The following is a 56835-nucleotide window of genomic DNA, read 5'->3' on the forward strand; positions in this document are numbered from 1 at the left end:
GCGCGCGTCCTCCTCCGGAGGAACGACGCGGCGGACCTACGGCCCGCTGGCACTGGACTCGTCCCGAGTCCTGACTCCGGTCCACTCCGTGGCCCTAGGTGACTGGGTCGATCCATCCCCTCTCAAGTGGCGGTGAGAGTGTCGGCCCACTCCGTGGTCCAACCCTCTCTCCTCTTCAAGTCGATTGTACTGGTAGCGCGCCCAAACTCGCAGGAAAACAAGCAAGTTCAGCGACTGACGGCTGGTTAGTTGTTGGGGTCTCACACCAGAGTCCACTCCGTGGCCTCCGACGATGGCTGGCTAAAAGGGTGGGGGTGGGTCCCACGTCACGGTCACCCGCCGGCCTCGATCGGGTGACTGGGTCGGACTGGGTGGTGCCACCCTACTCTGACCCGCTAGCCTTGTCACAGAATTGAAGAAACGGGTGATCGGCAAATTCCGCCCCCACCCCTACAGTCTCGAGCCCTCGGGTTCCGATCTTGGCCACCGGGCCCGGATCGGTGGCCAAGGTGGGCCGAGGAGGGAACGACGATGCGCAGCGAGCTGGCTCCGGCGATGAGCGACGACTGGTCGTGGCTGTACGACCATCAGCCGCAGGCGGTCGAGGCTGTCCTGAAGGTGTACACCCCGGGTCCTGGGTCCCGTCGAAGGCGGCATGCCGCACAGATCCATCTGGCCCCTGGGCTGGGCAAGACCAGGATCGGCTTCATGGTCGGGGACCGGGTGGCTCGGCAGGGCGGGATGTTGTTCGCCGTTCCCACGCGCGGGCTGCTGGAGCAGACGTACTGGGCGGCCCGGGCCGCCGGGCGTAGCGGGCCGGTGATCGCCGTCTACGCGGACCGTGACGCGGGGCTGGTGGGGATGGAGCACGCGGGGGTGCGTGTGACCACGAGTCCGCGGGTCCTGGCGCAGCTCGTGCACCACTTCCGGGCGGCCGGTCAGCCGTACACGGTACTGACGACGTACGCGAGCATCGAGACGGTCATCGCGGCGCACAAGCTGCGCGAGGACCGCGACGGGCTCGCCCCGTTGCCTGAGTGGAACCTGCTGGTGGCGGACGAGGCGCACCATACGGAGACGTCGAAGCAGTGGGGGCGGATCAACTCGAACCGGCTGGTGCCCGCTGTGCACCGGCTGGCGATGACCGCGACGCCGAGGCTCATGGGCGCGGTCAAGCGGGATGCTCGCGGTCGGCGGGTGGTCACGCCGGCGGTGCAGATGTCGGAGAAGCTGCACGGGCCGGTCGCCTACCGGATGGGGCTGTCCGAGGGGCAGCGGCGGGGGAAGCTCGCCCGCAGCCAGGTGGTCGTCGCGGAGGTGGACGAGGCGCGGCTTCGGGATCTGGTCGCGGAGCGCGGCCGCGGGCACGAGGAGGTGCAGGCGGAGCTGTTGGCCTCGGCGGTGGGGGCGACGCTGCGGGCGGCCGGGAAGTACGGGTGCCGTCGGCTGTTGACCTATCACCGCACGGTGGCCGGGGCGGTGGCGGCGGCCGAGGTGATGCCCGAGCAGTCGCGGCTGCTGCACGATCAGGGCACGACGGCGCCACGCCGGGTGTTCGCCGTGGCGCTACACGAGGACGTCCCTGCCGGGGAGCGGGCACAGGTGCTCGAAGCGCTCGCGGCGGGCACCGACTTGGACGGCAACGAGGTGGACCTGGTCGTCGTCTGCTCGGTGCGGGTGCTCAACGAGGGCATCGACGTGCCTGCGGTGGACGCTGTCGCCCTGGTCGAGCCGCGCCGGGCGCAGCACGAGCTGTTGCAGATCGCCGGGCGGGCTCTGCGGTTCGACCGGGGCAATCCGGGCAAGACGGCGTCGATCATCGTGCCGGTGCTGCACCTGGAGGGGCCTGCCGACGAGGAGATGACGACGGCCGACTGGGACTCGGTGACCAACGTGCTGCGGGCGGTGGAGTCCTACGAGCCCGACGGCGGAGCGGAGTCTGCGGAGTCGACCAGCCGGTCGCCGCACTCGGTCCTCACGGACGCTGAGGAGCGGCGGCGGAGCGAGGAGCGCGCGCGGGAGCTGAAGCAGATGCTCAAGCTGACGCGGCAGCGCTCGCAGCGGGTCGTGGTGGACTGGCTGAGGATCACCGTGGTCGGTGATCCGGCGAGCTGGGACATCGAACAGGTGATGCAGGCCGCGACCGCCTACCAGGCCAAGAACGGGCATCTGAAGGTGCCGCCGGACTGGGAGGAGGGCGGCGTCCGGCTCGGGGTGGAGCTGGACAAGCTGCGACGCAAGGCGCGTGCGGACAACGATGATCTGACGCGTCTGGCCGGGGAGATGGGGAGTGAGGAGGCCGCGCGCAAGGAGTGGATGGAGCGCGGGCCGCGTGTCCATCCCGACCTGGTGCGCTACCTGGCCGAGCGGGGTTTTGTGTGGGAGCCGCGGGCGGACGGGCGGGCCCTGTTCCTGGCGGCCGCCCAGTCCTACGTCCAGGCGCACGGGCATCTGCTTCCCCGTGGGGGCGAGACCGTCGACGTCGACGGCGAGGAGGTGGCTCTCGGCGCCCTGCTGGCCGAACGGCGCCGACCGGGCGTCGAGGACGCGGAGCTCGACAGGATCGGGGCACTACCGGCTACTGAAGGGATGCCGCGGCCGGCCACCTGGGCGTGGCGGGTCCCCGAGGGCAGGCCGTGGACGGCCGCCTGGCACCGTCAGCTCGTACGCCTTGAGCGGTTCAAGAGCGAGGGTGGGACGCGGGCCGAGCTCCTGCGCGGAACGCGGGTCTACCGCGGTGAGGACCTCGGGACGTGGCTGCGCGAGCAGCACGTGCGGTGGCAGGAGTTGCACGAGGAGCAGCGGGTAGAGCTGGGCAGGCTGCGCATGGGGCCGGCGACGGGGGACGGGCGCATGGCTTCAGAAGTGCCCCAGGCGCGGCGCGGCCGCAAGGAGCGGCTGATGGAGATCGTGATCGCCGCGCAGCGGCACATCGCCGAGGCCGGTCCCCTGGTCGACGAGGCGGGACAGATCCGGGTGGCGGCCGACTACCGGCCGGAGGTGAGCGGGCGCGAGGTACAGCTCAAGAAGCGGCTGTACGCCGCACGCGACAGGTACGCCAGCTACCCGCCGGACTTGCGGGCCCTGTTCTCTGGCCTCGGCCTTCCGTGGGCCGAGGCGTCAGGAGAGGCACCCGGACTGAACTGTAAGGATTTGTAAGGCGCTCCTTCGTTTTGTGCATATTCCCATGTCAGGGCATGCCGCCATTCTGTAAGGCCCTCCAGTACCGCGAGGAGGCGCCGCAGCCAACACTGGAGGTTGGCAGCAGGGCATTCGACGGGCTGTTGTTCCGGGAAACCGTGACTCGCTGGCCGCCTGGGGGCCGCACCTGCATGCTCGTCGGCAACGACACGCCGGGGAGGAAACCCATGCCGCAGATCGACCAGCGCGAAGCGCTCGCACGCTATGAGCAGGAACGTGCCGAGGAGCGGCGCCGCCGGCAGGAGAGAGAACAGGAGCTCTGGGAGCGGATCATCGCCGCGGCTCCGTTCGCCTTAACCGTGCGGACGGACGCCCGCTGCGTGGTGGACGCCCCTCTTCGGCACGCTGCAGCAGCCATCGACCTGCTCACCGGCGGCCGTCGGCAGCACCCGGCTGGCCGGGCGCTCTGCGAAGGCATCATCCACACGCACCTCATGTCCCTGAGTGAACCGGTGGACACCCACGCGACGTGCCACCGCTGCGTCCACGCCGCAGCGGTGGCCCGGCCCGCCGACGGGCCCGAACCACCGACCAAGAGGGAGCGCCGGGAGCTCGAGAGAGTCGAGGCCGGGGCCGTGTTCACCGTCGAGCACACCGAGGTGCCCGAGATCCGGGACACCAGCGAGCAGAGCCGGAGCCCCGGCGGAGACCAAGGCCGGAAGGTGACCGCCGTGATGAACCGGCTGTGCGCCCGGGGGTGGGTCGAACCTGACGCCGAAGCAACCGGTTCCCTGCGGGGCGGCCACGGTCGGCTATGGAACCTGACGAGCCTCGGAGCCGCCGCGCTCGCCATCCCCGCAGTACCCCGGTGGGTGGAAGCTACGCCGAGCGCTCCACCACAGCAAGGAGCGGACTGGCACTGAGCGGCGAGGGGCCGTGTCTGCGGGGCGCGGTCGGCGTTGTGCAGCAGGGGCCGGACCCGTCCCTGCGCCCGAGCAAGAAGGAGTCGCCGATGGGCCGCATCAAGGCGGGCAAGCCGCGCCGACCGCGTCCGGAGGTCCGCACGGAGCCGCCGTTCATCGTGATCGGCCTGGACGGGCCGGCGCTCGCACTGGCGTGAGATGAGAACGCGGACCAGGCCCTCGCCGAGCACGGCGACAAGCTCGTCATCGTCGCGCCCGCCCAAGAGCAGGCCCGCGTGCTCTTCAGCGACCTCGCGGCCGAGACGCCCCGCGTCGGTACCCGCGACCTCATGGTGAGCGACGCCGCCCAGTGGTGCGGCTCCCGCTCCGACTACCCCGGCAGATTTCTGGCCTGTCTCCGGACCACGGACGACAACCCGGACGAGGACATCGTCCTCTACCGGGCCTTCATCCGCTCCATGGGACTGGAACCGGTCATCTGAGCAGGGGCCTGCCAACATCGTCCGGAAGTAAGTAGTCCCAACAGCAGGCAAGTTGACGGTCCGCCGCCTACGATCGCGTCATGACGATCGCGCTGGAGGTCCCGCCCACTTCCGTCACCCTGCGGTTCCTGGCGCTGGAGATCACCGGCCGCTGCCAACTCACCTGCCCCGCGCTCTGCTACGCGGGCTCGGGACCGACCCAGGACCACGGCAGCATGACCGAGGACGACTGGAACCGGACCATCGACGAGGCCGTCGCCCTCGGCGTCAAGGACATCCAGCTCATCGGCGGCGAACCGACCCTCCATCCGGCGTTCGCCCGGATGCTGCAGCGGGCCGTCGACGCAGGCCTCCGAGTCCGGGTCTACAGCAACCTGCTCCAGATCCGCAGCGAGCACTGGCGGCTCTTCGAGCACCCCAACGTAAGGCTGGCCACGACGTATCACAGCACCGTCGCGGCCGAGCACGACGCGGTCACCGCCCGGACCGGGTCGCACAAGGCGACGCTCGCCAACATCGCCGAGGCCGTCAGGCGCGGCATCAGGCTGAAGGTCGCCATCCTCGACAAGGATGACCATGAGCGCGCTGAGCGTGCCCGCGCCGAGATGCAGGCCCTCGGCGTCCACGAGGTCCAGGTCAGCCAGGTGCGGGCCGTCGGCAACGCCGCGGGCACCACGATCCCCTCCACCGCATCGCTGTGCGGGCGGTGCGGGGACCAGAAGGCGGCCGTCCTCCCGAACGGCAGCGTGTCGGTATGCGAGATGGGCCGGTTCCTGACCGCGGGCAGCGTCAAGGACACGAGCCTGGCGTCGGTGCTGGCCAGCGACCGGTGGGCCGAGGTGAGAGCGAGCATCCCGCGCCGCGCCGGGGCAGCCCTGTGCCCTCCCGACTGCGCGCCGAACGACGACAGCTCGTGCGGACCGGACAACTCCGGGCCGTGTGGCCCGGCCGACGATTCCTGAGCTTCGACCGAGCGGACACGGAAGGACGCGCAGGGACTTGGACCTGGACTGGGAGAGCCACGCACGCCGTCTAGCCGACGGGCACCTCCGGCCGGAGTCGCCGTGGTGGAAGCCGGTCGCCTTCACGCCCCGGCACCTGTTCGTACCGAACTGGTGGGAGCGGGACATCAACGGCCGGGTGGCCCGCAACGGGCCCGCCGACCCCGAAGCCTGGTTCAAGGCCGCCTACCGCAACCAGACCCTCGTCACCCGGATCGGCACCGACCACGCCGACCAGGTCGAGCCGGGCACGGTGGTGCCGTACGGCAGGTGGCCGACCTCGTCCTCGACCCTGCCCAGCCTGATGGCCACCATGTACCGGCACGCGATGCTCGCAGACGGCACGCGCACCCTGGTGACCACCGGTACCGGATACGGCACCGCTCTCGCCTGCAGGCGCCTGGGTGACCAGCTCGTGACGAGCGTGGACGTCGACCCCTACCTCGTGGAAGTCGCGACCGACCGGCTGGCCGGCATCGGCCTGCACCCGCGCACCGCCGTCTGCGACATGACGGGGACGCTACCCGGCGACGTCGACCGCATCGTGTCCAGCGTCTCCGTCCGGCCCGTGCCCGTCTCATGGCTGACCGCGCTGCGCCCCGGGGGCCGGCTGGTCACCACCATCACCGGCACCGCGATGATCCTCGTCGCCGACAAGACGCCGGACGGCGGTGCCCGCGGTTTCATCGCCTCCGACCAGGCCACCTTCATGCGCACCCGCCAGGGCGACGACTACGAGGCCGCCTCACCGTCCGCCGAGGTGTGGAAGGCCGCCGACGAGGACGGGGAAAGGTCGCTCAGCCGCTACCCGCTTACCTACGTCCCGGACTCCTGGGCCGTACAGGCCACCCTGGAACTGGAAACGCCCGGCATCGAGCACCGCACCGAGCAGCACGAAGACGGCGGGCGCACCGTGTGGATGGCCCACCCCGATGGCTCCTGGGCCCGCGCCAGCGCCAAGAAGTCCCGAGACCTGCCCACGGTCCACCAAGGCGGGCCCCGCCGCCTGTGGGACCTGCTGACCGACATCCTCGACCGCCTCATCATCGGCGGCGAGCTGCCCGTGAACGGAGCCCGCGTCGGCATCACCCCCGACGGCGAGACCACACTCTCACGCGGCCGGTGGTCGGCCACCCTGTAGGCATCTGGCTGGCCACCGCCCCTCGCTCCGCCGCGCGGTCAGCTCATCACTCGATCGGGTGTATTCGACCCAGGGGCACGGGGGTGCCGGTATTCACTGCCAGGCTGGACAAGAGCCCTGGTGGCGCAGCATGAATGGAGAGGTCGGGCGGTTGAGTCGGTACACGCTCATGGACTACCCGGCGTTCTTCGTGCCCGGGGATCCGCCGCGGACCGGTCGCTTCAGGTTCTGGCGTCCGGCCGCGACGATGGGACCGGCCGACCAGCTCACCGTGCCGGAAGGGGCGCGCCTGGGCGAGGGCACCACCATGATTGTGCGCTGGTCCGGCGGCAAGGCCAAGACCGGCAGCGTCCCGTACTACACCCTCGCCTTGGAGGACGCCTGGCCGCTGCTGGTGCACTGCCGCACCCACGACCGCGGCCACGAGGCCAACCAGTTCTGGGGGGCCGCAGCCCTGCTGGCACTGCAGCTGGTGGCCGACGGCCGGCTGGAGCCGACGCTCACCGCGCACGGCTACGACGCGTGGAAGACCACCGGCCTCGGACCGTGGCAGGAAGAGTTCGACGCGCTGCTCGCGGCTATGCCTCCCGAAGCGCACGCCCGCGGGTTCTCGCATTCCTCCCCGGGGTTGGGGCCGTCCATGAGCGACCCTGGTCATCTGCTGTCCGCGTATCTCGATGCGATGGCCGACTACCTGCCCCGCTCCCCCGGCGCCGCGGTGGCTACCGGCCAGGTGGCGTTCGCCGACCGTGCTCCCCAGCACGTGCCACACCTGCGCCTGGCCAGCCCCCGCATGGCAGGCCAACCCGCGCTGGGCGTACGGCTGTCGCTGCGCCTGGAGCTGGATGCCGAAGGGTCCGAGACCGGGGTCCGCGCGGTCGTCCAGGTCCACGACACCGCCGGCGACCACCGGGTCGCGGATGCCGGGGCTCTGTGGCGTGCCGTGCCCTCGCCCAACACCCCTGATGCCACGCGGCAGATGGAATCCCTGCTCGCCCTGCGCCGCGCCGCCCGGGCCTGGCCACCGCTCGCCCGCCTGCTCGATGACCCGAGCGGCCGTGGGGCGCTGGATCTGGACGAGGACGAGATCGACGAACTGCTCGGCGATGCGGTCGCACGACTGGCCCGGGTCGACTGCGCCGTCCACTGGCCCCGCGCCCTGATCCGCGCCCTGATCGGGCGCACCGTCATCGCCCCGCGCCCGAAGGCAGTCGCCCCCGCCCGCCTGCTCGGCGCGGAGCAGCTGCTGGATTTCCAGTGGCGGGCCACCCTGGACGACGAGGACCTGACGGACGCCGAGATGGACCGGCTCGCCGAAGGCCACCGGCCGTTCGTGCGGCTGCGGGACCGCTGGGTGCGGGTCGATGCGGCCCTGCTGCGCCGGGTGCGCGAGCGGCACCTCGGGCGGGTCAGTGCCGGTCAGGCCCTGGTGTGCGCGCTCAGTGGCAGCGCGCAGATCGCCGGAGAGCGTGTCGAGGTCCATCCCACCGGATGGCTGGCCGACTTCCGTACGGCCTTGACCCGGGCCGCGGACACCGAGGTGATGGTGCCGGCCGGGCTGAAGGCAGAGCTGCGTCAATACCAGCGCCGCGGGCTCGCCTGGCTCCACCACCTGACGACCGGGCCGGTCGGCGGCGGAATCCTGGCCGACGACATGGGCCTGGGCAAGACCCTCACGCTGATCGCCCTGCACCTGCTGAACCAGGAGCACTCGACGACGGCGGGGCCCACGTTGGTGGTCTGCCCGGCCACCATGCTCGGCGCGTGGGAGCGGGAGATCGGACGTTTCGCCCCCACCGTGCCCGTGCACCGCTTCCACGGCCCGGCCCGCACCCTCGATCTCCTGCCCGCCGACGCGGTCGTCCTGACCACCTACGGCACGCTGCGCCGCTCCACCGACCGCCTCGCCAGGCCCCCGTGGTCGCTCCTGGCGGCCGACGAAGCGCAGGCGGTCAAGAACGCTCTGTCAGGCACCGCCGCGGCACTGCGCAAGATCCCCTCCCGGAGCCGGGTCGCGCTGACCGGCACCCCGATGGAGAACTCGCTCGCGGACCTGTGGGCGCTGCTGGACTGGGCGACCAACGGCCTGCTCGGCACATGGCCCGGGTTCCGGGAGGCCTTCGCCCGGCCGATCGAGGCCGGCCGTGACACGGCGGCCGCCGCGCGGCTCGCCGCGCTGATCTCCCCGCTGGTGCTGCGGCGCAAGAAGACCGACCCCGGCATCGCCCCCGAGCTGCCGCCCAAGACGGACACGGACCAGGTCGTGCCGCTCAGCCGCGAGCAGGCGTCCTTGTACGAGGCGGTCACCCGCGAGGCGCTGCAGCAGATCCGGGCGGCGGACGGCATCAGCCGGCGGGGCCTGGTCCTGAAGCTGCTCACCTCGCTGCGGCAGATCTGCAACCACCCCGCGCAGTACCTCAAGGAGGCTGATCCGGCCGTTGCCGGGCGCTCCGGCAAGATCGATCTGCTGGACACGCTCCTGGATCAGATTCTGGCCGAGGAGCAGGCGGGCCTGGTGTTCTCGCAGTTCACGCAGATGCTCGATCTGCTGTCGTCGCACCTGAAGCGGCGCGGCATCCCGTACGAGGTGCTGACCGGGAGCACGTCGGCCGGGCAGCGCGACCGGCTCGTCCAGCGCTTTCAGGATGGCGAGTTCCCTGTCTTCCTGCTGTCGCTGCGCGCGGCCGGCTCCGGTCTGACCCTGACCCGGGCGGAGCACGTCTTCCAGGTCGACCAGTGGTGGAATCCGGCCGTGATGGACCAGGCCGCCGACCGCGCCTACCGCATCGGGCAGACGCGGCCGGTCCAGATCCACCGCTTCCTCGCCGAGGGCACCGTGGAGGAGAAGGTCCACCAGCTCCTGGCAGTCAAACGCGAAACTGCCGACATGGTCCTGGGCGCCGAACAGCTCGGCCTGACCGAACTGGGCGACGACCAGCTCGCCGACCTCGTCGCACTCCGGAGGAACGGACGCTGATGGCCTTCTTCCGCACCTACAACGAGCTCTACGGGACCGTCTACGAGCACCGCGCGGCCACCCCCACCGACGCTGACGACGGGCATGCCGGGCCCGTCCGCGAGGCCTGGTACGGGGAGCTGATGCAGCAGCGCCACGACGAGGACCGTCTGAAGGCCGGGATGCCTTATGTCGGGGACATCAGCGGGCTGGAGGTGTGGCCGGGCCGTCTCAGCGGCCTCGTCCTCCTCGACGAGGATGCGGAGCCCGCTTACCCCGGCCGCGCGCACGGCTACCCGCGCACCCTTGACGTGTTCTGGCCCCGCCTGACCAGCGAGCAGTGGCTCTTGCTCGCCACTGATGCCCGCCCCCACGTCCACCAGCTCGCCACCGAATCCAGCGACGAGGCGATGCTCCGCATCCTCGACCTGGCCGTCTATGCCCTTGGTGTGACCCTGCTCCCCACACTCAGCGAGATCAAGACCTCCGACTGCCCCTGCCGCAGCCGCAAGAGCGTATGCGAGCACATCGCCGCCCTGATCGAGTGCTACGCCCGGACCCTGGAACGCGAGCCCCTCACGCTGCTCCTGCTGGCCGGGCGCGCCCCCACGGACTTCTTCGCCCTCCTCGACGACCCCGAACACCCCAGCGCACAGCCTTACTACCGGCCCACCAGCCTTCCGGACCCCACCATCGACGCCCGCAACCTCTACTACCGGCGCCAATGGCACGCCGCCCCTGGCCTGCCGCCCCTGCCCGCACCGTCGGCCCAGCCGGCCGCCGCGCCGCTGCCCGACCTCGGCAATCCGGCCCACCAGCTCCTGGCCCGCGCGGCCTCCGCCCGCGCGGCAGGCCTGCTGAGCCAGGCCCTCAAGCGCCGCCAGAACCCGCTCGTGGACCCCATCAGGCGGCTGACGCCCGAACGGGACGCCGCCCGGTTGGCGGTCTACCAGAGCTCCGCCGAAGGCGCCTCGCCCAGCGCCTGATCTTCCTGGCCCCCGCAGCGGCGTGGCCTGGTTCAACTCCGAGCGGCTGCACGGCCGGTGAGGCGCAGCAGCGTCTACCCCGCTTCCCGTCCGCGACGGACCACCGCCGCTCTCAGGCGTACGTCGCTGCGGGTACATCGCTCTCGTGTCCGGACAGCCGGTAGACGATCAGGTGCGTCTTCTCGCGACCGCGCGCGTCCTCGATGACGCTGTACCCCTGGTCGGTGAGGTATCGGGTGAGACGGTCCAGACCCGCGCGGTGGTGCGCCCGGTCCGCGGCCGTGTACGTCCCGACGCTGCCTTCCATCTTCGCCCGGCCCACCGCGTAGTGGACCCGGACGCACAACTCGGCGCCGTCGACCCACTCGTCACCATCCCGCCACACCGACTCCTCCCAGCAGAAGTCGGGGCCCGATGCCCAGATGGCGCCGCCGGTTTCGTGGGCGAACCCGGCGGCCCGCAGCACCGGCATGATCATCCATGCACTCCACCCATGGCTCGACGGGTCCGGCACGTACGGACCAGAGCGCTCGGCGGGTGGCTTCGAGCAGGTGGGGCACAGGTGGCCGTCGCCGCTGGGGTCCTCGGTCCAACCGGCCACCTCCACCTCGCTCTTGGCGTGCTCGGCCGAGCGGACGGTGAGCTCGACAGCCGTGGGACACCGGCGGCAGGCCACCTTGGCGATGAGATCCATGCCGCTATTGTGTCTGCGGCCGGAGCGCCCCACCGGAGGATCGAGAAGACCCGTGATGCCCGGGCAGCGTCATCGGAAGGCGTGTGTCCACCGTCCCAGGGCACGGGCGCATGGACACGAGGGCTCGGGCGCGCCCGAGCGGGTTCCGGGGCGACGCCTCCGCACGCGTGGTCTCCTCGGTATGCGGGGCAAGGAGCGCCCGCGGCAGCCCTAGACTCCGGGCATGAGCGCCGAGACCGCCCACACCATCAGTCCGTCGTCGGAGGAGGCGTGGCGGCTGGTCGGCCACTACCTGCACCGGCTGTCGCACGACCTCCCCGAGCAGTGGCGGCTACGCGATCATGAGGCGTCGCAGTGCCGCGAGCGGGTGTGGTCGCTGCCCACCGAGAATGGGAACGACGCGCAGGTGGCGTTGTGGCTGCGGTTGTCCGACACCGAGGTGCTCTGTGATGATCCGGGGTGCGCGGCGCGGGAGATGTATCTGACGAGTGACGGCAGCGGCAGTGTGCCGGCGTCCGGCCCGCTGCCCGCGTTCGCCCGGCGCGACGGCTTCGGCTACTTCGAGTACCGGACGCACCCGCACCACGATGGGTGGGCCTGTGACGTCGACCCGGTGTCGGTGCAGTGGATGTCGACTGTGCTGGCCTTGTACGGCGGCTGGATGCGGATCAACTGGTTCGACATGGGCGGTGCGGACTCGATGGGGGCGGGTCACTCGCTGTGGGAGGTCTCCGCGCACCAGGTCCGTGAGGTCAGCCGGTGGTCGGCCGTCGCCGGGCCCGACGGCGTCCGTGACGAGGGGCCGACCAATCCGGGCGCCGCGCCGGTTCTCCCGCTTCCGCCCGAGGTCGAGGCCAAGCGCAAGGCGGCCGCGGAGGCCCGCCGCTGACGGGTGCCGTGGGGCGTAGGCCGTTACCGCACGCGGTGCGATCGTTGCCCTGTATCGTCGTGGCGGCGTACTTCGCTGGTGCGCGCCGCGGCCGGGCCCACCTCTGGTCGAGGGTGAATCGAGCGGCCGCTCGGATGCGAACGTGACTGGTCGTACCGGTTTGTCCTTGACGCCTCGTACGCTCCCTGGCGGCTGCTGTGGTGGGACGGCATCGCGAGGGATGTGCAGGAGTTCGTCATGGCACCGAAGAAGACCAACCTCAGCCACCAGCAGCAGATCGCCCGGGCGTTGAACCGGGCCTGCGGGTGCGGCTACCAGGAGGCGTTGCGGCGGGTCACCGAGGCGGCGCGCAAGGGCTTGCTTCCGCCGGGCTTGGACAAGGCCGGCCGGGAGCAGGCCGTTGAGATCCTCCTCGCTGCCGACGCCTCCCTGCTGGAGACGCCCGGCGCGCCCGTGCCCTTGTCGGAACTCGCCCCCTGGGCCGAGCGTGCCCGGGCCGTGCTCAGCCGGTTCACCGCCCTGTTCGTCGCCGACCTGGTCGCCCAGGACGAGGACGCCGACGAGCGCGCCGAGTTCGCGGCGTACTGCGAGGCGGCGGAGAGCGAGGACCTCGCGGCGGCATGGCTCTACCTGGGCGCCGGATGCATCGCGTCCTTCAATCAGGGCCGGGGTCTTCAGACCCACGGGGAGTGGCGGACTTCGCTGGACCAGCTTGAGCAGCAGATCCAGGAGAACTGGCGGGGTTTGGTGGGAGCGGTCGACTTCACCGACGGGTTCACCACCGCTGAGGAGGTCTTCCAGCGGGATGTGTGGGACCTGCCCACCATGACGATTCTGGCCGGGTTGCCGGAGTCGTCGTTGCCCGCGACGCTGCGGGCGTGGGCCCGGGCCTGTGGCAGCGTGGCCGTGGGGGACGCGGGACGTGCGCTGGTCGCATTCGACCGGGCCCGTGAGCACCGGTTCGCGTCCGACCTCGCGCAGATCCAGGTCTCCATGATGCTGCGGGCCCTCACGTCGAGCTACACGCTGCCGGAGCTGGTCGAGTTCTCCGCCCAGTTCGCTGACGCCCTGGCCCGCCACCACATCGCCGCCGCCGGCGGTGGCCCGGATGCTGACGCTTCGGGCACGGCTCCCTCCCCCTCCGCTGCCGGACAGGAGGGCTGAGACGTGGCACAGTCCCTTCCTGCCATCTCCGCCAAGGGCCTTGAGGTCCTGGGCGTGGAGTTGCCCGCACTCGCCGCTATCCGAGTCGCCCTGACCGGCGGTGGCGGCGGGAAGTATCACGTCCCCCACTCCGACCTGCGGCGCTACTCCTACGGCGGCTGCCGCTACGCCCGGCCAGCGGCGGACGCGGCCACCTACCCGCTGTTCGAGGTGTTCGGCGAGATCTGCAAGAAGTGCGCTGTCTCCCTTCCGGACGCGCCGGAGACCTTGTGGCGGGCCGCCGCGTTCACCTCCGAGCAGGCGGTGGCTCTCCAGCGCGCCCGCGCGGACCGGACGGTGCGCACCTGGCTCGGCTACGCCCGCTACGCGGCCCAGCCCCAGCCCGGGCAGGAGGAGCAGTTCGAAGCCTGGCTCAAGCGGGCCCGCAGGGACCGCAAGCTGTCCAAGGACGCCCGGGCGCTGGCGCAGGCCCGCAAAGAGTTGGAGGCCGGTTTCGTCGAGTTCCTGGCCGGGTACGCCGCGGACTGTCCGGAGGTCGACGCCTACAACGGTGCCCGTGATGCGGTGCGCCGCACGGCCGGCAGCCCGGAGCGGCGCGTCTTGGCCGAGGTGACCGCTGCGGTCGCCGGGAGGTCCGTCCGGCGTCCGCAGCGATACGAGTCGCAGCCGGAAGTCGATGTGTGGCCGCTGGTGTCCGGGGTGTGGCTGGCGGCCCGCTCGCGCGGGATCGGCGCCGCCCGCACGGCCGGGCTGGTCCATGACGCGGTGTCCAAGGAGTTGGCCGGGGCTCGCGTCGTGGACGTCACCCGCCTCCCTCCGCCGCAGACCCGGGGCGAGGGGTACGCCAGCCCCTCAGCCTGGGCGGATCACGAGCTCGCGGTGTGGTGGCCGCGCGCGATCGCCGAGGCCTGCGCGCAGCTGGAGGCCGAGTTCGAGGCTGAGTCGGCGCACATGGCGGCGCGGCTGCTGCTCGTCCACGACTGGCCGCTCACGAACGGCCGGGACGCCCCCATCGCCTACCTCGCCGCTTCCCCGGTGCTCGGCCTGGTCCCCTTCGGGTTCCGGCGCCGCGACTACTTCAGCGACATCGGAGACGCCACCGGGCCCTCCTACTCGGCGGTCATCGCCGCGCCCGGGCACATCGTCGCCAAGCTGGAGAAGGAGCAGGCCGCCCAGGGCAGCCACTACCCGCCCCGGTTCGTGGCCGGCAAGCCCGTCACCGGCCGCCGCCGCACCGACCAGACCGCCGCCCTGAAGCTGCTGCGCACCGCCTTCCCCCTGTTGCCCGCGGACGCCGACAGCGGACCGGCCGAGGTGCTGGCGGCCGTCGAGGAGCAGCGCCGTGCCCGTGCCGCGGCGGGCCACCGGCTCGAGCGCGGCGACGCCGACGAGCGGGCCTACCGGACCGCGGCCGCACTGAGCGACGGCTACGGCTGCTGGATCCCGGGCGGGAGCGAGGAGACCGCGTTCCTCAAGGAGCTGAAGTCCTGGCTGGGCTGGCATGTGCTGCGCGTCGACACGTGGTGCGGGCCCGAGGGTGGCGAAGGCGTCTGGGCGAGTCTGTACGGAACCCTCGACGACGTCGGCGAGGGTGAGCTGGCGTTGAAGCCCGGCGGCCAGCACCACCCGGTCCGGGTGCCTCTCAACCGGGTGGTGGCGCTGGTCGGCGCACCCCACTGGGACCGGGACCAGCACCGGGAAGCTCCTCTGTGAAAGCCGTACGAGCCGGTGCGCGCTGTTGGCGCCGCTTCCGCGGGCGCGGTGGAGCGCCGTATGCGCGTCCTGCCCGGCGTCGACGAGGAGGGGTGACAGGACGCGCTGGTATCAGGTGAGGCCGTGAGCCTGCCCGACGTCGTCCGGGTGGGCAGTGCCTCATCACCGAGACACCGGCAGACTTTCGGGCCAGGCCGCCCCGGCATGCGCGGAGCGGCCACCTCCTGAGGACGACCGGGCTCGGGCGGACCGGCCGCTACGGAAGGAGAACTCGCTGGACGGGAATACCGGCAGCACTCGCCTGCTTCTCCAGCGGCAGTACTTCGCTGGCGTGGCGGATGATCGCCACGCACAGATCAGGGCGGCGTGCTGTGTCCGTAGCCATCGGAGCGGAGATCAGGCCCGCATCGTCCTGCAGTTCCAGGTGTGCGGCCCATTCACTCACGAAGCGGTCGACTGCCGTTTCGCAGCCGTACTCCAGGATCAGGGTGTGCTCGGTCCCCACATCCTGAACTGTGTCATGCCAGATCTGCAGCAACACGTCCTCGACGGCCTGCCGGTCGGTGACCTCGGGGGAGCCTGTGACGAGCACCACGACCGGCAGCAGCGAGCTCGGCGACCAGCGAATGATGGCGCAGCCCTCGCCGATCAGTTCACGAATCCGGGCCAGGATCTCGGGGGCGCGCCGACCGGCCTCGTCGCGGACCTCCGCCGATACCGCCAGTGTGCACAGTTCCTGCCCCTGGGCGCCGAGCATGGTCGGCTCGACCTGGTCGGCGAGGTCCTCGCCCACGATGTCCGGCCATCGATCCCGGATGATCTGGGGCAGGACACCGGAGGCGGCCTGTACGACGATGCCTGTGATTTTCGTTTTCGGGGCGAGCAGCTCGTTGACGCGGGCGGTCAGCGAGGTGCCGAGTAGTCGGGCCTGGGTGCGCCAGGCCGGGCTCGAACATCGCACGTGCAGGCGGATGTGGTCATCGATGCCGACCGGCTCCACATGCCGGGCCACATCCTCGCCGACCGCAGGAGACCACCAGGCATCGAGATCACTGAACCACTCCGGTTGTGTCACGGGCATGCGTCGCGCTCTCCTCTCACCATTGCCCCATGATGCCGCCGGGCCGGATGTGCGCGACCTCCACCCCCCTATGCCGCGCCGTAGGTTAGCCCTGCCCAGCGGCCCCGACAGGTGAGGAAAGGACGGTGGCGCAGTAAAAGCAGAAGCCAGTAGGGCCGGTGCAGCGACGGTGCCACGCCGCAGATCATGGCCCGGCTGTCGCACTCTGTGCAGATCTCGCCCGGCGGGGGTGGCTAAACGAGCCGCTCGCCGGTGACACACCCCACCGGTGGCGTAGTGGGTGGGTCCAGTCGCCAGCCCACCACGGCCGCCGTGGCGGTGAGCCACTCCTCAGGCGTAAAGCCGCCAGGAACCACGGTCGGGGTGGAAGGCATGGGTCCATGACCTGGACGCTGCCGGAACCCATGCTCGCTGCCCCCGTGCCCGATCCGGCCCTGCTGCAGGGGTGGGCCGCAGAGCCTAAGTGGGACGGGTGGAGGGCTCTGCTGTCGGTGGACGCCGGGCAGATCGTGCTCCGCTCACGCAAGGGCACCGATCTGGGCCCGGCCTTCCCTGAGATCCGGTCCGCCACCACCCAGCTGCCGGACGGGACCGCCTTGGACGGCGAGCTGGTCGTGTGGGAGTCCGGTCGCCTGGCGTTTGAGCGGCTGCAGGGGAGGTTGCATCGGCGGGGAACCGGGGCGGCCCGGCTCGCCGCGCAGTGGCCGGCGCACTTCGTCGCGTTCGATCTGCTGCGGCTCTCGGGTACGGACACGATCCGGTGGCCGTACCGGCGGCGCCGGGCCGCGCTGACCGAACTGTTCGCAGAGCAGCAGTTGGCAGCGCCGTGGACGCTGTGCCCGTCGACCACCGATCCGGACATCGTCCGTGAGTGGCTGACCTGGACTTCTACCGGGCTGGAGGGAGTGGTTTTCAAGAAGCTGGACGGTCTCTACGCGCCGTCGGCGCGCGGGTGGCGCAAGTACAAGGTGCGCGAGACCGAAGAAGCGATCGTCGCGGCGTTCACCGGCTCCTTGGCCGCACCCCGCACGCTGCTGCTCGGGCGCTACGACGCCGATGGGCTTCTTCAGTACACAGGGCGCAGCACGACTCTCCCGCAGGCTGCGGCCCGGAACGTCGGCCCGTTGCTGGTTCCCGCCGGCGGCGAGCACTCCTGGACGGGCTGGACGTTCTCCGCGGGGTGGGGGTCCCGTGAGTCTCTGCACGTCAGTCTTGTCCGACCGGATCTGGTCGTGGAGGTCGGAGTCGACGTCGCGCGGGACAGCTCTGGACGGTGGCGGCATCCTGCGCGGTGGCACCGCGTCCGCTCCGACCTCACCGCCGACGACGTCCCGCCCTTCGAGGCAGTGGGGAACTGAGGAGAGGGCGAGCGGACACGGCGTGGCGGGTGTCCTGCGGTGAGAGCAGCGGATATCGGATGATGTCGACCAGGAGTGTCGGGGCTTCGGTGGAGTGAGGGGCGGTTGCGGTTCATGACGCAGGTCCAGGTGGCGAGCGAGCGGGTGACGGGGCGAGTGTGGACCGTGCGTCTGGATGCTGCGGGGCGCGGTGTGGCGGCGGTGAAGGTGACCTGCAGCCGGCCGGCCTGTGCCCCGCAGCGCCTGGCCTCTGCCGCTCACGGGCGGGCCGTCGCCACCGCCCATCTGAAGGCTCACCTGCGGGCAGCCGGAGAGCCGCGGCGCGAGGCGTCGTGTGCGTGTCGTGCTGAAGGGTGCCAGGCGCACATCGAGAAGCCCGGTCACAGCTCCTCGGCCGCTGGCTGGCGGTGCGGAGGGGCCGTGGCGCTGGCCGTGGTCACCGATCCGACCGGGCGCTGGTGGCGGGCGTGGGAGTGCTGTTCCCGCTGTGCGGCGGCGCACCCGGCGGCGCGCGTGGTGGCCACTGCCCCCGTCGCAGCCGCATCCCCTGCTGCCGGGGTGGCTGAAGCTCACGCCCGTGCTGCCGGGAGCGGGGGGACAGCGCCGGTCTTCTCCGCCGTTGCGCCGTCGGATCCGGGGCGCGAGGGGGGCGGTGGAGAGCGGTTGCCCGCGCCTCGAGTGGCTGCGGCCGCGCCGAGGTCGCGCCGGGCCAAGCGGTGGGGGAAGATCGCGCAGCGCGTGGTGCCGCATGATCTGCAGCCGGTGGTACTGCGGGACGAGCTCATCGAACTCGGAGACGCGTATCGGTCCTACCAGCAGTCCAGCGAGACCGACTTGGAGTTGTTGGCCAGCCTGCACGACCGTAAGGCGCTCGCCTTCGCCTCGTGGGCGGATGTGACGGGCGACGGCAGTCTGCGGGCCGAAGCACGGCGTGCCGGGCAGGCTGCGGCCAACGTTCGTCTTCAGCAGGAGCAGCGCACCGGCCAGGGCGCCGAGGGAGCCGTTGCGCGGGTACTGACCGGGCCGAACCAGTGGGCGCACGCCCGGACGGTGCTCGCCTACGTCCGTGATCACGCGCCGGTTCCGGGGCCGGAGGGGCGCCTGCTGACGCTGCTGCTGACGCTGCGTACCGCGTCCAGGGGCAGTGGCAACGTCACCGGCCTGGATGTGAACGGTCTTCCTCTGGGCGATGCCGAACAGCTCCTCCAGGGCTTCGTCGACGCCGGCTGGCTGCGGCTGCCCGGGACGACAGCCGATCTCCTGGCCTCCACCTCCGAGAACCCCACCCACGTCATCGTGCCCTCGCTCCTCCCCCACAGCGGGGGTCACGGCCCGTTCGACTTCGGCAAGGCGACCCGGGCCAAGCTGTCCGGGTGGACGCAGAAGGCTGTCGGCGAGCGCACGCTCCGGAAGAAGAAGGCACCCGCCGCGGTGCGGCTGCTCGCGCTCGCCTGTGCCGCGCACAGCAGCGCGGACGGGCGTTTGGGCCCGTTCGGGCGGGGGCTTGGGATCGAGGCGCTGGCCGGGTTGTGCGCGGTCGACTCCAGCCAGCTCGGGGACCTGGTGGAGCAGTTGACGGCGCTCGAGTGGCTGATGGACGTGTCGGTGTCCGACACGCACGTCAGCGGCCGGCTGTGCGACCGAGTCCTTGCCCTCAGCTGCCCGATGCCGTCCGCCTGAGAGCGGGGATCGTGGAGGCTCCCGTCCGAGTTGGGCAGCGCAGGAGGCGATGCACCGCTTTCCGGAATGGATTGCGGTCAACTCGCCACGTTCGTAGCCCACATCGAGGGATGATGGCCCGATGAACGCGCAGGTAGCCCGCATTTCAGCCGCTCGTGCCCGACGGGTCGAAGAACTGTCGGACGCCGCAGCGGCGTGGGGTTGCGAGGTACTCGACGACCCGGGCGTCGGTGAACTCGCCGACCAACTGCTTGACGTGGCCGGTCGTCTCCCGGAAGGCCTCCCGGCCCGCGCCGAGGCGGCGGTCTCCTTGGGCAGATCCGTCGAGCACCTACGGGCCGTGGCACGACTGGGCGGCTTGCTGCCTCTCGTCGGCCTCCACCATCTCCGGCTCGCTCTTGACTGCGAACGAAGCGCGCGTCAGTGCTTGGACCTGCCTGCCGTCGCCGCGACGCGCTGACGAGGGTCCTCGTCCGGCGCTGCGGCAAGGTCAGTCGTCGTCGGGAGCGGTGCCCACCCAGGCGATGGGCCGTCCGTCGGCGGTCAGCCCCCAGTGCAGCCCGCCCGTCGTGTCCTCGTGATCGGCGTCGAGCATGCACACCCGGCCCCACTGCCCGTGCTTGGCGGAGCAGGTCCTGCTGAGGGCTTCGTAGTCGGCCGAGGTGACGGCCTGGCGGTACCGGTCTGCGAACGCGCGGAAGCGAGGCTCGAGTTCGACGCCGTCCAGCAGCTCCTGCTCCTGGACGCGAGCGGCGGCCTGCACGACGGCCGGATGGGAGAGCACCTGGTGGGCGCGCTCCCAGGGCAGCTGTTCCAGGAGCCGTCGTGCCTGCCCGCTCACGGTGTTCTCCTCATGGCCGTCCAAGGCGGTCGCTCGGCGGCTCTCGGTCAGCCGGCGTAGGCGATCGCCAGGACGGTGATCGTGGTCGTCTGCTCGCCGATGAGGAGGACGACGGCGGCGCGGCCGCGGGCCACCGTACGGATGATCCCGTCGTCCTCGCCGTACGGCTCGCTGGCTCTGAGAGGGTCGTGGACGGCGTCGACGAGACAGACGGCGATGTCACGGCGTGCCTCGTCGGGCAGGGCCTTGTAGATGTCGTGCTGGTCGGCCGGGAGGTGGAGCCGGTAGGTCACGCGGCGCCTCGCCGCTCCTGGGCGTCGTCGATGACGGTGTCGCTCATGTCCGGGGCACCGTCGTACTCGGGCGGCAGGGCGCCGTGCTCCCTGACGTAGGCGCGCGCTGCCTCGATGCGGGGGCGTGCCGCTTCGAGGGTCTCTGCGGCCTGGGCCCATCCCTCCAGGCGCCGGGGCAGCTCCTCCAGGCCGGTCATGTTGACGTCGGTCACGAGCTGCTGCCGCAGCGCGCTGTGCGGCAGGGCGATGTGGAGGCGGTCGACAGTCCACTTCGCGTGCGACGTCATGTCCTCACTCCCCTTCGGCGGCGGTGTGCCTACCGCCAGCGTAGCGGCCCGGGCCCGGCGAAGGGAGACGACCGGTTACCTGCCTTCGGCTGCGGCACGGTCCGCCCCTCCTGGCCGCGCCGGCGGCGATCGACCTGCTGAGGATGCGCCTCGATCACGATGATGCGCCGGCCGAAGCGCACCGGGCCGGTCTTGGTGGGGTCCGGGGTTCTGGCGTTTGCCCTTGCGGCCGAGGCTGTGCTACCTGCCCGCTTCCCGCCTGGCGGGAAGCGGTGGCCTTCGCTTCCCGCCAGGCGGGATCGGGGGCGGGACGGCGTGGTGGGGAACGCATACTGCGACCGCGGGGCGGCGATGGCACACCTGCCCTGCCCTGCTGGGGCGACGTCGATCTTCGGGAGGAATGCCACGATGAGCACTACGCCGGGATGGCTGCCGCTTGCGTTCTCGCTGTTCTCCTCCTTCACGATTCTGGTCGCCGTGGGCAGCACGATGCGCGCGTTCTTGCATGCCAAGGCCTCCTCGTTCCAGGCGTACGAGTTGCGTCGGCAGGCGGTGGCGCACTGGGTGGCCGCGGTGCTCGTCAACGTGGTTCTCATGGTGGTCCGCACGCGGCTGGACGGGCCCAGGGGTGCAGGCACGCGCCGGGATGCGGTTTCGATGCCGTGGCGGGGCATTGCCCTGGTAGGTGGGGGGCTGATCGTGGCTGCAGGTCTCCTGGCCGCTGCCCTGGTGCTCCTGCGAGTCTGGCGCGGGCGCCGCGAGCGGCTGCGGAAGGCGCAGCGTGCGCATGAGGCGGTCCAGGGGCGCGTTGAGTCCGTCGCGGCCCGGCACGACGCGGTGCTGGAGGAGTACGGCTCGGTACTCGTCGACTTCGCGGCAGCGCTGGAGCGTCCCGCGCTGTTCGATTCGTCCTTCGCGGCCACCGCGCGGTTCGACCGGGCGCGGATCGATGCCGACGATGCCCGTATCGCGCTGCGGATCCGCAGGGATGACGAGCATCTGGAGCGCTACCACCAGGCGGTGACCGAGCTGGAGGTGTCCTGGCTCGGGGCGCAGGACCATGCACGCCGCCTCGGCACCTCGCATCTGGAGCCGGTGGTCGCCCGGCAGTTGGCAACGGCGGTTGGTCTGGTTGCTGTCGTGCAGGGCGCCGCGAGCGAGGCGGAGAAGGCGCTGGCGTACGAGCGGATCCGGAAGATTCGACGCCAGGTCGGTGCTGTGGTTCGCATCCCTCAGCAGGCCGAGTTGTCGATCGAGCGTCTGGCTCGCCCTTCGCTGACCCCTGGGGCTGTCACCGCGCGGCCGTAGCAGTACGTCCTCCGGCGGCGACCATTTGCGCGCGCCGCTCTTCGGTCGGTCTACGGCACAGCCGGGGGCGGCGTGTCGTGTCTGGGTGGTCGTGAGGATGCTGCGGGTCCGGCTATCCTCGCCCTGGCGTATCCGTCATACGTGCCTCGGCAGGGCCCATCCCCCGCTGGAGGTGAACCGAGCCGCCGCTCGGAGGACGGGGAGATCATCGGCGCGGTCTGTGGGTTCCGTACGCCCTGGCGTCGGTTGTGATGGGGCAGCCTCGCTGGGATGTACAGGAGCTGATCATGACCCCGTCGAAGCCCCGAACGCCCAACCTGACCCACCAGCAGCGCATCGCGCGCGAGTTGAGGGATCTCGCCCCGCAGATCGGCCGTCAGGAGGCCCTGCGGCGAGTCACGCAGGCCCATGAGTCGGGCCTGCTCCCGGCCGTTCTGGATCGGGCCGGTATCAAGCAGGCAGCTCAGACTCTGGCCTCCGGCCTTCCCGCTATCGACCCTGCGGGCCGTACGGTGGGGCCGGTTGGACGCGTGGAGCAGCCCCTCACGCCTTTCGGCACTGCGCGGTTGTTCGCGGAGCGCTACCGCACCCGGTTTCGTCATGCGACGGGGCTGGGGTGGCTGTCCTTCAATGGGCACCAGTGGGTAGTCCTCGCCGATGACAAGCTGCCCCGGCTCGCGGCCGCCGAGTTCCTCGATGAGTTGTCCGGGCACGTTGCCGCTGAATCGTCTGACGGCCAGTGGTGGGACAGGTCAGGGGCCGCATGGCGAGAGCTGCTGGCCCTGGCCGCTGCGACGGAAGAGATCACGATCGACCCTCTGGCGCTCGACTCGGACCCCTTCGTGCTGTGTACCCCGGACGGCCTGGTCGATCTGGCATCCGGCAGCCGACGCCCGGCTGATCCGCGCCGGGATTTCGCCGCCCGATGCACCAGCGTCGTCCCCGACAGCCGGCCGACTCCGCTCTGGGACCGCTTCCTCCTCGACGCCTTCGGTGACGGCCTGGACGGTAAGCGGAGCCGTGACTACCTGCAGATTCTGCTGGGCTACTCCCTCACCGGCGACGTCAGCAGCCGAGTGGTTCCTCTTCTGACCGGGCCCGGCCTTGGTAAGTCGACCTTGCTGGCCATCGTGGACGAGGTCATGGGGTCCTATGCCAAACGTGTTCACGGCGGGATGCTCGACGGCTCCAGAGCAGCAGATCTGGTCGCCCTGCGGGGTGCTCGCCTGATCAGCGTCGAGGAGCCGCCGTCTCAGTTGCCCATTCTGCCGGACGGTGCTCACGTGGTGCGGCAACGGGGGTTGGCTGCTTCGTTCCAGGTCCGCCTTGATCATCATGTCTGTCTCGTCACAAGGGACATCGGCCTGCAACCTGCGAGCTTGCGGGCTCGGCTCCGGCCGATCCTCTTTACCCAGTCTCCTCGCCGGCTCGACCCGGGGCTGAGACTCCGTGTCGTCCACGAGGAGGGGCCGGCTGTTCTTCAGTGGATGCTGGCCGGGGCCCGCCGCTACATCGAGCGCCACCAGGCCGCCGGCCCCGCTCCTCTCGCGGCGCTGCCCGCTCCCGCGCCCTCATATCTCGCCGACCCGGTCGGCCAGTTCCTGGAGGAGCGCTGTGTGAAGGACACCGCCGGCCGGACAGGCCAGCCCCAGCTCCGCGCCGCGTATGCCGACTGGTGTGAGCAGAACGGCCTGCGGCCCGTGCCTCCCCGCGTGATGACCCGGCAGGTCCTGGAGGTGCTGGAAGTAGGCGCCTTGGTCAAGAGCAACGGGATCCGGCACTTCCCCGGTGTGACGCTGCGCGAGTAGAGCGGTCGTGATCGAATGCGCTGCCGCCCACGCCCGGGTTCGGTGGTTCTCAGCGGGCGGGAGTCAGCCGGTCGGCTGGCGCGACGCCGTCCCAGAATCCCGCGCGCAGGTGGACTCGGTGTTCTTCGCTGATCTCCTCGTTGCCGATCATGCCGAAGCGGGCGGCGTAGCGCAGGAGTTCGCCGTCGAGGGAGCGAGGGATGCGGGGGTTGGCCTCGGCGAGCCTGTCGATGAGCTCTGTGGCCTGGTCATGCGGCAGTCGCTGGGTCCAGCGAGTGGCGAAGATGCGGCCGACCTCTCTGGGCTCGCCGGTGACCTGGGTCATGTCGTACTCGCGGTCCGCCCATTCCTGTTCGGAGGTGGTGAGATCGCTCAGGAGCGGAAGCCCGACATCGGGGTCGACCCAGCCGGTGTCCGAGGACCAGCGCAAGGCAGCGGCCGGGGGCGGTGTTGGGCGGTGGGCCAGCGCCCTCGGGGTGGGGATCCGAGGCGCGGCCGGGGGAGACTCGGGCTCGTCGTCCGGCCCGGCGCACTCGCGCGCGGGCTGGGCTGGGCTGTCGGTCTCCTGCTGGGCCGCGGGTGAACCGGCGGCCTTGATGGCCTGTGTCAGCCAGGCGCGGTCCAGCAGGTGCCGCTCGTCGGCCTCCGCCACCAGGTCCTCGGACTGGTTGTACTCGCCGTCGGCGGCCTGGACGGCCCACAGGTGGATGGCCACACCGTGATCCTTGGCCGCCATCACCCCAGGCAGGAGGTCTCCGTCACCGGTGATCAGGACGATGTCGCTGCAGGCGTGGTTGCGGGCGAGCTCGGTCAGCTGGGCGTGCATGGCCGCGTCCACGCCTTTCTGCTGGAACCGTCCTTCAACCCGGGTGAGCAGGCCCAGGCGCACCGTGACCCGGGGCATCACCCGCAGGCGACGGTGCTCGGGCTGGGGCACCCGTTCAGGGGCCCCGTCGAACCAGTAGATACGCAGGAGTGGCTGCCCGGTATCGGCCTCGGCGCGCTGGCGTATCTGTTCGATCAGCCGCCCGTGATCGACGGACAGCCGCGACCGTGCCGCGTCACCCGTCAACAGGGTCGCGGCCGCGCCCAGGAGATATCCGGCGTCCACCAGGACAATGCAGCGGTCCACGTTCCCCCCTCGACCGTGAGCAGTCCCTACTCAGCCGGTAGTCCATCACATGCCGCTCTCGCGGACTCGTCGTTTACGGGCTCCGGGCGGCGCTCCTAGGCCGCGGGGCTGCCCGCTTCGGGTTCTGCGGGCAGGCGGATCCCCCAAGCCGACCGTGTCGCGGCGGTGAGGGCCGGCGGCAGGGGGGCGGGCTGGGGCGGATCCGGAATCTCCTCCAGGCGGCAGACGTGCCATCGCCATCCGTCGCTCCCGCTGTGCCGGGCGGACACGACCCGGTCGTATCCGTCCCCGCATGCATGTCGGGCCGTCTGCACGGCCTTGGCCAGGGCGATCAGGAACTGCGGCGGGAGATCCTCGGGCCGTGACGGGGGCGTACGCGGGTTCCAGACGGTGTCGGTCCCGTTCACGAGCACGGCCGCGGCGTCCAGTTGGAAGATCTCATTGGCCTTGTCCGCGCGGAGCAGACGCGCGGCGCTGCTCCCTTCCCGGTAGCCCTCGGTGTAGATCCAGACGGTGCCGTGCGTCACGGGCTCTCCTCTGTGCGGGTATTGGATTCGTGCGGGTTGGACGGCTGTCATGCGGCGCAGTCCGCGATGAATGCCTTCTTGGATGGCAGCAGTGGTGCTCCTGCTGGGCCTTTGATGTAGGGACCTCGCCAGCGGATCTCATGTATCTGGCGGTTGGGGTACCACTGGCGGACCTTGTGCATCCGAACCGGCCAGCGGTGGTGGTAGCGGTGCTGCCCCTCGGGGCCCGGTTCCCCGGCGGAGGCAGAGAACCGTGTTGCCAGTTGCAGTACGCGCACCTCGGGGGTGGGGCGTACGCCGTCGCGCCGCTGGTGGCCGCGGGAGGGGGGCGTCCGGTCGACGATGGTGCCTTGGGCGGTCAGCCGCCAGAAGGCGAACATGTAGCGCGTGGCGAAGTCGTCCTGGGAGTCGTCGACTCGGCCGCCGTCCCAGGTTCCGATGTCCGACGAATCGGCGGGGGTCGCGACGGCGTTGAGGGCGTCGTGCAGGGTGCGTCGCATCTCGGCGAACTGGGCGCGTTGGGCTTCGCCGGCCTTCACCATCGGGCCGTCGAGAGGCAGGGAGTACAGGCCGTCGGGGAGTAGGCGCGGGAAGGGGGACTTATGGGCCCGTGCTTGTGCCAGAACCGTCGTCCAGCCGTCTGGCTGGACGGGGCCGTCACGGTCCATGAGCGGGACGATTTGCACGCCGGGGTGCTCAGCCGTGGTGGGGTGGGTTCGGTGCTGAGTGATGGGTTGCCACCCGAAGGCGGCGATGTCGGACAGTGATCCGCCCCGGTTGACGGTTACCACCGGTTCGGGAAGAACCAGCAGGCCGCGCAGGACGGTGAAGTCCCGGTCCCGCTGCAGCGTGTCCACATCGGCGGGTTCGAGGGTGGAGGCTGCCGCCATCACGGCGGCATGCGACTCTGGCGACAGGACGATCACCTCGGCCTGCTCTAGGAGCTGGGTGACCTGCGCGATCTTCCACGCGGCTGCCTCGTGTGGTGTGGTGGGCCACGGCGGGCGGTACCCGGTCTTGCCCAGCATCATGGAGCAGGTCCGGTCCCACGCCTCTTCCTTGCTGGGCGCTCCCATGCGCAGCAAGGAGAAGAGTTCGCGCAGGCGGCCTTGGATGGTGAGTGCCTGCCAGGTCTCGACCCCCTGGTTGCCGGGGAGCAGCCGGAGCGCTTCTTCGCGCATCTGGTGTGCTGCTGCGGCAGCCCTGGGCGTCGTCCAACGAGTCGCGTTCTCCCGGCTGCGCTGTCTCTTGCTCCTGCTCGCCTTGCCCACCATCAACTCCCTGTGCTGCTGGCGCGTCTTCGTGCACCTGGCGTAGGAATCTCACAATCGCGAAGGGGCGGACGACGGCGAACGCCAGGCCCGTGGGGCGGGCAGGTACCTGCGACTTTCCCGTCCGGCGAGCGGGCCTGGGCAGCGGTGTGCCCGCCCAGCGGTCGGATCGGTCCGCGTTGCCAGCAGATGTGTCCCTCTGTGTCCCTGCCTGCCCTCTGCGGGCCGTCCAGCTTGGGTGGGTGAACCCGGTGCATCGGCGGTGGGCATTTGCCGTCAGCTGTGTCCCTGTGTGCCCCTGCGCCGGTGTCCCCCCGGACGTCGCCGGTCCGTGATTACGCGTACCTGCCCGTACCGGGCTGGGCGTACTGCTGGGCACTGAGGTGCTGCTGATGTCGTAGCGCCTCGGCCGGCGAGGCCTGGGACTGGTGGGGCACCGGGCCCGCGGCGGGGGGTAAAGGCAGAGGCGAACTGAGACGGACGAGGATGCCGAGTGGACCGAGGCGCCCGGGGTCGCCGCCAGCCATCCGTTCGGCTTCCTCCGCTCTGCGTACGGCGTCCTCCGCAGCCCGTTCGTGCGGGGTGATCTGGGCGCGGCGTTCCAGCTCGCTGGAGATCGGGTGGAGCTGCTGCTGGGCGGGCTGAGTGCTCTGCCGAGTCGACATGGCCTGCAGGAGGCTGGAGGTGACCTCGGCCCGCCAGGAGCTGAGCTGCTGGTCGGAGAGCCGCGTCATCGAGGGGCTGTAGGCCATGCGGTTCAGCGCGGCCTGCGCATCCTGGTAAGTGATCGGCAGGTGTCCGGAGGCGATCGCCGTGTCGCGGCGCATCGGATTGGACTCGGGTGCCAGCCGGTCGGCCCAGGCCAGGATGGTTGTGCGCAGCTCAACGGCCTGGGCGGAGGTGTATCCGTAGGCGGCGAAGGCCTCGTCGGGGACCTGAGCCACCTGTGCGAACGCCTGGTAGAGGTCCTGCTGAAGTTCGTTCTCCGGGCGGCCTTGGTGCTGGGCGAGGCCGGTGACGTACATGCTGATGTAGCGGTCGGCGTTGGCCTGTCCCATGTGCGCTTCGAGCAGCGACAGGTCTACGAAGTCCTTGGCGCCCAGGCGATTCTGCAACGCTTCGAGCTTGCGGTAGAGGCACTCGCCGATCGCGGTCACCGGCATCCCGTCGCGGTCGACCGGCTTGAGGTAGCGGGTGACGCAGACCATCTGCACGTTGACCGTGCCGTGGTCAGGGTGGCTGACGACCATCTCGCCGTTCTGCGCGGTCGCCATTCCGTCGGTGACCCCCCACGTCGCGGCCTGCTCGACGTGGTAGCCGGCCGCCTGCAGCGCCTGGGCGACGTCGTGGCGGACGGTGTCGGCGTCGTCCAGGAGCTGGTTGACAAAGAGGTCCACGTCATCGGAGTCGCGGGCACCCCTGACACCGTGAACCTGCATGGCCAGGCTGCCTGCCAGGCTGTAGCCGCGTTTGCCGCAGGCGGCGAGTGCCAGGCTGGCTACCTCAAGCTGCTGTTCGTTTCTCACGCGCGGGGGCTCTGGCGCAGCTCGGGGAAACGGTCCTCCCAGACCCTCAAGACGGCGGGCGGCCCGATCCTCTGGGGCCACATCTGCTGCAGGAGTTCCCGGTTGAGGAGCTGACGCTGCTGATCGGCGGTACCGGTGAGCAGCAGCCTGCGGTAGAGCTGGAGGCGCTGCCAGGCGTGGTCGAGATCGATGCGGCCGGACAGCTCGCGATCCGCGAGACGGGCAGGAACCTCCACTGAGCCGCTGGAGGGGCCCTCGAGGTCATCAAGCGAGGCCACCGCCTCGAAGCCCTGGGAGCCGAGCCAGTCCCCGGCCTCCGCCGAGATCATCGCTGCCCCGATGTCAGGGGCCAGGTGTCCCTGGCTCACCGCCCGGCGTACGCCTTGGTTCTGCACGGCCCGAGTCCGCGCGGCCCCTTCGAAGTCCGGGAACTCCATGTCCATCGACATCGCCGCGTTCTCCTTCTGCCTGCTCGGCTCGTGTACCTGGGAGCGGATGCTGTTCATCCTGCCGGTCACGGCGAGTCGAGCGGGAGATGAGAGCGCGCCGCTCTGGGCGTGTACCGGTGGGCGGTACGCCGGTACGGGGGCTTCCCGCGGGGCGGGAAGCAGCAGTGCGCTGCTGACCCCACGGAAGCCGACGCTCTCAGCCCTGGTCACTGACTGGGCGCCTCGTCCGGGCTGTCCCGTCGTGGCAGGGCGCGACGCTGTTGGAGCAGGGACAGGGGCTCGCCGCCCGGGAGGGCTCCCAGACGAGGCTGGGAAGCGGCCTCAGTTCTCCTTCACTTGCCAGCCCTGGGTAAGTACCGTGGCGCCTCCTAGGTCCGGAGACTTGCTAGGAAATGTGTCCCTGGGCGCCCCTGTGTCCCTGAGCGGCGCGGCGGTGCCGGTATTCAGCTCGCCTTGGGCTGGGTGCGGCCGGTGGCTGTCCGTGCGCCGGTGTCCGCTTCGAATTCTGCTGCGGTCTGGGCGTTCTCCAGCAGGTGACGCCACGAAGTGACGTTGGGGCGGCGGCGCAGCAGGGCCCGGCGTTCCCTCTCCGTCATCCCACCCCACACGCCGAACCACTCGCGGTGATCGAGGGCGTAGGCAAGGCATTCCAGCCGGACCGGACAGCCCGTGCACACGGTCTTGGCCCGGTTCTGTGCGGCCCCGGTCTCGAACAGGGTCTCCGGATCTGTGACCCTGCACGCGGCCTCGCCTCGCCAGCCCAGCGATGTACTCATCCCCGTCCCCCTTGCTCCAGCCGTCTCAGCGCGGCCCCGCTGTTTGCCCTGCGCCGGTGAGAGCGAGCTGGTCGGTCACGGGGAGGGCGTCGAGGAAGCGTGCTTCGCCGAAGCGCGCGGTCTTCGCGGCCAAGGCCTCCTCGCGGCTCTCGCCCGCCAGCCACGCCCAGGTGGCCGTGCACCAAGGCGGCAAGGGGGCCGGAAAGTGGTGGAGAACGCCGTGGGAGAAGCACCAGGCGTAGGGGCCCTTCGCGTCCTGCACTCGTGTCTCCGTCCTCGCCCTGCTCCCGGCTCTGCGCCAGCTGCTGTGGCGCCCACTGTAGAGGGCTCCACGGACAACGTGCCCGGTCACAAGTGCCCATGGGCCACGCGCGCCCGCGCAGGACCGGGCCAGTTGTGGGGTTGCGCACTGGTGCGTGCTTCGGAAGTGAAAGGGTGTTCCCACCCGGGGCGGCCGGTCGGGCCCATGCCCATCGTGACGGAAGCCGGCCGCCTCCGCCTCCCTGATAAGGGTGGGATATTTCAGTCCCTTCGGTCCCTCATGTGCCGTAGCCCGAGTCGCCGACGAGCGTCGCCGACGGCGCTGCCCATCGTGGCGAGGGCCGCGGCAGCAGCGTGCAGCCGAGTGCGTCGGCGTGAGATGACGTTGAGGGCATCGGCGGACTGTTCGACCACCGTCGATGACAGGAACTCACCGAGAAGGCCCTGGGCAAGCAGGGGTTGCGGCGAAGTGACCTGCGGGTGCACGAAGTTCGCGGCTGCGCACCTGGCGGCGGGCCCCGCGCCCTCTTCGGTCATCGAACGGCGAAGGGCCCGACTGCACGCCGGGCCCTTCGTTCAGTAGCGGGGACAGGATTTGAACCTGCGACCTCTGGGTTATGAGCCCAGCGAGCTACCGAGCTGCTCCACCCCGCGTCGTTGGGACCACTCTACACAGCGGTCTTCGGGGGGCTGGAGCGGGTTGTCCCGTCAGCCGCGCACGATGTTCTCGGCCTGGGGGCCCTTCTGGCCCTGGCCCACCTCGAACGTGACCGACTCCCCCTCGACGAGTTCGCGGTAGCCGTTGCCGGAGATGTTGGAGTAGTGCGCGAAGACGTCCGGTCCGCCGCCTTCCTGCGCGATGAAACCGAAGCCCTTTTCGGAGTTGAACCACTTCACGGTGCCGCTGGCCATACTGCTGTCCTTCGATATCGCCGGGAGATCCCGGTTGGTCTGGAACGGGCGTCCGTCGCCGGAAAGCACCCGAGTCAGTTCTACCCCGCAGATGGCACGCCTGTCCTACTTCCACACGAGCAACGTGCACCTGCCCGCAGAGCAGTGAAACCCCCGTGATGGTTCCGTACCGGCGCGCCTACACTCGCTACCCGACAAGCGAGAGGACTTGCTCAGTGGACCAGCAGGACCCAGCCGGCCGGGCATCCGGCGATGCTCCGATCTACGCGGCTCTCATTCGTGAACGCGGAGACGTCCCCGACGACGTCAAACGGGCTGCCGCCCAGCTGCTCGCGGAGAGTGGCCGTGCCGTGAACTTCGGCTCGGTGCGCGCTGCTTGAGGACGTGAAGTCAGGCCTTCGCACGCTGCGGGACAGCGGTCAGGACGAGGGTGTTTCGAGGGCGCCGGCGGGCGGGGCAAAGGGGGCCATCCAGTCGCCGCCGGACCAGTTCCAGCGTGTCGCGCCGTACTGGTTGCGCGTGTACGGCTGGGTGCGGTCGAGGCCCGGTCCGTCGCTGTTCATGGGGTAGTGGATCTGGCTGTACGGGTGCTCGGTGGCGTCGCCGAGAAGGGCTGCGACCTGCTCGTAGGTGACATCCTCGATGGGCCTGTCGACGAACAGCTCGCTGACGATGATCTCGGCGCCGATCGTTGCGTCGTCCAGCGGGTCCATGTCCACCGTGACGTCGAGGGCGGGTTGGCACTCCGCGTCGCGCAGGATCTCGAACGCGGTCCGGATGGTCGCCCATGGCACGGACTTCCACGGGTTGTCGATGTTCAGCCCGTCGCCGCTGTGCTCGTCCTCGATGCGCGGCCAGTCGAGCGGGTCCCAGATGCGTCCCAGTGACAGCGAGGGCGACTCGTCGTCGACCAGGTGTCCGTCCAGCTCGGTGCGCATCCACTCGCGGACAGGCGAGCGGTCACCGAACCGGTAGTGCGGGTCGGCGTCGGTGAGGACCAGGTCCTCCATCACCGTGTCGTGCAGCTCGCGGTGGTCGGCCGGCCAGTTGTCCCAGTAGGCGCTCTCTCGCTCCTCCTCTGCGGCGGCCTGGGCGGCGGCATCGGTCTTGCACGGCTCGCAGCCCTGCAGGTGGCGGATCTGGGAGCGGGAGGCGTTGGCCCGGATGTCGAGCACGGGGTTGGTGAGCACGCCGACACGGTCGCCCTTCACCCACACGACCTGCTCGCGGAAGCGGTCCGGCGGCATGTGGACCAGGTCGCCGACCTGGAAGTGGCCGTCCTGCTCCCAGGCGGGCACGGGGCGCTGCGCGGGCGTGGCCGTGCGGCGGCGGAACAGGTGACGGATCTTCACGGGACCTCCGGGCAAAGGGCGGGGTGGGCTGGACCGTGCCCGGTCGCCTGGTGTGCGGCCAGGCCCGGGCCCGTGGGGCGGGCGGTGTCCGGCGGGAGTTGTCCGCCGGACGCACCGGGTGGGGATCGCTGCCCGTGGGGTGGGAGCCAGCGGTGTCAAGGTGCGGCCACCGCCTACGGTCGCGGCCATGTCCCACGACGAACTGAGCACCAGCGTCCTTCACCAGCGGATCATCGACACCGGCCACTTCGGCCGTGGGGACGTGGTTCATGCCATCGGCTCGCTGCTCGAGGCCCAGCACATCGGGCGTCCGCTGATGCTGTACCGGGTCATGGGACAGACGGCGTGGCATCTCACCGGGGAGCAGGCACACATCCTGGAGACGGAGCAGCGGCCTGGCCGGGCTGCAGTACGGGCTCCGGCCCGGTACTTGATCCATCTGGAGAACTGCCCGCCATGCGCAAGGTTCGAGGGCCAGCTGCGGGAGGAGATCACCTCCGGGGACTTCGGGGATGCCGAACCGCACGAGGTGATGCTGATCGCCCGTACGCAAGACGGCCAGCTCGTGCACATCCTGGATGTGCTGAGGCTGGAGGGCGGGCAGGGCGGCTGAGACACGGTCCGTGGGCGGGCCGGCGTGGCCCGCATGCCCCGGGAAGGCGTCATCTTCCGCCCGGTGGGTTCCCGGGACGGGGGCACGCCGCTTCTTGCCCCGGGGCGGTCTGCGCTGGCGCTGAGGACAGACAGTGGCGACTCTGCCCAGGTCAGGAGCCCGGGGCATGCCACATGAACGCGCCTGCGGGGCCCCGGCCGATATCGACCATGGCGAGGCTGCCGGGGGTGTAGTCAATGAGCAGCGATGACAGCATCAGCAGGCCGTCCGGGGACTCGACCGTACTGATCTGCGTGCGGCTGCCGTCCGTTGCCGAGTAGGCGTAGAGCGCCATGTCCAGGACGCCCTTGCCGCCCAGGACGTACACCGTGTCGGTGTCGGCGCCGACGAACCTGGGTTGGGTCGCCTTGTCGACGGGCCGCGTCCATCTCGCCGCCCCGGTCGCCAGGTCGAACGCCGTGACCTGGGTGGGGGGGTCGCTGCTCATGGTGTCGCCGGCGACCACGTACGCGGTGGTGTCGGTGAGCTGGATGTTGAACTTCTCTGCTCGCCCCAGCAGGAAGAACTGGCCGAGTTCGGCGGGGCCGGCGGGGGTCGTCAGTTTGATGTGCCGGGCGATGTTCCCGTCCCGGGTGAAGGTCACGAGCTCGGCCGGGGTGTTGTCGTCGAAAGGGTCGGGACGCAGGAGCGCGGTCATGGGGGCGGCGGAGAGCAGGTCGACGCTCCCGTCCTTGGGTACCGGTAGCGGGACGGCGGCGGGCGAAAGCTGCCGGCCGGTCTGGTCGAGCGTCGTGACGTCATAGGTCCAGGTCGCGCCGTGTTCAGTGCCGAGGAGCACCATGAGCCGGTCGGCGGCGATGGTCATGTCCCAGTTCAGGACGTACGTGTCGGCCGCGGCGCCGGGGTTTCGCCAGGTCCAGGCGACGCTCTGGTCGGTCCGGAGGCCCACGACGGTGTTGGGGGTCATCACAGCGAGGACGTCGCCGGTGAAGCCCATCCGCGTGGCGTCGTTGGTGAGGGCCTTGCCACCCAACGGCACGCCGGCGACGGTGGTCGTCCACACGGTCTTGTTGCCGTTGCGGGTGTCGATGAGCGAGATGTGGTCGCAGGAGGCTTTGTAGCTCTCGGGGTCGCCCTCGAGCCAGGCGATGGCACCGAGGCCGTTCTTGTTCAGCCCGTCGCTCATGCCGCAGGGACTCATCCCGGGCTTGGGCGGTTCGAGCGTACCCGTCTGCTTGCCGGTGGCCTGGTCGAATACGGCGATCCCGGTGCCCCGGCCTACGTAGTAGGAACTGCCCGCGCGCCAGGTGCCCATCAGCTTGGCGCGCAGGATGTCACCGGTGACGGCCGGGGCCGTCCATGAGGGTGCGAGCCGGGGCGGGAAGGCCAGGGCCTTGGGGACTTTGGACGGCTTGGCTGCGGAACTCGATGCGCTCGCGGACGGGGCTGCGATGGCCGGGCCGGGTGACCTGTTCATCGCCCACGCGGTGATGCCGACGGCCAGGAGCGCCGCGCCGACGAGCGCCGCGCCGATCCGGCGGCTGCGGGCGGGGTGCTTGACGTCTCCCGGCGGCGGCCCGAAGCGAGTCGAGGGAGCGGGTGGGGTCGCGCGCTCGGGGCCACCGGGCATCTGGGTCATCGGAGGGTCATGCCTTCCTGCTGTTGCTCGAACGGAGGCTGTGGGCTGCGGCGCGGCGAAGGACCTGGGCCGTGCGGCGCAGGACGGCGATGGTCCGGCGGAGCCGGCCGGGGCGGGTCGCCCGCTCGGCGCGGCGTATGCGGCGGCGCTCCGCGGCAGCGGCGGCGATCTCGCGCTGTCTGCGGGCCACCCGCAGCCGTTCCTGCATCTCGGCGCGCACGGCTTCGGGAGTGTGGTGGATCACGAGGGCTTTCCTTCAGGTCCGGCGGAGTGCTGCCGGACAACGCTGGTGGTGGCTGCCTTCGGTCACGCGACGTCGCGGGCGGCAGTCGGCCGATCTGCCCGCGGTGCAGCGCCGGAGGGGGCCTCCGCGCTGCACCGGCTGGAGCGTCAGAGCGCGGGGGTCTGGCCGTCGGGCGCGGGGGCGCCGGTGAATCCCTGCACCAGCTCGGCCATCGGCACCTCGACGGCTCCGGTCGGGGCGGTGGTGGGTTCGGCCTTGGCCACCCGCAACACGAGGGCGAGCTTGGTGACCTTCGCGTTCTGCGTGAGCTTGGCGAAATCCAGGGATACCTCGCTCAGCTTGCCGTTCTTCAGGGCGAAGTCGGCGGTCACCTTCTGGTCCGGCACCTTCTTGAGGTCGTTGTCGCTGGGCAGCGTGGCGCCCGGCGGGAGGTCCTTGGTGAACGGGCGGACTTCCTTGAGGAGTTCGCTGAGCAGCGTCCGCACGGAGGCCGTGGCGGTGATGTGGTCGGCGCCGCCCCTCTCGCCCGCGTCCTTCAGCTCGACCTCGCGGGTGATGACGCCTCGCAGAGCCTTGCTGAGCTTGCTCTGGGTGTCGGCGTCCGGCGTGGTCTGCGGCGTCTGGGGGCCGGTGACGCCGCTCTTGAGGTCCTTCGCGGGAACCTTGATCCATTTGCCGTCGAGGAGGTGCTTGAACGCGGTCGCGCTCTCGGGCAGGTCCTCGGCGGCCGGAAGGGGGCTGCCGGTCTGCGCGGCCAGCGCGCTCGCGTTGGCGTGGAGGTAGGCGTAGTCGCCGACGATGCGGTACTCGATCAGGTCAGCGTCCGTGCTGCTGACCTTCACCGTCATTCCGGTGATGTCCTTCTCACCGGACTCGTCCAGGGGCTTCTTGGACTGCACGGAGAGGGAGATCCTGGCGTCGGCGAGGAGCTTGGCGACCTGATCGGGCATCTCGTCGCCGGGCGCGGCTCCCTTGTCCAGGGCCTTGAGCGTCGTGGCGTCGGTGTCCAGGTCCAGCTCGAAGGAAGCCGAGTGCTCCTTGCCGAGCTTGTCGAAGGCCTGGTCGAGTTTCTGGCCGGCGGACAGGTTCTCCGCCGTGCCGCATGCGACGGCACCCGTAAGGACCGTGGTGGCGACGGCGGTGGCGATCAGGGTCTTGCGTATGGCGGAAATGACGGTCTCCTCGTGGCTGGGCCCGGCGCCGGTCGTGGACAGGGGGCCTTCCGGCCAGGTCCACGTTGCACGGTGCCGCGCGGCCGCAGCCAGCGAGTTCGAGCGTCGAGGCGTGATCTTCCCACCAGGCGGGCAGCCAGATGGGCGGCTTCCCGCCTGACAGGCGCATCCGGCCCGCCCGTCCCAGTCCTGCTGAGGGGAAGGGCGGTTCGAGGTTGCGCCTTCTTCAGTCGCTTCCGTCGCTGCCCGCCCTGCCGGGCGGGCAGCCGGATCGGGTCAGGCCGAGCGCAGCGGGATGACGATGCGTTCTCCGGTGGCCTTCTCCCCCAGGCGGAAGATGGGGCTGTTGGAGATCCGGTCGACTTCTTCGAGCCAGCCTTCCTTGGCGAGTTGGCCTCGCACCCGGCTGAACAGGGTCGGTGTCATCCCGAGCTCACCGGCCAGGCTGGTGGCGGTCTGTTTGACGGCGCCGGTGAACTCCTTGGGCATGACGGCGTAGAGCTGCATGATGAGCCGCTGATTGGGCTTGAGGCCCTTGGTGCGCCGCAGGACTTCGCGCGCTACCGGGTCACCGTTGGTCGTCACTGGTCCCCCTTCACGAACCTGGGCCGCTGCAGTTCCCGAAGCCCGGGAATGTCCGGCGGGTTGTAGGCCCGGATCGCCTCGCGCTGCTCCACTGAGGTCAGCTGGCTCGCGAAATACGGGCTGACCTTGTAGAACCGCTGTCGGCCGAACTCATCCGCAAAGAAGAGGAGCCGTCGGCTGACCAGCTTGCGGACGATGCGGCCCAGGGCGTCGGGCGATGTCCCCGTCCGTTGGCCGATGTATGCGGTGGTCTTCATGACCGGCTCCCCCGGGCAGGGCGTGGCGCCGACGAACCACATGAGGATGCGGAACTCGCGGTCGGTCAGCCCTCCCTCCTCTTTGGGGACGGCTGCCAGTGCTTCCAGGCGTTCGTTGTCGATCGTGCTGTAGCCGCCGATGTAGCCGAAGCGCGTATGCGGTTCCCGGCCGTGGGCGCCGCTCTCCCCCGGTTGCTGCGCAGAGCGCGCCATACCGTCTCTCCGGTCTTCGGGCTACATGAACTATGAGTACATGCACACCCTAGCCCGAGTCAGGATCCCTGAACTCCCACGACATGTACTCATGGTTCATTCTTACCGTTCTGGGGAGCCGGATATCCGGACTCCAGGAGCGGGATAACACGGTCCCTGGAGCGGCATAACGCGGTTCCGAAAGCGGCATATCCGATCTTGGGAGCGGTATCGTCCAGCGAAAACTGCAGGTCAAGCCAGGTGAGGGCGTGTCCCTCTCTCTTTGCTGTACAGGAGCTGCAGAGCCAGGGGTGCTGATCCGTCAACCCGTTCAGCATTTCCATCGCGTGCCCCGGCGCGTCGCGCGCGTGTCGACCCAGCCCCGCTGTCTCCGGCCTGTAATGCTCAGCCGACGAACGCCAGCCCCTGCGGCGCCGCAGCGGCGTGGCGGCGTGCGGAGGTACGGAGCCGGGCGGCCGGCCACGGCCGAACGGCGGCCCCCGTCCCGGCATCAGCCACGCTTCCATGTCTTTGTCCGTCACGGTCCGCGCCACCCGGGACGCAGCTCCGCTGGTGCTGTCCACGGCCCGCACGCGACCACGGCGCCGCACGCGAAGCCTGCTCAGCCACCCCGCCCCGGCTCACGAACGCCAGCCCCGGCAAGACGCGCGGGGCCAGGGACGGACGTCAGCACAGGCTGTCCGACCGGCATGGCGGGACAGCCGCACGTCGGACAGGCTGGTCAGGCCTCGCTGGGCCATGGCCGCGGCCAGGTTCTTCACGAAGGCCTGTCCGAGGTGGGTACGGAGGAGCGTCGGACGTCAGGTCACCGGCCGGCCATCCTGGACGGAACCCGGCTGCCCGCGACGCAGACGGTCCTCCTTCTCGAACTCGCGCTGGACCTCACCCTGTACGCGGCGCGTCTCTTCAAGCGCCTACAGCCCCCGGCAGCCCGACTAGGCCTGGCGGCCGGAGCGTGGCGCTTCCGGCTCCAGCAGCGCCGGGTCCGGGCTGACGCGGCCGCAGCTGGGCTGGAGCTACGCCTCATCCGGCCTGTTGTCGACGGCGCTCGGCATGCCCAGCTTGGCGAGGAGTCTGGCGCGCTCTTCGGCGGTCCGCATCGGGCCCGTGTACGGCTGCTCCCTCCATGACGGCCGAGGGCCAGCACCCTCTGGCTGCGCGTACACCTCGGTGAGCTTCGCCTCAAGTTCGGCCTGCGGGTGGGGGACGCCGGCCATCGGGTCGTCGGTGTCGTAGTCGGCCGGGGCCTGCTTGACGATGACCGTCGTCTCGTACGGCTCGTCGACCCAGTCGCCATGCGGGTACCAGCCGCCCGCCAGGAGGGCGGCGATGGCCGCGGCCTTCGCCTCGTCGCGGTCGCCTCCGGACGGGACGTCGAGGGTTTCCTCCACCTCAAGGTCCGCGGTGACGTCGACTTCCCAGTAAGCCTCGGAGGCCGGGGACGGGTCGCCCTCGCCGACCCGTTCGTCGGCCTGGACAGTGAGATACATCTGCGGGCCCTCAACCCAGGTCAGATGGGCGCGGTGCTGGACGTCGGCCATGGTGGTGGTTCCCTTCGCGGCGGTACGGGGCGTGGTACGCACCCGCGCACGCGGGAGAACTCAGCTCCCGGACCGTGGGGTGAGGGAGCCGAAGGGCTGCAGCAGCCGAAATGCCGTGCAGGCGAGGCTTTTCGCTGCTCTCCCCGGGCCGCGAGGCCGCCCCGAGGCGCATCCCCTGACTCAGGGGTCTAAGTGGAAGGCGGCGCCTCGGCCTTCCACGACACAAACGCTAGCAGCCCCAGGAGCGGCGCTCAGGCGACTTCGAAGGCTTCCGGGGCGGAGCGTGGGGCGCACCCTAGAAGGGTTCAGCCGCCCGCAGGAGGTACTGCGGCAGGTAAGGGGACTCCACGCGGATGGCCCAGCCGCGGCGGCGGGCGTGGCAGGCCAGCGCGAGGACGTCGAGGTTGACGGAGACCTCGGGAGAGTCGGAGCGGTCGGCGACCTCGTAGTACGCGCGGTGGGCTTCGAGCGCGTCGGCCAGAGCGAGGTTGAAGGTCTCCTCGTCGCCCTCCACCAGCTGAGAGAGCAGCACGGTCGGCGGCATCGCGAAGCCCCAGTCCTTGGCCTTCTCGGCCTCTTGAAGCGCCCGCTGCGCGGCCGCCTCGGGATCAGTGCCCTTCAGGTAGGCGTGGAGGGCCTCGCGGTACGCGGTGAAGGCGGAGCCGTCCGGGCGGGCGAAGGTGGGGCCGGTGAGGACCAGGGGCGCGAGGTCCTCGCGCACGCCGGTGATCAGGGCGAAGGCGACGGCCATCTGCCAGTACCCGGCACCGGCTTCCCTGCCCCGTTTGGCGGGGTAGCGCAGGGTGCGCCCGCCGATGGACACCTCAACCTCGGTGTCCGGCTCCGCCAGCGCGACGCGGAACAGGGCTGCCCCCGTCTGAGAGGCCAGCCGAAGAGTGGCGAGCTGGGCGTCCGCAACGTCGCCGGGGTTTCCCGCCCGCCACTGGAACAGGCGCTGCTGGTCCTCCAGCACGCTGCCCAGATGCCAGACAGCAAGGGGCTTGCCGTCGACGGGAGCGAATGCTTCGTGGAGGTGTTCCTCGTACATGGCCTCGATCCGCGCGATCCCCTCGCGCTCACAGGCGGGCCGCTCCACCACGAGCGGGCCGGCGGCGAGCGCGGCGACCGCGTCCGGACGCCGGTTGCGGCCGAGCCCTCCGACCCGGGGGCCACGGGTCTCGAAGCCGGTGACCAGCGCGTGCGGGAGGTAGTCGGTGTGAACGGCCGGTGCCCAGCCCAGCGTCCGGTACGCGATCGCGGCAAGGGCGAGGGGCACGAGCGGGAGAAGGCTGCTCGGGGAGGCTGAGGGGCCGTGCAGGGCGCTGTGCCTGACCAGGAGCTCGGCCAGAGCGGCGTCGAAGCCCGGGCGGTCCTCGGCGGCCAGCGCCCGTAGCGTCCGCAGTGCCAGGCTGTTCGGCTGGTCTAGGAGGGGCTCGCCCGTCTCCGCCGCACGGGTACGGATCCGGTCCAGAGCCGCGTCGACGGCGGCCAGCTTGGCCTGCGTGCTCGGCGGGTACTCGCCGTCGCCGGCGTCGTCCAGGGCCACGGCCGTCAACCCCGTCGCGAGCTCACCGACGGGCGTGCCTTTCGCCTGTTCGGCGAACTTCCGCCGGGCGAAGGTGAATTCCTCGCCGTGCCACTTGGCCTTGTCCCTGAGGACCGACAGGCAGAGCGCGTCGATCCACTCCCCGGGCGTGACGCTCTCCTCGGGTGCGTCGTCACCCGGGTCGTAGCTCATGCCGAAGTTCACGTACTCCAGGAAGACGTTGAAGCTGCAGTGCGGGTGGTACGCCGCGTACGCGACGGCGCCGGCCGCGGCCTCGGAGGCGTCCTTGAGGGCGGCCTTGGCCTCCGAGGTGTCGAGTTCGGGCGTCTCGACGGACAGGGCGCCCAGGTAGTCGAGGAACTCGTCGGCGATCGACTGCCACTCGTAGGTGGTCATCCGGCCGCCCCGCGACATGGACCGCACCTGGCCCCCGATGCGGTTGGTGAAGTCCTCGCGCGCTGCCGACACAACCGCCCCGCCCACCTGGTGACGTTCTATTCGCACTGCCTGGCTCCTTGATCGATTTCTGCAACAGCCTAGGTGCGGGATCTGACAGGCCGGCGACTGCTGTGCCCGGGCCCGGGCCGCGCCGCGCCGCCGCCCGGGAGCCCTCGGGCCAGGGACGGGGCGTCAGCACAGTAGGTGGCGGCCGTGGGGGACGAGGTTGGGGTGGAGAGGCTTGTCGCAGACCTCGCATTGCGGCTTGGGTGGCTTGGGTGTCGGAGCTGTGGTTGCTGTGGGCCGAGGACGGCGCTGCGCGGACCGGCCGGGAAGACGTGGTGCCTGACGGTCGGACCGGCCTTGGCGAGCGAAGCGCTCCAGCGCAGCGCGGCCTGCTTCGTTGGCACGCTGGCGAGCGAGTTCCCCGATCTTGCGGTGAGCCTCGCGTAGCTGCTCCTGGAGCGCCTGGGGCAGCGAGGCGCCGCGCCGGTCAAGACCAAGGTCTTGCAGCGGGAAGCTCGTCTTCTCCGTGGCGTCCAGCGCGCAGGGCGGATGGTGCGGGGCGAAGACCGCGAAGTCGGGGAGGCGCCACCACTGGTAGGGGCGTACATGGGGCCGGGCGACCAGCGTGGTGACCTGAGGGGTGGAGGGGTCGAGGAACCACACGGGCAGCCCCTCGGCGAGGACCGCATGTGGCACCTGGAGGCCGGGCCGCCAGAACCAGGCGTCTTGGATGTTCTGGGCGGCGTAGTCGTGATGCCGGGCCTGGAACTGACCGTCCGTGAGCAGTTCCTTCTGTACTTCCAGGGCTATGCGGCTGCCGTCGGTGAGAGTGACCAGCACGTCGGCGCGACGTTCACGCCGGGGCGTCCACTGTTCGATCTGAACGGCCTCGACGCCGGGCACGTCGTGGGCCCACCGTGCCAGGACGTGCTTGGAGTTCAGATGCCACACGCTCTCGGGGTGGTGTCCCGCGACGGGGGCCTGACCGGGCGGGTGAGCGAAGTGCGTGCGGACCTGCCCTCCAAGGCGGCCCCGGACCACGAGCGGGATCCGGGTGCCATGGGGAGCGTCGATGCCGCGGAAGCAGTAGCAGCAGATGAGGGTGGAGTCGCCGTACGGATAGCCGCGGGTGCGCCAGTACTGCGCCGGCTGTTCTGAGACGTGGACCTCGCGGCCGGTGTGCAGGTCGAAGCCGACCACCAGCAGTTCCGTGTTGCCGTCCACCCGCCCTCCCCTGTGGGATGCACCTGACCATCCCTGCCGAGCATGAAAGGCGCGCGCACGCCGCCGCCGTGGCCTCCCGTCCCACGGTCGGATATCTGCCGGCCTTCCTGCCCGGCGGGCCGTCCCGGCCTGCCACGCCCGGGCGGCGGGCAGCGCCCGGGCGGCTGCGCTCTCCCGTGGCAGCGTGCCCGCATGTCCGAGGATCTCCAGGCCCGCGAAGAGGAGCTTGTCCGGCTCCTGGCGGCCACCCGCCGTGCGGTGGCCGACGGAGCTGGGCAAAAAGAAGTCCAGGCGCTGCGCGACGAGTCCGAGCGAGCCTTCAACCAGTGGAGGATCGAGACGTCCCTCGCACTGCACCGGACTGTCGAGCAACCTGCCCCCCGCACCGAGCGGGCCGTCGAGTCCGGCAGTCAGGCACCGCGCACCGTACGGGAGAAGGTGTATGCCGCGCTGCTCGTTCTCGGTACACCGGCCAGCCCCACCCTTCTCTCCCAGGCCTACGGGGCGTTCCATGATGACGATCTGGCCGTGGGCAGCCTGCGGTCGCTGCGCGAGGGCGAGCGCAATTCCCACCAGGTCTCGCAGCGGCCCTACTTCGTGTGTCCCGTGCTGACCAGCGACCTGCAGGCGGCGAAGGGGTACTACGCCTTGAGTACCTGGCCGTTGGAGCAGCGGATCACGACCCCCCACAGCGCACAGCTGTGGCAGCTGCAGGCAGTGGCGAACGTCGCGGCCACGGTGCAGTCGGACCTCGATTCAGGTCAGGGTGTCTCGCAGCCCGCGCTGCAGTTTCTCCACACGATGGCGGCCGCCGCCGGGCTGTACAGCGGCAGACCGGAGACGCTTGAGGCCCAGGCACACCGGCGCATGGCGCCCCTGCGTGCCGACCACCAGGCCTACAGCACCGAGGTGGCGGGGCGGGCGCAGGCGCTGCCCGAAGCGGGTCAGCTCTTCGGGAAGGGGGCGGTGCGTCTGAACCACGCCCAGACCGCAGCACTGTGGGGGCTTACCCGCGAATCGGCTGAGCGTGTGAAGGCGATGGACGCCGACCGGCCGGCCCCGGCCGCCGCAGCGTCCCCGGTGGCCGGACCGCTTATCCCGGAACAAGCAACCGTGCGGCACAACGCTGATCCTTCCCCTCAGCAGGGACGAGCGGGCGCTGTCACGCGATGACCGACGGTCTGCGGGGGACGGCGGACGGCGGCTGCGCGTAGGGGCGCCGGTCAGGCCGCGGCCACGGCCGGAAGACGCAGAGCCTGTCGGAGTTCACCCGCAAGTTGGGCGGCTGCGGCAATGCCCGCACGTCCCGGGTTGTCCCGTACGGCCCGGATGAACGCGGAGCCCACGATGGCCGCGTCTGCGAACTGTCGGAGACGGGCGGCTTGCTCGGGCCGTGAGACACCGATCCCGGCACCAACCGGCAGGCTGGTCAGTGTCCGTAGCCGGTGGACGAAGGACGGCAGTGACGCGCTCAAGGAGCCAGTTGTGCCGGTGACTCCGGAAGTGGCCGGGGCATAGAGCATGCCCCCTGCGGCCGCCGCGATGCGACGTAGCCGCTCGTCACTGGCCGTTGGCGCGACGACGAAGACCGTGTGCAGTCCGACCCGGCGTGCTTCGGCGAGCCAGGGGGCGGCCTCGTCGATGTTCAGATCGGGCAGGATCACTCCTGCCGCGCCGGCCGCGGCGAGTTCCTCCGCCGCACGCCGCAGGCCGTAGCGGTACAGGGGCTGGTAGTAACCCATCACCAGCACGTGCGTGACGGGCGCGAGGGAGCGGACGGTCTCCATGAGGTGGCGGACGGTGAACCCGGCGGCCAGCGCCTGGGCCCCGGCCTCCTGGATGACGGGACCGTCCATCATCGGATCGGTGTAAGGCCAACCCACCTCCACGACGTCTGACGCGAGGGCAAGTTGGTGCAGGAGATCCAAGCTGGTGGCACGGTCGGGGTACCCGGCCGGAAGGTAGGCGGCCAGCAGCGGGCCGCGAGCGCGGAAGGCGGCGTCGAGCGCCAGTGCCGCGCGGCCGGGGGCGTGCGGCGGGTGGACGGGCATCAGGCGGCGGCCCGGCCGTCTGCCTCGCCGATGGTGGCGTGGACGGTGGAGAGCGCCCGGTCCAGGTATCTGCGGCACAGAGCCGGCGTATCGGCGGTCACCACCACGTGCGCCAGGCGGGCGGTGTCACCGTCGGCCGGGGCGGCGAGGCTGACTCCGGGCTGCTGCTCGAGCACGGCCCGATCGCACCAGATGCGGGCGGGCAGAGTGCGGTCCACGGTCAACGACCCCAGCTCTCCGGCGGTGTGGGGGTAACGGAAGCCGATCGCGGCCGCGCGCAAATGGCCGGGGCGCAGGTCGGGCACGAGCCCCATGGCCAGGTCGGCGGCGGCGGCCACCAGATCGATGCCCGTGGCGAGACGGACCAAGTGCGGGATCAGGTCGTCGGCCAGGCATGGCGTGACGGTGGTGACCTTCGGCCCGGAGGCGGTCAGCCGTACCGTGACGTGGGAGACGCCGTGGGTGATGCCGAGCGCCTCAAGAGCCTCGACCGCGGTCGCCTCGGCTGCGTCGGTGACCGGGGAGCGCAAGGCGGGCGCGACGAGCCGGTCGGTGACCTCGAAGGCCTCACCCCGCTGGGTGTGAGTGATGGCTGCCACGACATGGCGGCCGGGGACGGAGACCACTTCGACGCCGACCTCGGGGCCGTGGTGGTACTCCTCGGCGAGCAGGCCCGCGCTCTCGGTGCCGTGGCGGGCGGCGACCCGCGCGGTGAACGCGTAGGCGGCATCGAGCTGTTCGCGCCCGCCCACCCGGACCGCGCCCACGCGGCCGCTGCCGCTTCCCGCGATGGCGGGCTTGAGGACGAGGGGATAGCCGAGGTGCTCTGCGGCGATCCGGAGCTGGCCGATCTCGCCGACCGGGACCCAGCGAGCCGAGGCCACTCCATGGGCGTCGAACACGGCGTGGGCCGCCGCCTGGTGGCGGCTGGCGCGTACGGCCGCCGGATCCAGTCCTGCGGTTCCGAGCAGCTGGGCTATGGCCGCGGCGGGGGCGGTGGCAGCCGGGTTCCAGGTGAGCACTCCCCCGATGTCGTGGGCGGCCGCCAGGCTGCTGGCGGCGGCGTTCAGCGCGGCGGTGTCTCCGAGGTCGCTCACCTGGTGGTCGGTCAGGAAGGGCTGTTGCCAGGTGGGGACGGTGTCGTCGATGAGGAGGATGCGGTAGCGGGCGGCCAGGGACTTGAGCGCGTCCTGCCGGTAGTGCCTCTCCCCCGTGCCGATCAGGAGCAGGGCCGGGGCGCCCTCGGGGGCGCCCTCGGGGGTGGCCTCGGGGGTGGCCTCGTGTGCGGTCATGTGCACTTCCTCGGGGTCAGGGGCGGCCGAAGGCGTCGAGCGCGGTGTTCAGTTCCCGCAGGCTGCTGATGACCCGGGGGTGGGGGGTGGTGAGGTAGACGGCCGTGGTCAGCGGGACGGGGGTGAAGCCCATCCGGCGCTTGAACTGGTAGTGGCCGCGTCCGGCGTCCAGGACGCGGGCGCCGGTGGCGGCGGCGTGGCGGATGCTCTCGGCCAGCAGCCATCCCAGGGTGTGGTCCCCGCGTCGGCCGTGCGCGACGGTCTCGGCCCACAGGTAGAGCGTGGTGCCGTGGCGGAATCCCAGGAAGGCGCCGGCGAGGGTGCCGTCGGCTTCCTCGGCCAGCAGGGCGAGGGCGCCGGGGATGCGGGGCAGGGCGGTGAGCATCGCCAGGCTGTAGAGGGTGGGGCGGCTCTGCCTTCGGGTCTCGTCCTGGTGCAGGGCGTGGATGGCGGGCAGGACCGGTGGGAGCGCGGCACCGGTCACCGTGCGCAGGACCAGTCCGGCGTCGGTGCCGCGGCTGTGCTGCCGCTGGAGTTCGGCGCGGGCCTGGCTGGTGGGGATGCGGGCGGTGAACTCCGCGAGACCGGCGCCGATCGGGGTGCGGTGGGCGTAGAAGAGGCGTGCCTGGGCGTCGGGGGGCCGGATCCGTGTCCACTGCTCCAGCTCGACGGGTGCCAGGTTGGGCACAAGAAGGGCCTGGGCCTCGCATTCCTGGGCGAGTTGGCGGCCTCGGTCCACGGCCTCGGCCAGGACCAGGGCGGAGGCCCCGGGCAGTCCGCCGTACTGGCTGTAGAGGCTGGGCGCGTACACCACGGGGCCGGAGAACACGGGGGTGCGGCGGTGGGTGTCGCTCTCCAGGGCCTTCCACAGCGGGCTGCTGTCGGAGAGCTGGTAGGAGAGCCGGTGGGTGCGCTGGCCGTCAGAGAGCAGCAAGTGCCGGTGCGCCAACACTGATTCGACCTGTGGGCTCTGCCAGGCCGCTGCCCACTGTCGGCTGTGGAAGGGGGTGATGGCGGGCCGGTCCTCGGGCAACGAGGCGATAGTGCGATGCCAACGGGCGCGGACGAGGGAGGACGGCGAGGCGACGGTCATCAGAGCTCTCTCGGGCGATGGGGCGTGGGGCGGGTGGGCCGGAGGAGGTGCCCGTCTCCTCCGGCCACCCGCCAGTGCGCTCGCGTCAGGTCGGGGCGCGCAGCCAGTCTGAGGAGCGGGCCCGGGCCGGGGCGAGGCATCTGGCCGAGGGGGGCTCTCTGCTCCCGCCTGGCGGTGGACTTGTTGGCCTTGGTCCCGTCAGGCGGGAGGCACGGGACCGTTCGGCGCCCTCATCCGGCTCCGCCTCAGCAGCGGCGAGCTCGCGGGAAGCTTACGAAACCCCGGCTCTCACCAACCGGTGGTCCTCCAGGTGGGCGCGCAGTTGCCGACCGCTCTGCCAGGCGAACTGCCGTGCGGCTCCCTCCAATCGATCATGGTGCGGGGAGCGAGTCATCTGCTCTCCGTGCTGGCGGTAGTGGTACGTCACCACCGGCAGCAGTGCGCCGGCGCTGAGCGCGGTCAGCGCGCAGACGTAGATGAAGTCCTCGCCCTGCGGCAGACCGCCGTGTCCGCAGGCGGCCTGCACGAGCTCACGGCGGGCGATCATCTGGGTCTGCCCGAGCGGGATGGTGTCCTGAGGGGTCGGCCAGTACGTCCACACCGCTCCGGCTTCGTGGATGCCGGGCGGCGTGGGGCATCGCCAAACACGGGTCGAACCGTCGGGGAAAAGGTCGGCCGACCAACCTGCCACCCAGCCCAGGTCGTGTTCGAGGGCGTAGTCGTGGCGCACCGCGAAGGCCTCTGCGGTGAAGGCGTCGTCATCGTCGGCGTACTGGATCCAGTCGCCTTCGGCCAGGTTGAGCGCAAGATTTCTGGCGCCGGCGGCACCGACCTTGGGCAGCTCCAGGATCTTCACACGCCGGTCCCTGACCAGGGACCGGGGCACCCGGTCTGGATCTGCTCCGTCGAGCGCCAGGACGAGCTCCCACTCGACCGTCTGGGCAGCGAGGCTCGCGTGGAAGAGCTCCAGGTAGGGCAGCCGGTTGGGCAGCAGGCGGGTGGGGGTGATGACGCTGATCTGTGGGGTGCGGGACACGGCGGGGTCAGCTCCAGGTCAGAGGGCGGGATGGGGTGAGGACGACGGTCTTCAGGGGCGGCCGGGGCGCGCCGGGGCGGGTGGACCAGTCGCCGATGAGGGCCGAGGGCCGCAGCGCGATCACCCGCAGGTGGGTGGGGAGCTGGTCGGCGAAGGCGGCGAGCTGCTCCTCGGTGATGTCCGGCGGGCAGTCGAGGGATGCGGCGGCCAGCCGGTGCGGTGCCATGTTCTCGTCGGCGGCTGGGCCGCACCAGCGCAGCGAGAGCGTCTCGCCCGCCCCTCGGGTGCGGCGCGGCAGCCCGGGGCCGGGGGCGTGCCAGCCGCCGGGGGCGAGCACGAGGACCGGGAAGATGGCGCCGAGCCCGTAGTGGGCGGCCTGGACCGGCCTATGCAGGAGTGGCATGGGGAGCTGGTTCTTTCGGGTCGGGGGCCGAGGGGGTGCGGCCGGGCGTGGCCAGGTCGAATCGGGTGATCGCGAAGCGGAAGAGGGAGTAGTAGATGACGGCGTAGACGGCGCCCACGACCAGCAGCAGGACGGGCCGGGTGGAGATGGACCAGTTGAAGCCGAGGTCGAGCAGACCAGCGGAGAACAGGAATCCGGCGTGCACGCCAAGGAAGTTGGTGATGGCCAGGCTCAGGCCGGTCAGGATCGCGTGGGCGAGGTAGAGCCGCACTGCGGTGAACGCGAAGCTCAGCTCCAACGGTTCGGTGATCCCGAAGGCTGCCGACAGCAGCGCGCCGGACAGCAGCAGCGAGGCGGTCGCTTTGCGGTCACGGGGAGTCGAGTGCCACATCGCCAGTGCGGCGGCGGGTAGCCCGAAGATCGCTACGGGGAAGAAGCCCGACATGAACAGGCCCGCCTGTGGGTCGTGGGCCGTGAAGAAGCAGGGGATGTCGCCGGTGACCCCTCCCTGACACCGGCCGGCGACGTAATAGACCAGGGTGTTGGGGATGTGGTGCAGGCCCAGCGGCAGAAGTGCGCGGTTGACGAACCCGAATAGGCCCCCGCCCAGGACGCTGTTGGCGGATATCGCCTCGGCGAAGCCGGTCAGGCCGCGGTCCACCCAGGGGTAGACGAGGCCGAGCAGAGCCCCGCCGGTCAGGGCTGCGGCGAGGATGACTGCGTACCCGACGAAGGCAGGCAGGCGGCGTCGGTCGACCGCCCACCTCCACACGGCAACGGCCAGCAGTCCGGCGAGGATGCCGGTCAGTGCGCCGTAGGGCCAGCGGGCGGGGGCCATGCTCGCTGCCGCCGGGCCATCCAGCGGATGCCACACCAGTACGGTGCGCGCGATCACCAGGTAGCTGATGACAGCGGCGAGGACCGGACCCGCGGCTTCGGAGGCGGACCGGCCGCGGGCGGTGCCCAATGCAATGCCGGCGGCGAACAGCAACGGCAGGAAGTCCATGACCGCGCCGCCCGCCGCCGAGAGCATGGCCGCCACCCGGTGCCAGGAGTCGAAACGGCCGAGCAGGTCGTCCTGGCCCAGGCGCAGCAGCAGACCGGCTGCGGGCATGGCGGCGATCGGCAGCGCCAGCCCCTGGCCCATGCGGCGCAGCCGCCCGCCCCCGGAGGGGTCCTCAGTGTCCGTGCCCGCCGAGCGCGGTGGCGTCCTTCTGTCCGGGAACTGGCTCGGTGCGGTCGCGGTCGGCACGCCCGGAGGCTCCTTCGCAGACAGGGGGAACAGGCGGGAGGGGAAAGGGCTCTGGCGGGTCACAGGATGACGAGCTGGGCGGCCTTGGGGGCGGTGCGCCGGAGGGTGAAGTACTCCTCGGGCGAGCCGACCAGCACCGGGACGGTGCTCAGCGCACTGTTCCAGTCGATCTTGCTGGGTAGCGGGCGCACCACGGCGGTGACCTCGGGCAGCGTGCGGCCGGGCGGGCGGCGGCTGGGGGTGACCACGAGACCGCCGGCCATCCAGTCGGCGCTCGCCGTCTCGATGTGGCAGACCACGCCGGTGTGCTGGTGGCCCCAGCGGCGGGCGGCCTCCAGCAGCCGTCCCAGAGGGGCGGCGGTCCGCCCGTCCGGGCGCGGGGTGTAGGGGTTCGAGGCGCGGGCGGCCTCGGTGAGGGCGCCGTCGGTGGCGGCCAGTGTCCGCAGGTGTTCTGCTTCGGCGCGCACGTCTTGGCCGCGAGCCCAGCCGGTGAAGCGGTGGCCCGGCAGTTCGGCCTGGACGGTGGTGTGGACCAGGCGGCCGGTCAGCAGGTCCGCCAGCAGGGCGGGCACGGGGACCGGTTCGGGTGGCGCCCAGGTGCAGTGAACGCCGTGGTCCCAGTCCGGTCCGCAGGGGCATGCCTGCCGCGTCAGTGTCTGCACGGCGGCGGGCGCGGTCCACGGGGCGCCCGGGTGAGTTGGGGGCGCAACGCGTACTGCGGGCACCATCGTCAGCCACGGCGGATCCTGCGCGTCAGGGGTGAACCACACGATGTTCAGCCCGCGTTGGTGCGCGTGCGCGGTCCGCTCGCGGATCTCCTGGCCGCGGGCCGCGAGCGGGGGGATCTGCAAGACGGTGCGGCGCCCGTTCGAGGATGTCACCAGGACGTCGGCGGTCCAGTTCGTCCCGGGCAGGGGAGCATCGGGCTCGGCTCGATGTCCGGTGTCGCGAGCGGCGTCGACAAGGGAGTCGGCCAGAGTGCGGTGAAGGTGCGTAAGGGTGGCGGGGGGAGTCATCGAGATCGCCTCCGGTCAGTGGGCGCCGGTGACGTGCAGCCGCCCAGGACCAGGACGAGCCCGGTTGCGGCAGCCGCCGTCCCGATGTGCAGACGTCGGGTGGGAGAAGGGCGCGCTGGCATGATCGGGGGCTCCTTGGTCCATGTTCTGGAAGCGGCTCGCTCCACCCTGATCACGCACGTTCGGCCCGCGACAATGCCCGCTGGCCAGGCGCTTTGCCCGCTCCCGCCCTGCGGGAGGAAACCCCTGCACGGGGCCCGCGGGGCGGGCCCGCTGTCGTCCGTGTCCCACGGCCGTGCCGTCCCTCGTGCGGCCCGGCGGCTCGTGCGCCCCCGAGGTCAGCCCGGTCGTGAAGAGGCTGGCCACAAGATCGGTGGTGGACGGGCGCACCGTGGGGCGGGACGGAAAACACGATGGTGTTGCGTGGGGCGGGAGCGGTGCACAAAGTTCCCACGCGGCGCCCCTGCCTGCGCTCTAGCGCGGGCACGCTGTGCCCTTCGAGCAGCATCTGGAGGAGGCGCAATGGCGAACGATCCCATCTACTTCGTGATCACCACCGGTCCGGGCGGGGAGAGCACGGAGTACGTCAGCCAGCACCCCCTGGACGCTGCCCTGCACGTCCTGCGGGCCGATCGACGGGGAGAGGCCTTCCAGGTCTTCACGGTCGACGAGCAGGGGGCGCGCACGGCGTCGCTGGCCGAACTCGCCGCTCCCGCGCCCTCCTCCGGCTTCGTGGCCGACATGTGGCGCAACGCCCAGGCATCCTGGCTGCGCTACCACCTGGACCTTCCGAACGCTCTCGAGTCGCCCTGGGGGCCTGACGCCCAGGGGGCTGCGGCCCAGTGGTCGGCGATCTTCCGCGCTCCGCTCCCGGACGGCATCGAGGAACACCCGGAACTCGCTGATCTCTCCGGACCCGACCGGGAGCGCCTGCGCTCACGGGTGAACGAGTTGCTGCCGCTGCTGGAGCACGAAAGCCAGTGGCGTTCCCCGGAGCAGGCCTCCCGGCAGGAGTGGACGGCCTGGGACTACCAGCAGGCGTGGCGGCAGCTGAACGAGGCCGCCAGGCAGGCACCCGCTCTGAGGAGCACGGCAGACTTCTTCCTCGGTATGGCCCTGGACCGGGATACGCGGGCGGGCCGCGTCGCCGGCTTCCTGGGCACGAATCACCCCGGCCTCGAACAGTGGGCACGGGTCGCCTACCTGTCCACCCCCGAGCAGGTCGCCGAGGCGGACCGGCTGTACGCCCTCTACCGCGACTTCCCCGCGGGGGACGACTTCGAGGAAGCCGACCGGCTCTACAACGCCTACGCCAACAGCGCCCCGGGCATCGCGGAGGCGGACCGGCTGTATGCCCGCTTCACCCCGGATGCCGATCCGCTGACCGAGGAGGAACAGGCCTGGGCGGAGCGCTGGCCGCGCGAGCGGCAGCGCACCCGCTCAGCCGACTACCTGCCGGACGCCGAGGAGGCCCAGCGGGAGTACTGGCAGAACAGCCAGGCCTACTGGACGGCCGCCGAGGAGCAGGAGAGCGCCCAGTACGCGGCCTTCGCGTTCCTCGCCGAGCACCATGAGGAGATCACCGCCCGGGCCCCGGCAGGTGCGGGCGAGGGTGTGGTGGCCCAGGCCCGCCGCCTGCTGCGGGCGGCGTTCCCCAGCGAACAGCAGGCCCGCCGGGACGTGGCCCTCCAGCTCGGCGCGCTCGATGCGCTGCTCGACGTGCCGGAGGCGCCCGATCAGACCTACGAGCTGGGCCAGCACGGGCAGGTGTGGATGGCGCTGGGCCGGGTCGAGGAAGCGTTGCGGGCCCTGACCTGGAACCAGACGGAGCCCGACCCGGAGCCCGGGACGGCCCCGGCGCCGGAGCCGCCGTTGCTGCGCGTCGGGCCCGACGGCGGCCCGTACGCGGTGACCGCCGATCCGCGGAAGGCCCTGTCGGCCTGGACGCAGCGGCACCGGCCCGGGCCGGACACCCTGTTCCCCGCGAACCCGGCCCGGATCGAAGAGAGCACGGCGGGCGGCCGGTGGCGGGAGCGCACCCCACGCAGCCTGGTCGAACAGGTCCGCAGCACCGCATCGGGACCTGATGAGCACTGGGAGGTGGACCGGGAGCTGGCGTTGTGGCTGCTGGCCGACGAACCCGAGGGGCTGCACCCGGAGGAGATGGGCGCGCGCTGGAGCAGGTACGTGGGCGAGGTGCCGCCGCGGGGCCCGGTCCTGGCCTGGGTGCTCCGGCTTTCCGGGACGGATGCGAGCGCGGATGTGCTGGCCCGGATCCAGCAGGGCGCCGCCGAGGAGCGGGCCATGATCGACTGGGCGCTCGACTTCACCCGCCAGCGGCGGGCCGTCTACCGGCCTGAGGGCGAGCGGGAGGAGGCGGCCGCGCTGGCGGCGATGGACGACGCCGAGCTCGAGGCGTCCTATCCCGGGCAGACAGGCGACGAACTGGGGGCGCGGCCCGTACCCCCGCTGCGGGCCACCATCCTGGCCTCAGCAACGATCGGTGACACCCGCTATGCGCACGCGGAGTTCACCCGGCCGCCCCGGCGCGCGGTCATCGTCTACTCCGACGACGGATTCCCCTCCCCCTACCAACTCGCCAGCAGCCGCCTCACCGACACGGACGTGCTGTTCGCGGAGCTGACCTCGCCCGCCGGCCGGGCACTGGCGGCGGCCGAGGGAACCGGGACCGCGCAGCGGGCGGCGCTGGAGACCGCCGGGCGGGCATGGGAGGTGGCACGGCGGTCCGAGGAGCGCGCCGATCGTCAGCTGGAGCTGTATGAGCTGGTCGAGCAGGCGCGAACCGGTGAGCTGGGCCCGGCCGTGTACGCGCAGCGGGCCGGCCAGGTGTGGGATGAGCTGTTCCCGCTGCTGGAGGGGCGCGGCCCGCTTGAGGCGGGCGGCCTGCGCCGGTGGTACTCGGTTCGGGTCGCCGGTGACGACACCGCGTGGGGGACGTTGACGGCGGACCCGCTCGAGGCCGTGGTGCAGTGGGCGCAGCGCGACCGGCCGGTGCAGCAGTACGTGATCCTCACCGGGATCGCAGAGTCGTCCGAGAGCACCGAGATCCCGGTCGGCGGACTGTTGACGCAGGCCCTGCCGAGCGGGAACGGCCAGGAGACGCGGCTGGCGGAGGCCCTGTCCGGTTGGCTGGACCAGGCACGTCGGTCTGTCGCCGTGCGTTCCGGGGACGAGCCCGACCCGGCGGCCTGGCGGCAGGCGGGCTGGGCCTGGCGTGTGCGGGTCGGAGAGAGTTTGCCGCCACAGGTGACCGGCCTCCTGGAGCCGGCGGCGGCCCGCGCGGTGGTGAGCGGTGAGGTGGAGATGCTGCGCGCCCTGCAGGCCGCTGGCACGGAGGGCACCGGCTCACCGGAGACGCTGCAGGCGCACTTCAGGGTGCTGGCCGCGGCCTCGGTGGAGATCGAGCAGGCCCGGCCGCACGCCCGGGCCGCGCTGGACCGGCTGATCAGTGACGACCAGGGCGCGCCGGGCGGCGACCGGCAGGGGCTGAGGCAGGACGCGGCGCGGTTGTGGTTCCTGTCCAGGGAGCTGGGCCGCGGCAATCTCTTGAACTCCTTCAGGCAGGTCGCCGATCCCGAGAACGCGCCGCGGGTGAGCACCTCCACGCTCGCGGCGCTCCCGCAGCGGCTGCGGGAGCATCCCGCCAGCGCACACGGGCTGCTCCGGGCGGCGGAACGGGCTGTCGGCTGCCAGGCGCGGGAGCCCTTGTATGCCGACTATCCCGACACGGTCCGGGAGGAGGCGGCGTCCGCCGCCCACGATGCCTCCGCAGCCTTCCTTCTCCAGGCCGCAGCCGAAGCCACCCGGGGCCAGGCAACGTCTCGGGCGCGCGATCTGCGAGCCGGCTCCACCCCGGCACAGTCCGGCCCGTCGCCGCTGCCGTCCGCGCGGGCGGACCAGGGGCTCGATGCCGCCCAGCGGGCGGCCCTTCCCCCCGCCTCGTCGCAGGCGCCCACCGTCCGCTGATCGCGCGCAGGGCGGGTTTCGCACGCAGTACCGAGAAATCCGTCCCTGTGTGTCCCTCTCCCTAGCCCTAAATAGCTGCAGAACAGGGCATACCATCCCTGCCTTCAGGGGCAGCCGAGGGACACAAGCAGAATGTGTCCCTCGATCGCGGTCAGGCCGGGCCGGGGTGCGGCTGCCTGCGGCGCCAGCTCAGCAGGCTCCTGCCGCGTCTGCCCGGCTTCCCGCCGGCGCGGTTGCCGAGCGCCGTGAGCCGCACTGCCGCCAGGTCGGCCACGCTCGTCTTGCCCCACCCGGTGGGCCGTCCCGGTCCGCGCCGGGTGGGCATGATGATGCGCGGGCTCAGCACGCGCTCGGCCGACCGCTCGGCACCTTGGATCTTCGAGAAGAACGGGGCGAGATCGCTGGACATGCCCTGCCGCAGAGCGCTCAGCCCCCGGCGGCGCAGGCGGTCCATCTCAGCGGCGGCGTCGGCCCGCAGGACAGGCACGGGGCCAAGCTGCGTGAGGATCTCGTCCCTGAGGGCACCCCACTGCAGTTCGTTCGCGATGAGCGCGGCGACGGCCGCGCGGGCCAGACGGCGACGGGCCAGGCGGCGGCTGATGGGTTTCACGCGGTCGCTTCCTTGAGGTCGTGATCGTGGCTGCCGGATGCGGCGAGGGTGCGCACGGCAGCCGCGAGCGGCGCGGTGCAGACGCATGCAGAACAGATCGCCAGCAGGTGCCATTGCTCGGTGTAGGTGCCGTCGCTGTGCTCGGTGAAGTCACCGGTGGCCCTCAGCCGGCCAGCGGTCAGCAGGCGCCTGAAGGGTCCGTCTTCGAGAGCGTCACGGGTGAGTGCGGTGTGCGGGCCTGTGGGCACAGGGGTGTGGCGGTGCCCGCAGGCGAGCCGGATCTGGGCGCGGGCCGGGCTCGGGCGGGGGAACTCCCAGATCGCGCGTCCGAAGTCCTCGTCGTAGTCCGGGTGACCGCTGAACGCCCGTGCCAGATCGGCCAGATGGCGCCAGGAGAGCCATGCCTCCCGGAGCCCGACCGCCCGCGCATCGAGGCGGGCATGCATGGCGTGCAGCCGTGCTCCGCGCAGCAGACCCGAACCCATCCGCTCGATGTCGGTGGCGGGTTCGCGGGACACGTAGGGCGTGATCCTGGCCAGCACGAACGACTCGGTGGCGTCGATCAGGCGCACCGAAAAGGGCTCCTTGGCCATCTCCCGTCCCGGAAGGCGCACGACGGGTGCGCTGCTCACGTCTGCGTCTGCCCAATCCCCTGCGGAACCCGGAGGGAGGCCGCCACCGGGGCGGCAGCGAGCCCGGGGGGCGGGGCCAGGTCGGCGTCCCCGTGCGTCGCAGCGGACCTGCCCAGTTCGGACAGGGCCACTGCGAATGCGGCCAGGGTGACCCCGCAGGTGATACGCCCGTGCTGGATCGATTCCAGCAACGCGTCCTGCGACATCCAGCGGGGTTCGGCCACCGACTCCGTCGCCTCGGGCCGGGCCTCCCCCGCGCCAGGCTGTACCACTACGAGGCACACCTTCGCGCCGGTCTCGATGAGCCCGGTGTCGGTGTGGAGCTGACCTATGGTCCGCACGGAGGCTGCTCTCAGCCCTGTTTCCTCCTCCAGTTCCCGCGCCGCGGCCTCACGGGGGTCTTCCCCGAGCTCGCAGCCGCCGCGTGGAAACTCCAGGGAGGCGGCCCCGATGGGGTAACGGTACGTAGGGACCAGGGCCAGTCCGCCCGGGCCGACGGGGACAATGACCACGCCTTGCTGCTTCCACTGCCATCGCAGGTAGCGGCCCTGCGATCCGTTGGGGAAGACGACCTCGTCGTTGAACAGGCGGCCGAACCGGTTGCCGAAGACCTCCGCCTCCCGCTGTCGACGGATCGGTGCTGGCGGGGCGGGGTCCAAGCGGTGCTGCTGCATGCTGCTCCTGTTCGTCAGTGGCGGCGGCCGGGTACCGGGGTTGGGTGGGCGGGCTCAGGAGGCGGGGGTCTCGGGGCGCTTGCGTCGCCGAGCGGCCCAGATCGTCGCGCCGCCGCCGGCCAGGAGGACAGCTCCGGCGCCCAGGGCCCAGGTGATGTTGCCGCCGCCGGTGTGGGCCAGCTGTCCCGAGGGGGCGGGCGGCTGCACGGCGGGGGGCTGCGACCGCTCCGGGGTGGCGGGCGGCGTGGACGGCGGTGTGGTGGGGGTCTTGGTGTCTGCGACGGTGATCTCGACCCGGGCGGCGGGCTTGGCGGTGAACTGCTGCGGCTTGGCGTTGAGTTCGTAGCCGGCGGGGGCCTTCACCTCGGTGGCCCAGTAGGTGGTGCCCGCCTTGAGCAGGACGTCCAGCTTCGCCGTGGCGGTGCCGTCCGCTCCGGTGGTCAGGGTCGCGATCTTCTTGCCGGGGGCGTGTCGGCCGTCCGTGCCCACGGTGTCGGCGGTGATGTTGATGACCGCGCCGGGGAGGGTTTTGCCGCTGTCCTTGTCGATCTTCTTGAGGGTGAGGTCGGCGGGCTTGAACGGGTCGATGACGACGATCGGGTTGGCGGCCGCCGTCTTGCCTTCGGTGATGATGATCTTCTGGTCGGGCACCAGGGCGTGCAGCGGGCTGTTGCTGTTGGTCTCGCGCAGCAGGTAGGTGCCCGCGGGCAGGTTGTCGAAGGCGAGGATGCCCTCGTGGTCGGTGGTGCCGCGGGCGGCCGTCTTGCCGTCGGCGTCGAGGAGTTCGAAGGCGACCCCGGCCATCTTCGTGCCCTCGGGATCCTTCTTGCGGATCTGGACACCGCCGGGCGGGGCCGTGACTTCCACCGTGGCGGCGGCCTTGGCGGTGGTGGTGTCGCCGGCCAGCAGCATCCGCTGGGCCTTGGGGTCGCGGGGGGTGAGGACCTTCAACTGGGTGCCGGGCAACTGGTCGGCACTCGCCTCGACACCGGCCGTGCCCTCGGTCTCGGCGGTGAAGCTCCAGCGGGCCGTGCCGTCCGCCCCGGTGACGACCTGGCCGCTCTCGCCCTTCTCCCCCGCCTCGGTGAGCTTGACCTTGACCCCGGGCACCTTCGCGCCGGAGAGGGTGGCGGTGACCGCAACGCCGACCTCGACCTTCTGCCCGGCCGGAGTCTGCTTCGTCTTCGGGGCGAGAGTCAGGGTGTAGGGACCGGCGTACTTCTTGGCCTCGGCGATGTAGTCGAGGGCCAGCGTGCGTGAGCTGGTGGAGACGTTCGGATAGGCCAGGCGCTGCTTGCCGCGTGCTCCGTCGATGCCGTATGTGCCACCCGCCAGCATGTCGTACACGACAGCGTCCAC

51 protein-coding genes and 1 tRNA gene (1 of these 52 only partly in view) are annotated in these 56835 nt (G+C 71.1%); 17 read left to right on the forward strand and 35 right to left on the reverse strand.

Annotated features, from left to right (window positions below; translation table 11 throughout):
* The first annotated feature begins 531 nt into the window (after positions 1-531).
* The 7 genes from ACZ4VK_RS25715 (at position 532) to ACZ4VK_RS25745 (ending at position 10630) form a co-directional block, all read left to right on the forward strand.
* Positions 532-3159, forward strand: coding sequence for a helicase associated domain-containing protein (locus tag ACZ4VK_RS25715; protein WP_468356397.1), 2628 nt, complete (start codon positions 532-534; stop codon positions 3157-3159).
* A 209-nt stretch (positions 3160-3368) separates the two neighbouring features.
* Positions 3369-4064, forward strand: coding sequence for a hypothetical protein (locus ACZ4VK_RS25720; protein ID WP_468356400.1), 696 nt, complete (start codon positions 3369-3371; stop codon positions 4062-4064).
* A gap of 275 nt (positions 4065-4339) precedes the next feature.
* Positions 4340-4546 carry a hypothetical protein gene (locus ACZ4VK_RS25725; protein ID WP_468356403.1) on the forward strand — a complete coding sequence of 69 codons (207 nt, stop codon included), beginning with the start codon at positions 4340-4342 and terminating at the stop codon, positions 4544-4546.
* An 80-nt stretch (positions 4547-4626) separates the two neighbouring features.
* Positions 4627-5508, forward strand: a complete 882-nt coding sequence (locus ACZ4VK_RS25730) for a radical SAM protein (protein ID WP_468356406.1) — start codon at positions 4627-4629, stop codon at positions 5506-5508.
* 43 nt (positions 5509-5551) lie between these two features.
* On the forward strand, positions 5552-6688 hold the full coding sequence (locus ACZ4VK_RS25735; RefSeq protein ID WP_468357254.1) for a methyltransferase domain-containing protein: 1137 nt from the start codon (positions 5552-5554) through the stop codon (positions 6686-6688).
* 169 nt (positions 6689-6857) lie between these two features.
* The gene (locus ACZ4VK_RS25740) at positions 6858-9665 is read left to right on the forward strand and encodes a DEAD/DEAH box helicase (RefSeq protein ID WP_468357257.1); all 2808 of its coding nucleotides are present in this window, start codon (positions 6858-6860) and stop codon (positions 9663-9665) included.
* The gene (locus ACZ4VK_RS25745) at positions 9665-10630 is read left to right on the forward strand and encodes a hypothetical protein (protein WP_468356409.1); all 966 of its coding nucleotides are present in this window, start codon (positions 9665-9667) and stop codon (positions 10628-10630) included. The genes ACZ4VK_RS25740 and ACZ4VK_RS25745 overlap by 1 nt, the downstream gene beginning before the upstream one ends.
* A gap of 112 nt (positions 10631-10742) precedes the next feature.
* On the opposite strand, the gene ACZ4VK_RS25750 is transcribed toward ACZ4VK_RS25745, so the two are convergent.
* A complete protein-coding gene (locus tag ACZ4VK_RS25750) occupies positions 10743-11324 on the reverse strand; it encodes a hypothetical protein (protein ID WP_468356412.1) in 582 nt (193 codons plus the stop codon).
* A 223-nt stretch (positions 11325-11547) separates the two neighbouring features.
* On the opposite strand from ACZ4VK_RS25750, the gene ACZ4VK_RS25755 reads away from it, so the two are divergent.
* The 3 genes from ACZ4VK_RS25755 to ACZ4VK_RS25765 all read left to right on the forward strand — a co-directional run bounded on the left by ACZ4VK_RS25755 (position 11548) and on the right by ACZ4VK_RS25765 (position 15090).
* The gene (locus tag ACZ4VK_RS25755) at positions 11548-12213 is read left to right on the forward strand and encodes a hypothetical protein (protein WP_468356415.1); all 666 of its coding nucleotides are present in this window, start codon (positions 11548-11550) and stop codon (positions 12211-12213) included.
* 237 nt (positions 12214-12450) lie between these two features.
* The gene (locus tag ACZ4VK_RS25760) at positions 12451-13377 is read left to right on the forward strand and encodes a hypothetical protein (RefSeq protein WP_468356418.1); all 927 of its coding nucleotides are present in this window, start codon (positions 12451-12453) and stop codon (positions 13375-13377) included.
* A gap of 3 nt (positions 13378-13380) precedes the next feature.
* Entirely contained in the window at positions 13381-15090 is a 1710-nt protein-coding gene (locus ACZ4VK_RS25765) for a hypothetical protein (RefSeq protein ID WP_468356421.1), read from the forward strand.
* 256 nt (positions 15091-15346) lie between these two features.
* Here ACZ4VK_RS25765 and ACZ4VK_RS25770 read toward each other — a convergent pair whose 3' ends face one another.
* Positions 15347-16171 (reverse strand): DciA family protein, encoded by an 825-nt coding sequence (locus tag ACZ4VK_RS25770; RefSeq protein WP_468356424.1) that lies wholly within the window; start codon positions 16169-16171, stop codon positions 15347-15349.
* A gap of 380 nt (positions 16172-16551) precedes the next feature.
* Between ACZ4VK_RS25770 and ACZ4VK_RS25775 the strand changes: the two genes are divergently transcribed.
* Positions 16552-17529, forward strand: coding sequence for an ATP-dependent DNA ligase (locus ACZ4VK_RS25775; RefSeq protein WP_468356427.1), 978 nt, complete (start codon positions 16552-16554; stop codon positions 17527-17529).
* Between the two features lie 738 nt (positions 17530-18267).
* Positions 18268-19209 carry a hypothetical protein gene (locus ACZ4VK_RS25780; protein WP_468356430.1) on the forward strand — a complete coding sequence of 314 codons (942 nt, stop codon included), beginning with the start codon at positions 18268-18270 and terminating at the stop codon, positions 19207-19209.
* 145 nt (positions 19210-19354) lie between these two features.
* Here ACZ4VK_RS25780 and ACZ4VK_RS25785 read toward each other — a convergent pair whose 3' ends face one another.
* The 4 genes from ACZ4VK_RS25785 to ACZ4VK_RS25800 all read right to left on the reverse strand — a co-directional run bounded on the left by ACZ4VK_RS25785 (position 19355) and on the right by ACZ4VK_RS25800 (position 20630).
* Positions 19355-19540: a hypothetical protein gene (locus ACZ4VK_RS25785; protein ID WP_468356433.1), complete on the reverse strand. Its 186-nt coding sequence runs from the start codon at positions 19538-19540 to the stop codon at positions 19355-19357.
* 159 nt (positions 19541-19699) lie between these two features.
* Positions 19700-20050, reverse strand: coding sequence for a hypothetical protein (locus ACZ4VK_RS25790; RefSeq protein WP_468356436.1), 351 nt, complete (start codon positions 20048-20050; stop codon positions 19700-19702).
* A 47-nt stretch (positions 20051-20097) separates the two neighbouring features.
* The gene (locus ACZ4VK_RS25795; RefSeq protein ID WP_468356439.1) at positions 20098-20343 is read right to left on the reverse strand and encodes a hypothetical protein; all 246 of its coding nucleotides are present in this window, start codon (positions 20341-20343) and stop codon (positions 20098-20100) included.
* Complete coding sequence (locus tag ACZ4VK_RS25800; RefSeq protein WP_468356442.1) at positions 20340-20630, reverse strand: hypothetical protein; 291 nt, start codon at positions 20628-20630, stop codon at positions 20340-20342. Before ACZ4VK_RS25800 ends, ACZ4VK_RS25795 begins: the two co-directional genes overlap by 4 nt.
* A 408-nt stretch (positions 20631-21038) precedes the next feature.
* Between ACZ4VK_RS25800 and ACZ4VK_RS25805 the strand changes: the two genes are divergently transcribed.
* Positions 21039-21938 (forward strand): hypothetical protein, encoded by a 900-nt coding sequence (locus ACZ4VK_RS25805; protein WP_468356445.1) that lies wholly within the window; start codon positions 21039-21041, stop codon positions 21936-21938.
* Between the two features lie 287 nt (positions 21939-22225).
* Positions 22226-23746, forward strand: coding sequence for a hypothetical protein (locus ACZ4VK_RS25810; protein WP_468356448.1), 1521 nt, complete (start codon positions 22226-22228; stop codon positions 23744-23746).
* 49 nt (positions 23747-23795) lie between these two features.
* On the opposite strand, the gene ACZ4VK_RS25815 is transcribed toward ACZ4VK_RS25810, so the two are convergent.
* From ACZ4VK_RS25815 to ACZ4VK_RS25860, 10 genes are all read right to left on the reverse strand, one after another.
* On the reverse strand, positions 23796-24878 hold the full coding sequence (locus ACZ4VK_RS25815) for an NYN domain-containing protein (RefSeq protein ID WP_468356451.1): 1083 nt from the start codon (positions 24876-24878) through the stop codon (positions 23796-23798).
* A 95-nt stretch (positions 24879-24973) separates the two neighbouring features.
* Positions 24974-25405 carry a hypothetical protein gene (locus ACZ4VK_RS25820; RefSeq protein ID WP_468356454.1) on the reverse strand — a complete coding sequence of 144 codons (432 nt, stop codon included), beginning with the start codon at positions 25403-25405 and terminating at the stop codon, positions 24974-24976.
* 47 nt (positions 25406-25452) lie between these two features.
* Entirely contained in the window at positions 25453-26586 is a 1134-nt protein-coding gene (locus ACZ4VK_RS25825) for a hypothetical protein (protein WP_468356457.1), read from the reverse strand.
* Between the two features lie 425 nt (positions 26587-27011).
* Complete coding sequence (locus ACZ4VK_RS25830) at positions 27012-28202, reverse strand: hypothetical protein (RefSeq protein ID WP_468356460.1); 1191 nt, start codon at positions 28200-28202, stop codon at positions 27012-27014.
* Positions 28199-28651, reverse strand: a complete 453-nt coding sequence (locus ACZ4VK_RS25835) for a hypothetical protein (RefSeq protein WP_468356463.1) — start codon at positions 28649-28651, stop codon at positions 28199-28201. Before ACZ4VK_RS25835 ends, ACZ4VK_RS25830 begins: the two co-directional genes overlap by 4 nt.
* A 443-nt stretch (positions 28652-29094) precedes the next feature.
* On the reverse strand, positions 29095-29427 hold the full coding sequence (locus ACZ4VK_RS25840; RefSeq protein ID WP_468356466.1) for a WhiB family transcriptional regulator: 333 nt from the start codon (positions 29425-29427) through the stop codon (positions 29095-29097).
* Positions 29428-29452: 25 nt separating this feature from the next.
* On the reverse strand, positions 29453-29689 hold the full coding sequence (locus tag ACZ4VK_RS25845; RefSeq protein ID WP_468356469.1) for a hypothetical protein: 237 nt from the start codon (positions 29687-29689) through the stop codon (positions 29453-29455).
* Positions 29690-30268: 579 nt separating this feature from the next.
* Positions 30269-30342, reverse strand: a tRNA-Met gene (locus tag ACZ4VK_RS25850).
* A gap of 54 nt (positions 30343-30396) precedes the next feature.
* Positions 30397-30600, reverse strand: a complete 204-nt coding sequence (locus tag ACZ4VK_RS25855; RefSeq protein ID WP_468356472.1) for a cold-shock protein — start codon at positions 30598-30600, stop codon at positions 30397-30399.
* A gap of 419 nt (positions 30601-31019) precedes the next feature.
* Positions 31020-31952: a hypothetical protein gene (locus tag ACZ4VK_RS25860; RefSeq protein WP_468356475.1), complete on the reverse strand. Its 933-nt coding sequence runs from the start codon at positions 31950-31952 to the stop codon at positions 31020-31022.
* Positions 31953-32139: 187 nt separating this feature from the next.
* Here ACZ4VK_RS25860 and ACZ4VK_RS25865 point away from each other — a divergent pair, with 187 nt between their 5' ends.
* Entirely contained in the window at positions 32140-32565 is a 426-nt protein-coding gene (locus ACZ4VK_RS25865; protein WP_468356478.1) for a hypothetical protein, read from the forward strand.
* 151 nt (positions 32566-32716) lie between these two features.
* On the opposite strand, the gene ACZ4VK_RS25870 is transcribed toward ACZ4VK_RS25865, so the two are convergent.
* The 8 genes from ACZ4VK_RS25870 to ACZ4VK_RS25905 all read right to left on the reverse strand — a co-directional run bounded on the left by ACZ4VK_RS25870 (position 32717) and on the right by ACZ4VK_RS25905 (position 41430).
* Positions 32717-34204 carry a hypothetical protein gene (locus tag ACZ4VK_RS25870; RefSeq protein WP_468356481.1) on the reverse strand — a complete coding sequence of 496 codons (1488 nt, stop codon included), beginning with the start codon at positions 34202-34204 and terminating at the stop codon, positions 32717-32719.
* Positions 34205-34211: 7 nt separating this feature from the next.
* A complete protein-coding gene (locus tag ACZ4VK_RS25875; protein WP_468356484.1) occupies positions 34212-34448 on the reverse strand; it encodes a hypothetical protein in 237 nt (78 codons plus the stop codon).
* Between the two features lie 146 nt (positions 34449-34594).
* The gene (locus tag ACZ4VK_RS25880) at positions 34595-35398 is read right to left on the reverse strand and encodes a hypothetical protein (protein ID WP_468356487.1); all 804 of its coding nucleotides are present in this window, start codon (positions 35396-35398) and stop codon (positions 34595-34597) included.
* A 498-nt stretch (positions 35399-35896) separates the two neighbouring features.
* Complete coding sequence (locus ACZ4VK_RS25885) at positions 35897-36205, reverse strand: replication initiation protein, RepL2 (protein ID WP_468356490.1); 309 nt, start codon at positions 36203-36205, stop codon at positions 35897-35899.
* Positions 36202-36675, reverse strand: a complete 474-nt coding sequence (locus tag ACZ4VK_RS25890) for a MarR family transcriptional regulator (protein WP_468356493.1) — start codon at positions 36673-36675, stop codon at positions 36202-36204. Before ACZ4VK_RS25890 ends, ACZ4VK_RS25885 begins: the two co-directional genes overlap by 4 nt.
* Before the next feature lie 1016 nt (positions 36676-37691).
* Complete coding sequence (locus ACZ4VK_RS25895) at positions 37692-38216, reverse strand: hypothetical protein (RefSeq protein ID WP_468356496.1); 525 nt, start codon at positions 38214-38216, stop codon at positions 37692-37694.
* 295 nt (positions 38217-38511) lie between these two features.
* The gene (locus ACZ4VK_RS25900; protein ID WP_468357260.1) at positions 38512-40245 is read right to left on the reverse strand and encodes an immunity 49 family protein; all 1734 of its coding nucleotides are present in this window, start codon (positions 40243-40245) and stop codon (positions 38512-38514) included.
* Between the two features lie 147 nt (positions 40246-40392).
* Positions 40393-41430, reverse strand: a complete 1038-nt coding sequence (locus tag ACZ4VK_RS25905; RefSeq protein WP_468356499.1) for a competence protein CoiA family protein — start codon at positions 41428-41430, stop codon at positions 40393-40395.
* Positions 41431-41622: 192 nt separating this feature from the next.
* On the opposite strand from ACZ4VK_RS25905, the gene ACZ4VK_RS25910 reads away from it, so the two are divergent.
* Positions 41623-42603 (forward strand): hypothetical protein, encoded by a 981-nt coding sequence (locus ACZ4VK_RS25910; RefSeq protein ID WP_468356502.1) that lies wholly within the window; start codon positions 41623-41625, stop codon positions 42601-42603.
* Between the two features lie 50 nt (positions 42604-42653).
* On the opposite strand, the gene trpA is transcribed toward ACZ4VK_RS25910, so the two are convergent.
* From trpA to ACZ4VK_RS25945, 7 genes are all read right to left on the reverse strand, one after another.
* The gene (trpA, locus tag ACZ4VK_RS25915) at positions 42654-43481 is read right to left on the reverse strand and encodes a tryptophan synthase subunit alpha (RefSeq protein WP_468356505.1); all 828 of its coding nucleotides are present in this window, start codon (positions 43479-43481) and stop codon (positions 42654-42656) included.
* A complete protein-coding gene (locus tag ACZ4VK_RS25920; protein WP_468356508.1) occupies positions 43481-44773 on the reverse strand; it encodes an ATP-grasp domain-containing protein in 1293 nt (430 codons plus the stop codon). Before ACZ4VK_RS25920 ends, trpA begins: the two co-directional genes overlap by 1 nt.
* A gap of 16 nt (positions 44774-44789) precedes the next feature.
* A complete protein-coding gene (locus tag ACZ4VK_RS25925) occupies positions 44790-45707 on the reverse strand; it encodes a GNAT family N-acetyltransferase (RefSeq protein ID WP_468356511.1) in 918 nt (305 codons plus the stop codon).
* A 430-nt stretch (positions 45708-46137) separates the two neighbouring features.
* Positions 46138-46902: a glycosyltransferase family 2 protein gene (locus ACZ4VK_RS25930; protein ID WP_468356514.1), complete on the reverse strand. Its 765-nt coding sequence runs from the start codon at positions 46900-46902 to the stop codon at positions 46138-46140.
* 7 nt (positions 46903-46909) lie between these two features.
* Entirely contained in the window at positions 46910-47305 is a 396-nt protein-coding gene (locus ACZ4VK_RS25935) for a hypothetical protein (RefSeq protein ID WP_468356517.1), read from the reverse strand.
* Positions 47289-48557 (reverse strand): PTS transporter subunit EIIC, encoded by a 1269-nt coding sequence (locus ACZ4VK_RS25940; protein ID WP_468356520.1) that lies wholly within the window; start codon positions 48555-48557, stop codon positions 47289-47291. Before ACZ4VK_RS25940 ends, ACZ4VK_RS25935 begins: the two co-directional genes overlap by 17 nt.
* Before the next feature lie 59 nt (positions 48558-48616).
* The gene (locus tag ACZ4VK_RS25945) at positions 48617-49573 is read right to left on the reverse strand and encodes a competence protein CoiA family protein (protein WP_468356523.1); all 957 of its coding nucleotides are present in this window, start codon (positions 49571-49573) and stop codon (positions 48617-48619) included.
* 522 nt (positions 49574-50095) lie between these two features.
* On the opposite strand from ACZ4VK_RS25945, the gene ACZ4VK_RS25950 reads away from it, so the two are divergent.
* Positions 50096-53560, forward strand: a complete 3465-nt coding sequence (locus ACZ4VK_RS25950; protein ID WP_468356526.1) for a hypothetical protein — start codon at positions 50096-50098, stop codon at positions 53558-53560.
* A gap of 151 nt (positions 53561-53711) precedes the next feature.
* Here the strand turns inward: ACZ4VK_RS25950 and ACZ4VK_RS25955 are convergent, their stop codons facing one another.
* The 4 genes in view from ACZ4VK_RS25955 to ACZ4VK_RS25970 are tightly spaced (at most 54 nt apart) and all read right to left on the reverse strand, a layout consistent with a single transcriptional unit that may run on beyond the window.
* Positions 53712-54170 (reverse strand): hypothetical protein, encoded by a 459-nt coding sequence (locus ACZ4VK_RS25955; RefSeq protein ID WP_468356529.1) that lies wholly within the window; start codon positions 54168-54170, stop codon positions 53712-53714.
* Positions 54167-54763 carry a hypothetical protein gene (locus tag ACZ4VK_RS25960; RefSeq protein ID WP_468356532.1) on the reverse strand — a complete coding sequence of 199 codons (597 nt, stop codon included), beginning with the start codon at positions 54761-54763 and terminating at the stop codon, positions 54167-54169. The genes ACZ4VK_RS25955 and ACZ4VK_RS25960 overlap by 4 nt, the downstream gene beginning before the upstream one ends.
* 35 nt (positions 54764-54798) lie before the next feature.
* On the reverse strand, positions 54799-55476 hold the full coding sequence (locus tag ACZ4VK_RS25965) for an NUDIX domain-containing protein (RefSeq protein ID WP_468356535.1): 678 nt from the start codon (positions 55474-55476) through the stop codon (positions 54799-54801).
* 54 nt (positions 55477-55530) lie between these two features.
* On the reverse strand, positions 55531-56835 hold the 3' portion of the coding sequence (locus ACZ4VK_RS25970; protein ID WP_468356538.1) for a SpaA isopeptide-forming pilin-related protein. Its footprint extends 408 nt past the window's final position; 1305 of the gene's 1713 nt are visible here — the last part of the coding sequence; the start codon falls outside the window, past its right edge; it ends in the stop codon at positions 55531-55533.

The sequence above is a fragment of the Streptomyces sp. NPDC028711 genome, from assembly GCF_055565415.1.

What these genes read in the sequence shown, in the direction of transcription:
- trpA (WP_468356505.1), bottom strand. Translation starts at nt 43,481, where the DNA reads ATGCCCGTCCACCCGCCGCACGCCCCCGGCCGCGCGGCACTGGCGCTC.
- ACZ4VK_RS25770 (WP_468356424.1), bottom strand. Translation starts at nt 16,171, where the DNA reads ATGCCCGTGACACAACCGGAGTGGTTCAGTGATCTCGATGCCTGGTGG.
- ACZ4VK_RS25965 (WP_468356535.1), bottom strand. Translation starts at nt 55,476, where the DNA reads ATGCAGCAGCACCGCTTGGACCCCGCCCCGCCAGCACCGATCCGTCGA.
- ACZ4VK_RS25870 (WP_468356481.1), bottom strand. Translation starts at nt 34,204, where the DNA reads ATGACCCAGATGCCCGGTGGCCCCGAGCGCGCGACCCCACCCGCTCCC.
- ACZ4VK_RS25720 (WP_468356400.1), top strand. Translation starts at nt 3,369, where the DNA reads ATGCCGCAGATCGACCAGCGCGAAGCGCTCGCACGCTATGAGCAGGAA.
- ACZ4VK_RS25910 (WP_468356502.1), top strand. Translation starts at nt 41,623, where the DNA reads ATGTCCGAGGATCTCCAGGCCCGCGAAGAGGAGCTTGTCCGGCTCCTG.
- ACZ4VK_RS25800 (WP_468356442.1), bottom strand. Translation starts at nt 20,630, where the DNA reads ATGACGTCGCACGCGAAGTGGACTGTCGACCGCCTCCACATCGCCCTG.
- ACZ4VK_RS25755 (WP_468356415.1), top strand. Translation starts at nt 11,548, where the DNA reads ATGAGCGCCGAGACCGCCCACACCATCAGTCCGTCGTCGGAGGAGGCG.
- ACZ4VK_RS25865 (WP_468356478.1), top strand. Translation starts at nt 32,140, where the DNA reads ATGTCCCACGACGAACTGAGCACCAGCGTCCTTCACCAGCGGATCATC.
- ACZ4VK_RS25745 (WP_468356409.1), top strand. Translation starts at nt 9,665, where the DNA reads ATGGCCTTCTTCCGCACCTACAACGAGCTCTACGGGACCGTCTACGAG.
- ACZ4VK_RS25825 (WP_468356457.1), bottom strand. Translation starts at nt 26,586, where the DNA reads ATGCGCGAAGAAGCGCTCCGGCTGCTCCCCGGCAACCAGGGGGTCGAG.
- ACZ4VK_RS25960 (WP_468356532.1), bottom strand. Translation starts at nt 54,763, where the DNA reads ATGGCCAAGGAGCCCTTTTCGGTGCGCCTGATCGACGCCACCGAGTCG.
- ACZ4VK_RS25935 (WP_468356517.1), bottom strand. Translation starts at nt 47,305, where the DNA reads ATGCCACTCCTGCATAGGCCGGTCCAGGCCGCCCACTACGGGCTCGGC.
- ACZ4VK_RS25920 (WP_468356508.1), bottom strand. Translation starts at nt 44,773, where the DNA reads ATGACCGCACACGAGGCCACCCCCGAGGCCACCCCCGAGGGCGCCCCC.
- ACZ4VK_RS25895 (WP_468356496.1), bottom strand. Translation starts at nt 38,216, where the DNA reads ATGGCCGACGTCCAGCACCGCGCCCATCTGACCTGGGTTGAGGGCCCG.
- ACZ4VK_RS25890 (WP_468356493.1), bottom strand. Translation starts at nt 36,675, where the DNA reads ATGGCGCGCTCTGCGCAGCAACCGGGGGAGAGCGGCGCCCACGGCCGG.
- ACZ4VK_RS25835 (WP_468356463.1), bottom strand. Translation starts at nt 28,651, where the DNA reads ATGTCGATGGACATGGAGTTCCCGGACTTCGAAGGGGCCGCGCGGACT.
- ACZ4VK_RS25750 (WP_468356412.1), bottom strand. Translation starts at nt 11,324, where the DNA reads ATGGATCTCATCGCCAAGGTGGCCTGCCGCCGGTGTCCCACGGCTGTC.
- ACZ4VK_RS25840 (WP_468356466.1), bottom strand. Translation starts at nt 29,427, where the DNA reads ATGAGTACATCGCTGGGCTGGCGAGGCGAGGCCGCGTGCAGGGTCACA.
- ACZ4VK_RS25740 (WP_468357257.1), top strand. Translation starts at nt 6,858, where the DNA reads ATGGACTACCCGGCGTTCTTCGTGCCCGGGGATCCGCCGCGGACCGGT.
- ACZ4VK_RS25760 (WP_468356418.1), top strand. Translation starts at nt 12,451, where the DNA reads ATGGCACCGAAGAAGACCAACCTCAGCCACCAGCAGCAGATCGCCCGG.
- ACZ4VK_RS25805 (WP_468356445.1), top strand. Translation starts at nt 21,039, where the DNA reads ATGAGCACTACGCCGGGATGGCTGCCGCTTGCGTTCTCGCTGTTCTCC.
- ACZ4VK_RS25855 (WP_468356472.1), bottom strand. Translation starts at nt 30,600, where the DNA reads ATGGCCAGCGGCACCGTGAAGTGGTTCAACTCCGAAAAGGGCTTCGGT.
- ACZ4VK_RS25775 (WP_468356427.1), top strand. Translation starts at nt 16,552, where the DNA reads ATGACCTGGACGCTGCCGGAACCCATGCTCGCTGCCCCCGTGCCCGAT.
- ACZ4VK_RS25945 (WP_468356523.1), bottom strand. Translation starts at nt 49,573, where the DNA reads ATGACTCCCCCCGCCACCCTTACGCACCTTCACCGCACTCTGGCCGAC.
- ACZ4VK_RS25715 (WP_468356397.1), top strand. Translation starts at nt 532, where the DNA reads ATGCGCAGCGAGCTGGCTCCGGCGATGAGCGACGACTGGTCGTGGCTG.
- ACZ4VK_RS25950 (WP_468356526.1), top strand. Translation starts at nt 50,096, where the DNA reads ATGGCGAACGATCCCATCTACTTCGTGATCACCACCGGTCCGGGCGGG.
- ACZ4VK_RS25730 (WP_468356406.1), top strand. Translation starts at nt 4,627, where the DNA reads ATGACGATCGCGCTGGAGGTCCCGCCCACTTCCGTCACCCTGCGGTTC.
- ACZ4VK_RS25810 (WP_468356448.1), top strand. Translation starts at nt 22,226, where the DNA reads ATGACCCCGTCGAAGCCCCGAACGCCCAACCTGACCCACCAGCAGCGC.
- ACZ4VK_RS25880 (WP_468356487.1), bottom strand. Translation starts at nt 35,398, where the DNA reads ATGCCCGATCAGGTCGCCAAGCTCCTCGCCGACGCCAGGATCTCCCTC.